Consider the following 57277-nt stretch of genomic DNA (forward strand, 5'->3'; position numbering starts at 1 on the left):
CCCCGTTTGTCGTGTTTTTTTAATTACAATCTTTCTTTTTTTTCGCCCCGCCCCTGGGGTCTTTTTTGGGGTGGGGGGTTCCGCTCCGGCGGCGTGGGCCCCGCCACTACATCTGAAAGCCTCCCCTCATCCCAACCCTTCTCCCGTGAACGGGAGAAGGGCTTCAAACATCCAGCATTTCTGCGGCTCAGATTGCCTTGGCCAGCTCAGCAGCCAAACCGGCATACCCACCCGGGGTTAGTTCACGCAGGCGCTGCTTGGCATCGGCCGGCAGTTCCAGGGTCTCGATGAATTCGCGCATCGAATCGGCGGTGATGCCGTGGCCGCGGGTCAGGGCCTTGAGCTGCTCATACGGATTCGGCAGGCCGTGGCGGCGCATCACCGTCTGTACGGCTTCGGCCAGCACTTCCCAGGCGGCGTCCAGATCGGCGTCCAGGCGCTCCGGGTTCACGGTCAGCTTGCCCAGGCCCTTGGCCAGCGACTCGAGACCCACCTGGCTGTGGCCGAAGGCTGTGCCGACGGCGCGCAGTACGGTGGAGTCGGTCAGGTCGCGCTGCCAGCGGCTGATCGGCAGCTTGGCGCTGAAATGCTCGAACAAGGCATTGCCGATACCGAAGTTGCCTTCGGCGTTTTCGAAATCGATCGGGTTGACCTTGTGCGGCATGGTCGAGGAGCCGACTTCGCCTTCCTTGAGCTTCTGCTTGAAGTAGCCCAGCGAGATGTAGCCCCAGATGTCGCGCGACAGGTCGATCAGGATGGTGTTGGCGCGGCGTGCAGCATCACCGATCTCGGCGACGTTGTCGTGCGGCTCGATCTGCGTGGTGTAGGGATTGAACACCAGGCCCAGCGAGGTAACGAAGCGCTCGGCGAAGGCCGGCCAGTCGATGTTCGGGTAGGACACGACGTGGGCGTTGTAGTTGCCGACGGCGCCGTTGATCTTGCCGGTCAGCTCGACAGCGCCGATCTGGCGGATCTGCCGTTCCAGACGGGCGACGACGTTGGCCAGTTCCTTGCCCAGGGTGGTCGGCGAGGCGGTCTGGCCGTGGGTGCGCGACAGCATCGGCTGTTCGGCCTGGGCGTGGGCGAGCTGGCGCAGCGAGGCGGCGATGCCGCTGTAACCGGGCAGGATCACCTTGTCGCGGGCTTCGGCCAGCATCAGGCCGTAGGACAGGTTGTTGATGTCCTCGCTGGTGCAGGCGAAATGCACGAACTCCAAGGCCGGCGCCAGCTCGGCATCGTCCTTGAGCTGTTCCTTGATGAAGTACTCCACGGCTTTGACGTCGTGGTTGGTGGTGCGCTCGATTTCCTTGACGCGGGCGGCGTTCTCAACCGAGAAGCCATCGGCCAGTGCATGCAGCTTGGCCTTGCCGGCGGCCGAGAAGTCGGCCAGCTCGGTGATGCCCGGCTCGGCGCCCAGCGCCAGCAGCCATTCGATCTCGACCTTGACGCGGGCCTTGATCAGGCCGTACTCGGAGAAGATCGGGCGCAATGCGTCGACCTTGCCGGCATAACGGCCATCAAGCGGGGACAGGGCGAGCAGGGCGGCTTCTTGGCGGGACGTATCCGTCATGGCGGCAGGCGGTTGGGCAGTGGCGGGGGCGCATATTCTACGCTGCCGGGGCAACGACCGCTGGCGGGCCATTGAATCCCGTCGGCCGCAGGTGCCATTGCCGCTTATGACGGGTATGGTGTCGGCAGCCGCCAGCCAGGGAAGCCTGCCCATTGCCAGCCGCAGCTTCCTTTCCCCCCAACGAAGAAGTGCGGAGTAGATGATGAGCAAGGCATCCAAGAGTGGTTTCCGGACCGAACACGACAGCATGGGCGAGCTGCAGGTGCCCGCCGAGGCCCTGTGGGGCGCGCAGACCCAGCGCGCGGTCGAGAATTTCCCGATTTCAGGGCAGCGCATGCCGCGCGCCTTCATCCGGGCGCTGGGCCTGATCAAGGGTGCCGCGGCTGAGGTCAATACCGGCCTTGGGCTGCTGCCAAAGGGCGTGGGCAAGGCGATCCAGTCAGCGGCGGCCGAAGTCGCGATCGGCGCGCATGACAGCCAGTTTCCGATCGATGTCTACCAGACCGGCTCGGGCACTTCGTCGAACATGAATGCCAACGAGGTCATCGCCACGCTGGCCAACCACGGTGGCAAGGCCGGCAAGACCGCGGTGCATCCCAACGATCACGTCAATCTGGGGCAGAGCTCCAATGACGTCATCCCGACCGCCATCCGCGTCTCGGCCCAGCTCGAAGTGGTGGAATCGCTGCTGCCGGCGCTCAAGCACCTGCGCAAGACCATCGACAAGCGTGCCCGCACCCTGGGCAAGATCGTCAAGACCGGCCGCACCCACCTGATGGACGCGATGCCGCTGACCTTTGCCCAGGAATTCGGTGCCTGGTCGGCACAGTTGGCCTCGGCCGAAGGGCGCATCGAGGATGCCTTGAAGCGACTGCGTCGTTTGCCGCTGGGCGGTACCGCGATCGGTACCGGCATCAACGCCGACCCGCGCTTTGGCGGCAAGGTGGCACGGGCGCTGTCGCTCAGCACCGGGGTAAAGTTCGAGAGTGCGGCCAACAAGTTTGAAGGCTTGGCTGCGCAGGACGATGCGGTTGAGTTGTCAGGCCAGCTCAATGCGCTGGCGGTGGCTCTGATCAAGATCGCCAATGACCTGCGCTGGATGAATTCCGGTCCGCTGGCGGGTCTGGGTGAGCTGGAGCTGCCGGCCTTGCAGCCGGGTAGCTCGATCATGCCGGGCAAGGTCAATCCAGTGATTCCGGAGGCAACCGTGATGGTGGCTGCGCAGGTGGTTGGTCACCATGCGGCGATCACCTTGGCCGGGCAGACCGGCAACTTCCAGTTGAATGTGGCGCTGCCGTTGATCGCGGCCAATCTGCTGGATTCGATCCGGCTGCTGTCCAACGTTATGAACCTGCTGGCCGACAAGGTGTTTGTGGGTCTGGTGGTCAAGCAGGAGCGGGTGCGTGAGGCCTTGGCACGCAATCCCATCCTGGTGACTGCGTTGAACCCGATCATCGGTTATGAGAAGGCGGCGGCGATTGCCAAGCGCGCCTACAAGGAACAGCGGCCGGTGCTGGAAGTGGCGCTTGAGGACAGTGGTTTGTCCGAGGCCGAGTTGAAGCGCCTGTTGGATCCGGCGGCGCTGACCTTGGGTGGCATCCACGATCATTGAGGGGCGCACTGTCGGCCGATGGTCGGCAGTGCGCTGCTTTATCCCCTCCCTTTCGCGCAGCGAAGGGGAGGGCTGGGGAGGGGTTGGCTTTCGGCCCTTCGGGGACTGTTGGCGTCGCGGTTTACGCCGCCCCTACGGGAGAGGTTGCTGGGCAGGCCTCTGCCGACCATGGGTCGGCACTACATCGACATTGCCGGTAAAGCCTCTGCCGACCATGGGTCGGCACTACTGTCAGCGCAATGCGCGCAGGTTGGCCAGGGCTTCGTCGTACTTTTCGAACTCGGGGATCTGTTTGGCCAGATCCGGCGGGAACGGCGATTGGCCTTCCGGGACCTGCAGCGGCAGCGTGCGTTCCTGTGCCAGCGCCGGGTCGGCATCCACGAGTGTGTTCTGGCGCAGGATCTGCAGCTTGACGTAGCTGGTGTGCAGCAACTCCTGCTGCTCGGCGTTCAAGGGGATGACAATGTCATCAACGCGCAGGCGGCCGTCCGGCAGGATGTCCAGGTTGGGGTAGGGCGCGCGGCGGATGGCGATGCGCTCCAGGGTGACTTCGGTCTTGGGCTTGCTGCGCTCGCTGCGGTGCTCAGCGTACTTTTCGCGATCACAGCCGGTGGCCAGGGTGGCGAAGGCAACGAGGATCAGCAACAACAGTTTGTTCATGGCATCGGGGCAGCAACGACGGGGGCGGTCATTCTACCGCCCCCGCCAGATTGCAGCTCAGGGCTGCCGGTCAGGGGGCCTGGACATTGCCTTCGCGGCAGTCGTCGATACTGCTCTGGTCCATCTTTGCGTATGGCGCGAACTCAGGCACGGCCGCAGCCAGTTGCTGCTGGGTGGCCAGTAGAGCCGGTAACTGGTCGCATAGCTTGGCGGCACTGGCCTTGATCTTGTCCGCCTCGGCATTGATGCGTTCTTCGATCTGTTCGGAGTTGCCCGAGAAAATGCCTTTGATCGCTTCGCCAGCTGCCTTCGCGCCCAAGTTGGCACCCTGCACACCGATGTCGATGCCGGCTTCGGCGATGCTGATCGTCTGCGCGCGGTAGCGCAGGGTGATGGCACGCTGGCTGTCGTTGAGCGGGATGGAGGTACCGTTGATCAGCAGGTCGCCGGTCGGAGTGACCTCCACCTTGGCGCCATCGGAGCCGATGCTGATATTGCCCTCGGCCATTTCCTTGCGGGCCTTATCGGTGGCCTCGCGGACTTTGGCGCCAACGGTGGTATCGGTGCTCGTTCCATTGGCCGCAGGCTTTTCGCCGCAGGCGGCCAACGGGATTGCCAGTGCCAAGGCGAGCAGGGATGCGTTGAGGATCTTCATGGTGTGCGTTCCGTTGCGATTGGAAGGAGTTAGCGCTTTTTGGGCAGATCGACGCTGCCGCTGATACCGGAGTGATTCACCGAGCCGCTGCCAAGCCGGTCAACCTTGAGGCTGGCCGCGCCACGGACATCCAGATCGCCGGAGCCCAACGAGCCCAGGCGCACCGCGCCACGGCTGTCGCGTACATCGACATCGCCCGAGCCAATGCTTTCAATGCTGACGGCGCCTTGTACGCCCTTCAGTTCGACATCGCCGGAGCCGACACTGCCAACCCGCGCGTCGCCGCGAACGCCATTGGCCTTGGCATCACCGGAGCCTACCGACAGCAGGTAGAGCGAGCCGATGTTGTTGAACTCGACGTCACCTGAACCCACCGCCGCCGTGGCCAGACCTTTGATGTCACGTGCACTGACATCGCCCGAACCGACATCGGCGCTCATGCTCTGCGCGCCGGCCAGGCTGGCATCGCCCGAGCCGACCTTGAGCTGCACCAGGACGTCATCGGGCAGGCTGCCGGTCAGGTCCAGGTAGGAGTAGGTGTTGCCGAAGTTGAAGTTCAGGCCTTGGTTTTTGCGCTGCAACGTCACTATCAGCTTGTCACCGTCCTTGCGCTGGGTCAGCGAGAGCTGGTCCAGCAGTTCCTGACTGGAGGCGCAGGCACGTCCGCTGAGTGCGGCCTTTGCGCCGGGGCTGGCCTGCAGGCGCAGGTCATGGCTGTTCACCTCGAACAACACGATCTTGCTGTTGCCCAGATCCAGGTTCAACGACTGCGGTGCTGTAAACGCGCAGGGCTGGGTGGCGAAGGCTGCGCCCGGCGCAGCCAGCAAAGCGGCCAGTACAAACGTCTTGTGCATGAACACTCTCCTGATCAAGGGTCAGATGTCGTCGCGCCGGCGGCGCAGGTAAACAGAGGCCACGATCAGGGCGATACCGATCACAGCGCCGATCCAGATGTCAGGATTGGACAATACCTTGCTCAGGCTGTGATGCTGAAGCAGCCACTGCACCAGATCGGCAGGCGTCTGCAGGTCATTCTCATTGATGTTGGTGTCAGTCAGTCCGCGTGGCAGCCACGATGACGGGAACACGCTGAGCAGGCCGCGGTACGCAACGGTGTACCAGATCCAACCCAGCGGCAGCTTCACGCCCGGCATGGCGCCGAGGATGCTGATCATGGTGCAGGCCAGCAGCGGGATGAGTACCGCCCACAGGAACGGCTTGGTCCGCACCAGTGCCGAGCAGAACATCAGCCAGCCCACGGTTGGCAGTGCCCAGAGCAGGCTGATCGGCAAGGTGCTCAGGACCAGGCCCAGGATGCGGAACGGATGGGAGTGGGTGGCAATAGCCCAGGGGCTGGTGGCGCCAGCACCGGCCGCGCCCAGCATCGCAACCACCCACAGCACCAGACCAACCGCCAGACCGATGACCATCGCGATCAGCGGTGCGAGCACCAGCGCCCACAGTGCCTTGGACAGCACGGTCTGGGTGTCGGATACCGGCAACGACTTCCAGAACAGCACGCTGCGGTCGCGGCGATCGTCATAGAGGCTGCCCAGCGCGTAGAAGAACACCACGAAGGCCAGGATCAACGAGGCCAGGAAGATGCCTGCCAGCAGCAGGCCATCGCCGAATGCGCCCATGACCTTGAGGTATTCGCTGACATCGCCCATGTGGTTGATGCCATCGGAGTTGCGGGCAGCGAACACGCCAATCAGCGCGCCGATGCTGGCGAACAGGATGGCGATGCCGCCGGTGATGACCTGGGCCCAGACAAAGCCGCCCCGGTTTTCCCAGTACTCACGCTTGAGCAGCCATTTGAACTTGCCGAGCGGGGTGATGTGGTGAGCGGCGTTCATGCGTAGGTTCCCTTCATGGTGGCCACGAACAGGTCGGCCAGGCCGGGGGTGCGGATTTCGCCCATGGCGGCGAGTTGGTTGCGGTTGGCGCCATCGAACAACAGCACGGTCTTGCCGAATGGCAGGGCGCGTTCTTCGATAGGGCCCAAGGCGCGTGCCGCCTGCAGCGTATCGGCCGAGGCCAGCAGTTCGGTGTAACGCTCGGCCAGTGCCTCCATGTCGGAGGACAGCACGATCGAACCGTCGCGGATGAACAGCACGTCGGTCAGGATGTGCTCGATCTCCTCCACCTGGTGGGTGGTGATGATGATGGTCTTCTGCTCGTCGAAGTAATCCTCCAGCAAGCGCTGGTAGAACTCCTTGCGGTACATGATGTCCAAGCCCAGGGTGGGCTCGTCCAGCACCAGGATCTTGGCGTCGATGGCCATCACCAGGGCCAGGTGCAGCTGTACCACCATGCCCTTGGACATCTCCCGCACCCGCTGCTTGGGGCTGAGCTTGGTATTGGCCAAGAAGCGTTCGCAGCGGGCGCGGTCAAAGCGCGGATGCACGCCGGCGACGAAATCAATGGCTTCCTTCACCCGCAGCCAGCGCGGCAGCACGGCCACGTCGGCGATGAAGCAGACATCGTTCATCAGGTCGTCGCGTTGGCTGCGCGGGTCCATTCCCAGGACCTGCAGGTCGCCGTCAAACGAAGTCAGGCCAAGCAGGGCCTTGAGCGCCGTGGTCTTGCCGGCACCGTTGGGACCGATCAGGCCGACGATCCGGCCCGCTTCAATGGTGAAACTTGTGTTGTCCAGCGCTGGTTTCTGCTTGTAAGCCTTGCGCAGGCCTTTGGCGGAAACGACGGCTTCGACGGCGGCGTTCATAGAGTGGTCCCCGGTGGCAGCAAATCTTCCATGGTCAGGCCCAGGCGCTGGATGCGCTCCAGCACGGCCGGCCATTCGTCATTGAGAAAACGATCACGCTCGTTGCCGCGCAGCTTCTGGGCGGCCTCCTCGGTCATGAACATACCAAGGCCACGGCGCTTCTCGACCAGATTTTCGTCGGCCAATTCCTGATAGGCGCGCGAGACGGTGATCGGATTCAATTGGTACTCGGCCGCAACCTGGCGTACCGAGGGCAGGGCGTCGCCCGGCTTCAGGATTCCGTCCAGCATCATCGCGATCACGCGATCCTTCAGCTGGCGGTAAATGGGAGCGCCATCGCTCCACTGGATATCGCTCATGGGTCAGCTCCGCGAATTCAGCTGTGCGAAAGAAAAGTAAGGCATCGAAAGGCTGGTCCGCATACGGCGGGCCGGTCGTTTCGCTTTGGGGGTTTCCTCGGCATCCTGCCCATCACCGCCCACCTGGGCTGCATAATCCCTGGCATCGGCAAGGCCGTTGCCGAGGGAGGAAGAGCAGCCCAGCAACAGCAAGGTGCCTGTGACCATCAGTGCGTGGAGAGCGTGTCTGCCGTGCTTGGTGTTCATGAGGCCCCTGTGTAGGGTGGCTGGTGTTGTATGCAACTATAACACCGACACGCCGACATGCAACTGATTCTGACCAAACTAATGGCCTATGCCGCTTCAAACTTGCTTGTAGTGCTTAGGAGAAACCAGTGAGCATTCGTAATTTATTGATTTCAATTGCTTTTGTTGCGGGTGTCGGGGGCGCCATGGATGCGGCGGCAGGCCCGCTGCTGGACCGTAATTTCCGTTCTCTGGCCGGAAAAGACGAGGTGAACCTGAATCGCGCGTATGGCGGCAAGGTGTTGTTGGTAGTGAATACGGCCTCCAAGTGCGGATTCACCCCGCAGTACGAGGGCTTGGAGGCATTGCAGCAGGAACTGTCATCGCGCGGCTTTGCCGTGTTGGGCTTTCCGTCCAATGATTTCAAAGGCCAGGAGCCGGGCAGCGAGGCGCAGATCCAGGAGTTCTGCACACTTACCTATGGGGTGAAGTTCCCCATGTTCGAAAAAGTGCATGTGATTGGTCCGGAGGCAACGCCGCTGTACCAGGACCTGACCCGCCTCAGCGGCGTCGCACCGGGCTGGAACTTTCATAAATATCTGATATCGCGCGATGGGCGCGTGCTGGCGCAGTTCCCGAGCAAGGTGAAGCCGGATGACCCGGAACTGCGTGCGGTAATCGATCGCGCGCTGGCCGCACCAGCACCACAGCGCTGACGCGCCTCGACATCTGCGGTGCGCGTGCGACAATATCGCCCCTCGCGCCGCCGGTGGCGTTTGTTCACTTCCAGGAATGCAGCGAATGAAGATGGGAAAGCGTGGCGCGGTTGCGTCGCTTCTGATTTTGGCGATGGCGGCCCCCGGGGTCGTTTTTTCGCAACAACCTGCCGCTGCGGCGGCGACCAAGGAGAAGTCTGTTTTGACCTCGGATCGTGAAAAGATTGGTTACGCCATCGGCATCGACGTGGCCAGCTCGTTTGAGCCAGTTGCCTCGGAAGTAGACGTGGCTGCAATGCGCCGCGCTGTTGAGAACGCCTTTGCTGGCGGCCAGCCGCTGTTGTCACAGGAAGATGCGCAGAAGACCGATCAGGCACTGCGCACCGTGATGATGGCCCGTTCGGGCCAGCAGGTTCCGGGCATGGCGCCGGGCAGTGCACCGCCGTCGGTTGACCGCGAAAAGGTCGGCCTGATGCTGGGCAGCTTTGCCGTTGGCCCGTCGCTGGCACGCATCAAGAATGAGATTGATCTGGATTCCGTGTTCCAGGCCATCAGCACCGTGTTCGCCAAGGGCACCCCGCTGATGACCCGCGAGCAGGCGCAGGGCGTGCTGCAGGCATTCAGCGCCACCAAGGAAGCTGAAATGAAGGCTGAGGCCGGCAAGGCTGCTCAGACCAACCGTGAAGAAGGCAATGCCTTCCTCGCCAAGAACAAGACCCAGCCGGGCGTGGTGACCACCGCTTCGGGCCTGCAGTATCAGGTGATCCGCGCCGGCAGCGGCGAGCGCCCGATGGCCAGCAGCCGCGTGCGTGTGAACTACGAAGGCAAGCTGCTTAACGGCGAAGTGTTCGATAGCAGCTACCAGCGCGGTCAGCCGGTTGATTTTGGTCTGGACCAGGTCATCAAGGGCTGGACCGAAGGCGTGGCGCTGATGCCGGTCGGTTCCAAGTACCGTTTCTGGATTCCGGGCGAACTGGCCTACGGCGAAGCCGGCACCCAGGGCGGCCCGATCGGTCCGAATGCGACGTTGAGCTTCGACGTCGAGTTGCTGGGCATCATGCCGTAAGGCTGAGTACGGAGTAGGCGCAACCATGCGTGTAGCTATTTTCGGAACCGGCTATGTGGGTCTCGTTACCGGGACCTGCTTGGCGGAAGTAGGGCACGATGTGGTCTGCGTCGATATCGACCAGGCCAAGGTCGACGGTCTGGAGCGGGGCATCATCCCGATCTACGAACCTGGCCTGGAGCCGATGGTGAAGGCCAACTACGCCTCCGGGCGCTTGGCCTTCACCACCGACGCGGCGAAAGCCATCGACCACGGTGAAGTGATCTTCATCGCGGTCGGTACGCCGCCGGATGAGGACGGCAGTGCCGATCTGCAGTACGTGCTGGCGGTGGCCCGCACCATCGGTCGCCATCTCTCACGGCCAGCTGTGGTTGTAAACAAGTCGACGGTGCCGGTAGGTACCGCTGACAAGGTTCGTGCTGCCATCGCTGAAGAGCTGGCGCTGCGCGGCCAGGAGATCGCCTTCGATGTGGTCTCCAATCCCGAATTCCTGAAAGAAGGCGATGCGGTCGCAGATTGCATGCGCCCGGATCGCATTGTCATTGGTGCCAGCAACGCCCACGCGGTAGCGGTGTTGCGGCGGCTGTACGCGCCGTTCAACCGCAACCGCGACCGTGTTGTGGAAATGGACGTGCGTTCGGCCGAGCTGACCAAGTACGCCGCCAATGCGATGTTGGCGACCAAGATCAGTTTCATGAATGAAATTGCGAATATCGCCGAGCGCGTAGGCGCCGATATTGAGCAGGTGCGGCAGGGCATGGGCTCTGACCCACGCATCGGCTGGCACTTCATTTATCCCGGCGCCGGCTATGGAGGCTCCTGTTTCCCCAAGGACGTGCAGGCGCTGGCGCGTACCGCTGCGCAGCATGGTCACCAGCCGCAATTGCTCAACGCGGTTGAGGCAGTGAACGCTGCCCAGAAGGGTCATCTGTTCGAGTTGATCCAGCGGCATTACGACCGCGGTGAAGATGAAGGTGTGCGCGGCAAGACTTTCGCGGTGTGGGGCCTGGCATTCAAGCCGAACACGGACGATATGCGCGAGGCACCGAGCCGGCGTGTATTGGCGCAGCTGTGGGAAGCCGGCGCCAAGGTGCAGGTGTTCGATCCGGAAGCCATGGACGAGGCCCGCCGCGTTTTTGGCGAGCGCGAGGACCTGGTTTTCTGTGACTCCGCATTTGCAGCACTGCATGATGCGGATGCTCTGGTGGTAGTCACCGAGTGGAAGCAGTTCCGCAGCCCGGACTTTGCGCGCATGCGCGAAGCGCTTGGTGATGCGGTGGTATTTGATGGCCGTAACCTCTACGACCCGGCTGAAATCGAAGCCGCAGGCCTGGCGTATTACGGCATTGGTCGAGGACGTTCCGTACATGCATGAGTCAACTTCCGAGCAGCGCGAACAGGCGCTGGAAGCACGCTTGGTTGAGCTGGAGATGCGTGTCTCTTTCCAGGAGCACGCGCTGGCGGAGATGAGCGAAGCATTGGCTGATGCCCGTATGCAGGGCTCTCGCAATGCCGATCTGCTGCGCCACTTACTTGATGACCTGGGCAAGGTACGCACGACGCTGTACGCCGATGCTGCCGATGAACCACCGCCCCCGCACTACTGATATTTCCTATGAGTGACAATATTCGTGACCAGCTGCTAGGGCTGGGTTTCAAGCCTGCTCCCAAGCCGGAGCGCAAGCCTGAACCGCGCCGTGACGGCCGCCCGCAGGGCAAGCCGGGGCAGGGCCGGCCGCAGCAGGCGGGCAACAAGCCTGCTCACGCAGGCAAGCCAGCGCAGCACGGCAAGCCGTCCAATCCGGGCAAGCCCGGGCAGGGCCGGCCGCAGCAGGGTCCACGCAAGCCGCGCTCGCAGGAAGACATCGACCTGGCCAAGGCCTATGCGATCCGTGCGCAGAAGGAAAAGGACGAACGCATCCAGGCCGAACAGGCCAAGCAGGAAGAAGCACGCCTGCGCCGCGAAGCGCGCGCCAAGCTGGACGAGCTGATCAAGGACAAGGGTCTGAATGATCCGAATGCCGACATCGCCCGTCACTTCCCGTACGGCGGCAAGATCAAGCGCGTTTACGTCAATGCCGAACAGCTCAAGGCGCTCAACGCCGGCGAGCTCGGCGTGCTGCAGCAGAACGGTCGTTACCTGTTGGTGACCGCCGAGGTGTTGGCGCAGGCCGAGGAGATATTTGCCCAGGCCGTGGCGCTGAAGGTTGACCCGAATGCCCCGGCAGATGCTGATCCGTACGCGGACCCGCAGTACCAGGTGCCGGACGATCTGGTCTGGTAAGCGATTGGCTATGATGCAGATAACGGGCGCCGCTGGCGCCCGTTTTTTTGACAGGGAAAACAATGCAGGGACAGTTGAAGCAGGGAGGCTACCTCCCCCACGTTGACGGCCTGCGCGCCATTGCCGTGCTCGCGGTCATCTTCTACCACCTCAATCCGAGCTGGTTGCCGGGCGGCTTTACCGGCGTAGATGTCTTCTTCGTCATATCCGGCTACGTGGTCAGCGCATCGGTGGCGCGGTCATCCGGGTTCGTCGGCTGGAAGGGGATGCTGGCCTTCTATGCGCGACGCATCCGTCGGATCATGCCGGCGCTGGTGGTGTGTCTGCTGGTTACCGGCCTGCTGAGCACCTTGTTCATTCCCGAATCCTGGCTCAGCGAAACCAGTGGCAAGACCGGACGCATGGCCTTTGTCGGGCTGAGCAACTGGGTGTTGGCGGGTACTGGCAACGACTATTTCTCGCCACGTAGTGAGTTCAACCCTTATACCCATACCTGGTCGCTGGGTGTGGAGGAGCAGTTCTACCTGCTGTTCCCGCTGTTGTTCATGGCCTGGTCCAAGGGCGGGCGGGGCCGGGGCCTGTCGATGCTGCTGTTTGGCTTGGCCACGGCCGGGTCGCTGCTGTTTGCGATCAGCCGCGCGCTGCAGGGCGGGCAGGAGATCGCCTCCTTCTATCAGACCACCACGCGGTTCTGGCAGTTGGGTGCGGGCGTGCTGCTGTTCCAGCTACTCGATATGCGCGGGCGTGTGAGCAGTGAAGAGCGTCCAACAGGACGTTGGTCCGTGCTGTTGCAGTTGGGCAGCGCCGGCTTGCTGGCCTACGGCTTGTGGGCAGCGCGGCCCGGTCACTCACCGTGGATCGATGGCTTGTGGCCCGTGCTTGGCACGTTGGGGTTGCTGGGGCTGTTGCACCGTTCCGCCGCTGGCTGGATTGGCAGCAGTCTGTCGGCACGGCCGATGCTGGTGATAGGGCGGATGTCGTACTCGCTGTATCTATGGCACTGGCCGGTATTCGTGCTGTTCCGTTGGACGCTTGGTCTGGACTCGGCGGTTACCGGGGCACTGGCATTGTCCTGCACGGCGGTGTTGGCCTGGCTGTCTTGGCGATGGGTCGAACAGCCACTGCGCTTTGGCAGGCGCTGGCGTGGTTCGGATCTGCGCTGGGTGGCCGGCGGCGTGATGGTGTTGCTGCTGGGTATGGGCTTGCAGAAACAACTGGAGCGCGCTGCCAAGCACATCTCCTTGAGTACGGTCAGTCGCCATCCACTGGACTGGTACCCGTATGCAAAGGATTTGAAGAAGGAGTTTCCTGATTGCGAGCTGGTGGTGTCGCGTCTGCCGGTTGTGGGTGGTCAGGTGCAGCAGCTCGAGCGTAGCAAGTGCGCTGCGGGCAAGGGCAGAGGGCAACGCCTGTTCGTGGCCGGTGATTCACACGCGCTGGCTTACAGAGAGCTGCTGCGTCGCTTGGTTCTGCTCGACGGTGGGCAGATACGTCTGTATGCGAATGCTGGCTGTGCGTTGGTCGGGCTGCAAGGGCGGCAGCAGGCCGATCCTGGCTGTGACGCCTATGTGACCCACACCCTTGCAGATGTAGCTGTGCAGGCCCGCGCCGGCGACGTGCTGTTCCTCCCCGGCCTTCGGGTGCCAAGGCTGGTTGAACAATATGAGTTGCTGGATCAGCAGCACGCATTTGCCGCGGTGCAGAGCGGGGAGGCTACGGCAAAGCGGGAGGCGGAGGTGCACGCTGCAATTGCCGCACTGAAGCCTTTGGCAGATCGCGGCGTGCTGATCGTATTGGAAGCGCCGAAGCCGGTGCTGGGGGCGCCACCGTTCCGTTGTTCGGATGCGTTCAACCGTGGCAATCCGATCTGCGTGAACGGGATGCCAGTTGCGCGCGAACGAATGGAAGCGTTGCGCTCACCTGCCTTGTCCAGCTTGCAGCAGGTAGCGCAGGCGCTGCCGGGTGCAAGCGTCTGGGACCCGTTGCCGGTACTGTGCCCAGGGACGACCTGTCAGCCCGAGCAAGCGGGCAAGCCGCTCTTCTTCGATGGTGACCATTTGAGTGGTCACGGCAATCGAGTGTTGCTGCCCTCATTCCGCAATCATCAAGCGACGCAGATGCGTTGAGTCGCGCGCGTCCTGCGTTTGGTGTGGAGAGGGTGAGCGCTCCTGTGGCATGGAATCGGTGGCTCAGGGTTCTGTGCTTGTCAGGCTGCACGATCAAGTTCTACGCAGGTGTAGAGCTGATGTGATCGAGTATCAGCAACACGATTCCAACGCCCTGTCAGGTGACTGGTTCAACGGGCTGCTGCGACGTAACGGGCGCTGACATTGCCGCGTAAACCCGTCCCGGCTTTAGGGTTGAGTGACAGACGCATCTGGATGGCGCGGTCTTCGCCGTTGCCGCGCCAGGTATAGGTGTGGACCGTCCAGCCCCTTTCGTCGATGGAGGTCAGGTCCATGGTCGAGGTATAGCCATCCGGGGCCATTTGGCCAAGCCTTCCGAACTCCTTGGCAATGTCCTTGGGCTCGCCGCTCATGATGGTGACCCGGCAGGTTCCATCGTCGGCCCAGGAGAAGCCATAGGGAATGCCTTCGAAGTTGACAAGCCAGGCCTTGCCTTGTTTGTCGCGAAGAAACTCTCTCGCCTCAGGATCCTGCACGCGGTTGCCCCGATTGCTCATTACTTCGGCGAAGGCATCGGGCTTGTCGAGCAGATCGACGCAGGCAACGGCAAATATGCCGATTGGTGCGGTTGAGGCTTCGTTGGCGCGCGCATTGCCGGTTGCAAGCAAAGGCATTGCTGCCAGCAAGGCGTCCAAGCTGGAACCGTTTTTCATGACAGAGCCCCCTGTGCCGTGAGTTGGGGCAGTTATAACAGGGGTTAGGCCTGCCCGCAGAGTTCAGCGCGTGAGCCGGGTCTGCCGCGACGGCGGCAGCCAGTACCAGGCGATCAGGGTGCCGAGCAGGGCGAAGCAGCCGCCGACGATGAAGGCGACCTTGCCATCGCCGAACTGCCACAGCTGGCCGGCGATCAGCGCGCCGAGCACGCCACCCAGGCCGGACGAAAAGCCATAGAACAGGCCCTGGCCGTGGCCATTGAGGTTGCCCGGGAAATAACGCGCCAGCAGCTGCATGGCCGAGGCGAAGAACGCAGCGAAGCCCAGGCAATGGGTGGTCTGGGCGACCAGCATCACCGGCAGGTTCTCCGGCCACAGCGCGGTTGCCCACCAGCGAAGCACTGCGCTGGCCATGGAAATGATCAGCAGCCAGCTGGCATCCCAGCGCCGGAAGAAGCGGGCGATCAGGAAGAACACGGCGACTTCGAATACCACGCCGACGGTCCACATCAGGCCGAGCAGCGAGGTGCTGTAGCCGTGCTGGTCCATGTATAGCGAGAAGAAGGTGTAGTACGGGCCGAACGACAGCTGTTCGAGGAAGGCGGCGATGAAGAAGGCCATGACCGGCTTCTGCCGCACGATGCTCCAGAAGCCTGCGTCGTGCTGGCTGCGCGCGCCGATATTGCGCGCATAGCGGTTGAGGAAGGCCGAGCCGACCATCAGTACGAACAGCGGCAGCATCAGCCATGGCAGTTTGCCGGCACCGTGCTTTTCAATCAGCCAGCCGAAAAGGGTGACGACGATGATGAAGCCCACCGAACCCCAGACCCGGATCATGCCGTAGCGATGGCTGTCCGCACCCAGATGGGTGAGAGTGATCGACTCGAACTGCGGCATCACCGCGTTGTAGAAGAAGCAGAACGCGATCATCACCGCGTACAGCGTCCACGGCGGTGCGGGCACCAGGAAGCCGGCGAAGCACACGATTGTCAGTACACAGCCCACGCGCAGCCAGCGTATCGGGTGCGGCGAGACGGCCGCCAGCGAGGTCCAGGTGCTGGGCGCGATCACCCGCGTGGCGTACCACAGGCTCATCATCACGCTGATGGCGGTGACGGTCATGCCGCGCGACTGCAGGTACAGGCTCCAGTACGGTGTGAACGCGCCAAGCGCGGCGTAGTAGAAGAAGTAGAAGCTCGACAAGCGTGCGGTCGGCACGGCTTGTGATGGCAAGGCAACGGACGTCATGGGAAGGCGCTGGACGCGCTGGGCAGGCAAAGGGGGGAGCGGTGGCATGCACCGCTGTCGCTATTGTGCCCTTTGCCGTCTTTGGATGGCAGTTCGCAGACTGGCGATCCGGTTGATTCCCGTTGTTTCGGGTAAGCCGAACGTTCGCTGGTGCAGTGTTGTCAACTTTCGCCAAGCAGCGTGGACGGGCTGACATCAAATTGTGGGAGCGGCGTGAGCCGCGAAGCTGGCGTTGCTGAAGTTCCAGAAGCCTGTGCGATCTGATGGTGTTCCTGCTTCGCGGCTTACGCCGCTCCCACAAATTGCAGGTTTGCGTGTCGTCCATGTAGCCCGGGCTGCGCTGGCCCGGGCTATGGTCCTGCTCGACGCCTTACATGGGCAGGGGCTGGAAATGCGGATATCAGGGCTTTGCCTGCGCGTTCCACTCGCCGACCTGCGCCTTGGCATCGCTCAGCATGGCATCGAGAGCAGCGCGATCGTAGACCTTCCCGCGCATCACCACGGTATTGATCGCTCGCGTGGCCGCGATGTCCTGCAGCGGATTGCGGTCCAGCAGCACCAGGTCGGCTGCCTTGCCTTCGGCGACCGCGCCATAGCGGTCCAGCTTGCCGAACCAGGCTGGGCCGGCACGGGTGGCTGACTGCAGCACCTGCAACGGCGTCATCCCTTCGCGGACATACAGTGCCAACTCGTTGTGCAGACCGATTCCAGGGAAGTTATAGGAGTTCAGAAAGCCTGCATCGGTGCCCGCCATGATCTGCACGCCGGCTTCCTGCAGCATCGGCAACACCGCAGCCACCTGTGCGTAGTGTGCGTGGCGTGCCTCGATCTGCGCGGGTGTGGCTTTGGCGGCGCGCTCGACGCGCCACTTGTAGGTATCGCGCAGCCCCGGGCCGATGTAAGCCAGGTAGGGATCATTGTCGCGGGGCTCCACATCGAGGAAGTCGATGATCCGGCCGCCGTCCAGGGTCGGGGTCACGGCGACGCCGAGTTCGGCAAAGCGGCGGTACGCCGCCATCGCGGTGACGCGGTCGAAGCCGGCATGCAGTCTACGGTTGGCCTCGGCGCGGTCGATCTTGCCGGCGGCGAAATCAGCGGCGATCGCAGCCTCATCCTTGACCCCGGCCTTGAAGGCATAGTCCAGGTGTTCAATCGAGCTCATGCCGGCCTCGATGGCCTGACCCACGGTCAATGCCATCGGCACGTGACCGGAACTGCGCATGCCGCGCGCCTTGGCCTGGCTGACGGCGTACAGGAACAGCTCCGGCTTCAGGGTGCTGTCGGTGATCTTGACGAAGTCGACCTTGTCGCGCTGCTCGCGGTCCAGCGCCGCATCCACGCCGGCCTTGTCACCGGCCTCGATCGTGCCTTTCCACACCGGCGCCAGACCTTCGATCTTGGCACCGGAGGTGAACAGCTGCGGCCCGAACAACTGGCCGCTGGCGATCTGCCCGCGCCACGACAACACCTGCTCGGCCAGATCACCGGACGCGTCGCGCACGGTGGTGATGCCATGTGCGACGTATAGCGGCAGCAGGGCTTTGTTCTCTTCGATCAGCGCCGGTCCGCCGCCAAAGTGAACGTGCATGTCCCACAGCCCTGGAATCAGATAGCGGCCGCGGCCGTCGATGGCGGTAGTTGCGCGCCATTGTGTGCCCAGCTGTGCGTCATTGCCGACGGCGACGATGCTGCCGTAGCGGATGGCAACGGTCTGGTCGGGTATCGCGCGGCCATGTTCGACATCGATCACGGTTGCATGGCGGATCACTACGTCCGCCTGGGATTGAGCGGCGATTGCGGGCGAGATGGTTGCTGCGAGTGTGGTCAGCAGCAGGCCGAACGTGGTCTTCATCGGTGGTTCCAGTGGTAGGCGGTTGCCGGTCAGTACGGATGCGTGGAGTGCTTCAACGAGCACCAGCTGCGCGTAGCAGCTGCTCGATAACGGTTTGCCGACGTTGGCGCGCATGTGACAGAGGCGTCACGCCCTGCGCATCGGCAAGGTTGACGTCGGCACCGGCGGCAATGAGCAATTGGGTGATCTGCGCGTAGCGTTGGCTGCCGTCACCAAGGATGACGGTCTCCAGCAAGGCGGTCCAACCCAGGTTGTTGACGTGGTTGACGTCAACGCCGGCGTCGATCAGCAGCTGGACCGTGCTGACATGGCCGCGTTCGGCTGCCGGTATCAAGGCGGTGCCGCCATAGCGGTTGGTGCTGCGCAGGTCGGCGCCGTGTGCGAGGGCCGTGTGCAGGATTTCGGTCTGCCCGCTGGCACCGGCGTAGAGATAGGGGCTGTCCTGGAGCTGATCCTTGGCGTTGACATCGGCCCCTGCGGCGATCAATACGCGGGCAGCTTCCATCTGCCGCGCACGGATGGCGATCAGCAAGGGTGTGCGTCCGCTGGCGTCGCGGCTGTCGATGGCGCTGCCCTGGCTGAGCAATACCGCGATGCGCTGGCTGTCGCCGGCTTCGGCCGCGCGTTGCAACTGCTCCGCGCTGGCCGGGCTCGCGCCGACGCAGCTTGATGTCAGTAGCGCCGCGGCTAATACCGGTACGGTGATCCAGTTCTCTACGGTCATTGCCTGCCTCTGTCCGGGTTTCTGTGCACTTGCGGCGGGGTAGGGCGTTTGCCCAAACCTGCAGGCGATGCTACAAGTGCGGCCATCCATCGTGAAATTAAATGTCATGGTCGAGTCCAGTTCAAAAACAAATAGGGTGTACTTCGAGCTGGACCTGCTGCGGGCGCTGGTGATGGTGGCCGACTGCGGCAGTTTCACCGCAGCGGCCGCGCGGCTGCATTCCACCCAGTCCACCATCAGCCAGAAAGTTCGGCGGCTGGAAGATCTAGCCGGGCACCGCCTGCTGGATCGCGGGGTGCGCGATGTGCGACCGACGGACATCGGTGAGACCGTGCTGGGCTACGCCAGGCGGATGTTGTCGCTCAACGAGCAGCTGGCAGAAGCCTTGTCGGGCGATGGTGCGGCTGTGGTGATAAGGCTGGGCGTGCCGGAAGATTTCGCCGCAGGGCGAACCACGCCGGTACTGGCGGAGTTCACCAGGGCCTATCCGCGGGTGAAGCTGGAAGTCAGCAGCGGCTTGAGCCGTGCCTTGGCCGAGGGCTACGACCGCGGCGAGCTTGACCTGATCCTGGTCAAGCAGCGTCGTGGCAGTCGCGAGGGCGTGGCATGCTGGCCGGAACCGATGTGCTGGGTGGACAGCGCCAGCAGTCCCTCGTTCGGGACAGAGCCGGTGCAGCTGGTGGCGTTTCCGCCGCGTGGCATGTACCGCGAAGACATGATCGACGCGATTGAAAGCCTGGGCCGGCGTTGGCGCATCAGCTTCACCAGCTCCAGTCTTGGTGGCATCCAATCAGCGGTTGCCGACGGTTTGGGCATCAGCTTGTTGCCGGCGCGCGCGATGACAGCCGGGCATGTAGTACTGGGGTTGGAGACTGGCTTGCCGCGGATCGATAGCGTCGAGCTGGCCGTCCTGCACCGTCCTTCAGCGGATCCGGAAGCCAAGGCCTTGGCCGCGTTGCTGATCCAGATGCTTGAGCAGGAAATGGGCTGAGTTCGGCGGCAGCTGGGCGGCTATCCACCGCGAACTTGGCTAGAACAGGTCTTCGACCGGCGTATCCAGCAGCTCTTTGGCGCTGTGGGTGAAGCGGCGCAGGCTGGAAATGCCGAGGTCGCGGATCAGCGAATGGGTGGTGTGTGGCAGTTGGGCATCGTAGATGTCCTGCGGTGCCACGTTCTTGCCATGCACGCCGGGTAGCAGGTCGATGCCGGCGGCGGCATAGCAGTGTTGCACCATCGCCGAGCAGTACAGCGCGCCTTCCTTGGACAGCAGGTTGCTGCGGCGGCGCAGGCGGGTGCTGTGCATCGCGAACAGGGTGCCGACCAGTTCGCTCAGCGAGTAGCTGGACAGTCCTGAGAGCAGGTCCAAAGCGGCGATCTGTACCTTGTGGGTCTGTGCGGCATCCAGGCCGAAATCGAGGATTGCCAGGTTCGGGAAGGCTTCGTCGTCGAAATAGCGATCTGCGCGGTTTTCCTGCGCGCCCAGTCGCAGCTGGCGATTGCGCAGATCCAGGTCCGATTCCAATACCCACCAGTGTCCATCCAGCCGCTGTTCACTGAATAGAAATGCGTGTGACCACAGGCTGCGATGGCCATCTTGGGTCAACGGCGCCTGCGCCTTGCGGATGGCCTTGCCGACCCAGTCATCGGTACCACACAGACCGATACGGCCGGGCCCGGCGTGCTTGCGGATCAGCTCTGCATTGCGGGTTTGCATGGGATATGGGCTTGGAGGGCTGCGGGCAGGATAGGTGCTGGCGGCGCTGTTGTCGCCGCCAGCAGATGCTGGTTATTCCGGATCGTAGTCGAGGTTGGAAGCGAGCCAGCGTTCCACCTGCGACCGCTCCACGCCCTTGCGTTTGGCGTAGTCGGTGACCTGTTCGCGTGAGACCCGACCAACCACGAAGTACTGGCTCTGCGGGTGGCTGAAGTAATAACCAGATACCGCTGCGGTGGGCAGCATGGCGAAGCTTTCGGTCAGCGACATGCCGATGCCTTCCGCGTCCAGCAGTTGGAAGATGGTCTGCTTTTCACTGTGCTCGGGGCAGGCCGGGTACCCGGGGGCTGGGCGGATGCCGCTGTACTTTTCGGCGATAAGCGCCTCGTTGTCGAGTTGCTCGTCCTTGGCGTAGCCCCAGAACTCGGTGCGTACGCGCTGGTGCAGGCGCTCGGCCATGGCTTCGGCCAAACGATCGGCCAAGGCCTTGAGCAGGATCGCGTTGTAGTCGTCGTGGTCGGCTTCGAAGCGGGCAACGTGTTCATCGATGCCGATGCCAGCGGTGACCGCGAAGGCGCCGATCCAGTCCTGCTTGCCGCAGGCTGCTGGTGCGATGAAGTCGGCCAGGCAGAAGTCGGGGCGCTCGGCAGGCTTGTCGACCTGTTGGCGGAGGAAGTGCAGGGTTTGCTGCTCAAGCCCCTCTCCCTCCGGGAGAGGGGTTGGGGTGAGGGTGGACGGCACAAGCGATGGAGCCAGAAGCTTGCCCTCATCCGCCCTTCGGGCACCTTGTCCCGCATGCGGGAGAAGGGAAAGCACGACGTCGTCGCCATCGCTATTCGCTGGCCAAATCCCAAACACAGCCCGCGCGGTCAACCACTTCTCATCGACGATGCGCTTGAGCATGGCCTGCGCATCCTTGAACAGATCGCTGGCCTGCGGACCAACAATCTCGTCCGTCAGAATCGCCGGGTACTTGCCAGCCAATTCCCAGGCCTGGAAGAACGGCGTCCAGTCGATCACCGGCAGCAGATCTTCCAACGGGTAGTTGTCGAACACATGCACGCCCGGCTTACTCGGCGTCGGCGGCGTGTATTGACTCCAGTCGCAGATAAAGCGCTGGCCGCGCGCGTGCTCCAGCGAAACCAGGCGCTTGGCATCGCCACGGTTGCGGTGGCGCTGGCGGATATCCGCGTAGTCGGCATCGTTGGCGGCGACGAAGCTGGCACGCAGTTCGCGCGAGATCAGTGATTGGGCGACGCCAACCGCGCGCGAAGCATCCTTCACCCACACCGTCGGCGCGCTGTAGAACGGGTCGATCTTGAGTGCGGTATGCGCGCGCGACGTGGTTGCGCCGCCAATCATCAACGGCAACTCGAAGCCCTGCCGCTGCATTTCCTTGGCGACGTGGCTCATTTCTTCCAGTGACGGCGTTATCAGACCGGATAAACCAATTATGTCGGCATTCTCGGCGCGGGCGGCGTCCAGGATCTTCTGCGCCGGCACCATCACGCCAAGGTCGACCACCTCGAAGTTGTTGCAGGCAAGCACGACGCCGACGATGTTCTTGCCGATGTCATGCACATCACCCTTGACCGTGGCCATGATGATCTTGCCGTTGGACTTGCCGACTTCGCCGGTACGGGCCTTCTCTTCTTCGATGAAGGGCAGCAGATAGGCCACGGCCTTCTTCATCACTCGGGCGGACTTCACCACCTGCGGCAGGAACATCTTGCCGGCGCCGAACAGGTCGCCGACCACGTTCATGCCATCCATCAGCGCGCCTTCGATCACGTCCAGCGGGCGGCTGGACTGCTGGCGGGCTTCTTCGGTGTCTTCCTCGACCCAGGCATCCAGGCCTTGTACCAGTGCATGGGCAAGACGGTCGCGAACCGGGCGTTCGCGCCAGGCCAGGTCTTCGACCTTCTTTTCGCCTTTCTTGCCCTTGTAACGTTCGGCGATCTCCAGCAGACGCTCGGTGCCGTCGCGGCGGCGGTTGAGGATCACGTCCTCCACGCGCTCGCGCAGTTCCGGGTCGAGCTGGTCGTAGATCGGCATCGCACCGGCGTTGACGATGCCCATGTCCATGCCGGCTTTGATGGCGTGGTACAGGAACACCGAGTGGATCGCCTGCCGCACCGTTTCATTGCCACGGAACGAGAACGAGACGTTCGAGACGCCGCCGGACACATGGCAATGCGGCAGCGTGCGCTTGATGATGCGGGTGGCTTCGATGAAGTCCACCGCATAGTTGTCGTGTTCCTCGATGCCGGTGGCGACGGCAAAGATGTTCGGGTCGAAGATGATGTCTTCCGGCGGGAAGCCAACCTGCTCGGTGAGGATGCGATAGGCGCGGGTGCAGATCTCTACCTTGCGCTCGCAGGTATCGGCCTGGCCGACTTCATCGAACGCCATCACCACCGCAGCGGCGCCATAGCGGCGCACCAGACGTGCATGTTCGATGAACAGTTCTTCGCCTTCCTTCAGCGAGATCGAGTTGACCACGCTCTTGCCCTGCAGGCATTTCAGGCCGGCTTCGATCACGCTCCACTTGGAGGAATCGACCATCACCGGAATGCGGGCGATATCCGGCTCGGACATGATCAGGTTGAGGAAGCGCGCCATTGCCTTCTCGGAATCGATCAGACCCTCGTCCATGTTGACGTCGAGGATCTGCGCACCGCTGGCGACCTGCTGACGCGCGACGTCAACGGCTTCCTCGTAGCGTTCTTCCTTGACCAGTTTACGGAACTGCGCGCTGCCGGTGACGTTGGTGCGCTCGCCGACGTTGATGAACAGCAGGTCAGGAGTGATGACCAGCGGTTCAAGGCCAGACAGACGGGTGTAGTGGGTTGCGGTGTCGTTGCTCATTACCAGACCTTGAAAACCTGTCCATTGGCGATGCCATCGATGCTGCGCTGGTAAGCCAGTGCGGCGCGGGCGGCGGTGACCGGTTCAAAGCCGGGGAAGAAATCGCCATAGGCATCCAGCGCTTCACTCAGCACGCTGGGGCTTACCGCGTTGATACGCAGCCCACGCGGCAACTCGAGCGCGGCGGCGCGAACGAAGCCCTCAATGGCGGCGTTGACGCTGGTGGCACTGGCGCCCTGGGCGATCGGCTGCTCGGTGAGGATGCCGGTGGTCAAGGTGATGCTGCCGCCATCGCGCAGATGGTGCTGGCCCAGCAAGGCCAGGCGCACCTGGCCAAGCAGTTTGTCGTGTAGTCCCTGCGTGAACTGTGCAGGGCTCATTTCCGTCAGCGGCCCGAAGTGGACGCTGCCGGTGGTGGCGACGATGGCGTTCAGCGGACCGACTGTCTGCAGCAGTGCGGTCACGCTGTCATCGCTGCTCAGATCAACGTTGTGCAGCGGGTCCGAACGCGAGGCGGTGATGACGTGATGCTGTTGCCGCAGATGTTGCGCAACCGCCGAACCCAGGGTGCCACTGGCACCGATCAGCAGGATCTTCTTCATCGTGTGCTCCTCAGGCAGCCTTGTCTGCAGTTGGCGGCAGCGCCCGAGGCGGCAACCCGGCAACGGCTTCGGCAATGGCGCGGATATGATCGGGCGAGGTGCCGCAGCAGCCGCCGACCAGGTTCAACAGGCCGGACTGGGCGAACTCTTTCAGTGTGGTCGCCATTTCCTCGGGCGTCTCGTCGTACTCGCCGAAGGCATTGGGCAGGCCGGCGTTCGGGTGCGCGCTGACATAACCGCTGGACACCTGCGACAGCGTTTCCACGTGCGGGCGCATATCGGTGGCGCCCAGCGCGCAGTTGAAACCGATCGACAAGGGCTGGCTGTGCGAGACCGACGCATAGAAGGCTTCGGCGGTCTGCCCGGACAAGGTACGACCGGAGGCATCGGTGATGGTGCCGGAGATCATGATCGGTAGGCGCCCGCCACGCGCATCGAACACTTCCTCGATGGCGAACAACGCCGCCTTGGCGTTGAGCGTGTCGAAGATGGTTTCCACCATCAGGGTGTCGGCGCCACCGTCGATCAGACCATCGATGGCCTCGCGGTAAGTGGCGCGCAGCTCGTCGAAGCTGGTGTTGCGGAAGCCTGGATCGTTGACGTCGGGGCTGATCGATGCGGTGCGGCTGGTCGGGCCAAGCACGCCAATGACGAAGCGTGGCTTGTCCGGCGTGGTTGCTTCAACTGCGTCACAGCACTGGCGTGCCACCTGCGCGCCGGCCTTGTTCAACTCGTAGACCAGATGCTCAAGGTGGTAATCGGCCTGACTGACCGAGGTGGCATTGAAGGTGTTGGTTTCCAGCAGATCCGCGCCGGCTTCGAGATAGCCGGTGTGGATGGCGGCGATCACTTCCGGCTTGCTCAGCAGCAGCAGGTCGTTATTGCCCTTGAGGTCATGCTCGCAGCCCGCGCCATGCACGTGCTGGCTGTCGAAGCCACCAGCGAAACGCGCACCGCGATAATCATCTTCTTCAAGACGATGGCGCTGGATCATCGTGCCCATGGCACCGTCGATGATCAGGATGCGCTGTTCAAGCGCGCTGAGCAGCTTGGCGACGCGGTCGGGATGGAGCCAGGGCAGGGCGTGCATGGGGCAATCAACCAGGTAGGGGTATCAGGGACGATGTGCGATCAGCGAGATCACTTCGAAATGCGGCGGACGCTTTTCGCGGGTTACGGTCTCCAGGCTGGACACCTCAAGGCCGGCCTTTTCGACGAACTTGCGCAGTTCCTTGCCGGTGAAGCCAAGGTTGACGTGGCCATAGGCCTCCACTGCGGCCTTGTGCTCGTGGCGGGCCAGGCTGCACAGCATCAGCCGGCCTTGCGGGCGCAGCACGCGGGCACATTCGGCAACGGCCTTGGCTGGCTGGGCGGCGTAGGTGAGGGCGTGCATCATCACCACCAGATCGAAGCTGCCATCGGCGAACGGCAGCTTGTGCATGTCGCCTTCCAGCACCTCCACATTGGGCAGCTTGCGCAGGCGTTCGCTGGCGGCGGCAACTACACGGGCACTGGTGTCGATACAGACGTAGCGCTGTGCGTGCGGAGCCAGCAGTTCGGCCAGCACGCCGTCGCCGGAGGCGATATCCAGCACGTCACCGGTTTCCAGCAAGGGAAGAGCGCTGCGCGCCATCGCTTCCCAGGTACGGCCGGGTGAGTAATGGCGTTCCATGTCACCGGCGACGCTGTCGGCCCAGTTCTGGTCTGCCGCGCGCATGGCAAGCACGGACGGCACGCGTTCAGCGTCCTGGCGCAGCAGCGGGTCGTCGCTGCCGCTGCTCAAGGCATGCCACAATGCGCGCTGTGCCGGGTCCAGTGCAGCCTCGTCAAAGCGGTAATACGCCGAGACGCCCGCACGGCGATCACGTACCAGACCGGCTTCCTTGAGCCTGGCCAGATGAGTGGACACGCGCGGCTGCGCCAGCGTGGTGATGGCCGAGAGCTCGGCCACGGTCAATTCTTCTTGTTCCAACAACGTCAGCAGACGCACGCGCGTCGCATCGGCGAACACTTTCAGACGGGTTGACCAGTCTTCCAGATCCATAAATATCTACCTATCGCGATATAGAGATATTTTCCCTGTGTTGCCAGTTTCGGTCAAGGCGATGCATAGGCTGAATGGGGTTGCGATGGTTACAATCGCAACTTGATAAACCCTGGGAGGGGTGTAGTGGACTTCAGTTTTTCCGACGAGCAGCTGATGCTGCAGGACGTCGCGCGCCGCATCGCCAAAGAAAAAATTGCCCCCAGCGCCGAGCACTTCGACGCTACCGGTGAGTACCCGCTGGAAAACATCCGTCTGCTGGGTGAGAACGGCTTGATGGGCATCGAGGTACCGGTCGAGTACGGCGGCTCGGGCATGGACCCGATTTCCAGCGTGCTGGCGATTGTCGAGGTGTCGGCGGCCGACGCGGCGCATGCCACCATCATGTCGGTCAACAATTCGCTGTTCTGCAACGCCGTGCTGGGTTACGGCACCGAGGCGCAGAAGCAGACCTATGTGCGTGCGATTGCCGAAGGCAGCGAGATTGGCGCGTTCGCGCTGACCGAATCGCAGTCCGGCTCCGACGCGACCGCGATGCGCTGCCGTGCGGTCAAACAGGCCGATGGTTCGTTCGTGATCAACGGCCAGAAGAGCTGGATCACCTCCGGCCCGGTTGCCCGTTACATCGTGTTGTTTGCGATGACCGACCCGGAACAGCGCTCGCGCGGCATCACCGCTTTCATGATCGATACCAGCAAGCCCGGTTTCGGCCGTGGCAAGACCGAGCCCAAGCTGGGCGTGCGTGCATCGGCAACCTGCGAGATCGAATTCCAAGACTATGTTGCTGCGGCCGAGGACGTGATCGGCGTCGAAGGCCAGGGCTTCAAGATCGCGATGAGCCTGCTGGATTCGGGCCGTATCGGCATTGCTTCGCAAGCGGTAGGTATCGCCCGGGCTGCTTACGAGGCGTCGCTGGCGTACGTGAAGGACCGCAAATCGTTTGGTGCGCCGATCGGCAGCTTCCAGATGATTCAGGCCAAGATCGCCGACATGAAGTGCAAGCTGGATGCAGCGATGCTGTTGACCTTGCGCGCTGCCTGGACCAAGTCACAGGGCAAGCGTTTCTCCACCGAAGCGGCCGTTGCCAAGTTGACGGCATCTGAAGCAGCGATGTGGATCGCCCACCAGGCCGTGCAGATCCACGGCGGCATGGGCTATTCGAAGGAGATGCCGCTGGAGCGTTACTTCCGTGATGCCAAGATCACCGAGATCTACGAAGGTACCTCTGAGATCCAGCGTCTGGTCATCGCCCGCAACGAAACCGGCGTGCGCTGATCGCGATGTAGTGCCGAGCCATGCTCGGCATGGGCTTTCCCAGTAGTGCCTCTGCCGAGCATGGGTCGGCACCACAGAAAAGCAAACAAGCCCCGGCACCGCCGGGGCTTGTTGTTTGTGGCTTGGGCTGTTTCATCGATGCAAAGGGACGGTAGTGCCGAGCCATGCTCGGCTGGAGATTTCTCGGTAAGGCCTCTGCCGAGCATGGCTCGGCAGTACGAAAAGGCCCAAAAAAAGCCCCGGCATTGCCGGGGCTTTTCGTATCAGCGGTCCTTCTGGATCGCATGCACCTTGTGTTGTTCGATGAACTCCTTGGACTGTTCGTCCAGCTTGTCACCGAGCATGCGCCGCACGCTCACAAAGAACAGCGGAATCAACAGCACGCCGATCACGGTGGCGAACAACATACCGCCGATCACGCCGGTACCCAACGAGTGACGGGCGTTGGCGCCGGCACCGGTGGAGATGGCCATCGGCAGTACGCCGAGGATGAAGGCGAACGAGGTCATCAGAATCGGGCGGAAACGCAGATGCGCCGCTTCGATGGTCGCTTCACGCAGGGTCTTGCCGGCAGCACGCTGTTCCACCGCGAACTCGACGATAAGAATGGCGTTCTTTGCCGCCAGACCAATCACCGTCACCATGCCGATCTTGAAGTACAGATCGTTCGGCAGACCGCGCATCAGCGAGAACACCACCGCGCCGAGGATGCCGACCGGCACCACCAACAGTACCGAGACCGGGATCGACCAGCTCTCGTACAACGCGGCCAGGCACAGGAACACCACCACGATCGACAGCACCATCAACAGCGTCGCGGCGTTGCCGGCGAGGATTTCCTGGTAGGACATGCCCGACCAGTCAAAGCCGAAGCCTGCCGGCAGGTCGTCATGCACCAGCCGTTCCATGGTGTTCATGGCCTGACCGGAACTGCCGCCTGGAGCCGGTGCACCGACGATGTTGACCGCGGAATAGCCGTTGTAGCGGTTCAGTGCCGGCGGGGCATAGATCCACTCGGACTTGACCACCGCGCTGAGCGGGATCATCGCCGGCTGGCCGGTTGCATCCTTGCTCAGCGAGCTCGGCACGAAATAGCTGTTCAGCGATTCCGGACCGGTGCGGTAGGCCGCGTCGGCCTGCATGTTGACTCGCTTGATGCGGCCGCCGTAGAAGAAGTCATTGACGTAGACCGGAGCCAGCATCATCTGGATGGCGGTATACACATCATTGACCGACACGCCCATGGCCTGGGCCTGCACGCGGTCAACCTTCAACTGCAGCTGCGGTGCGTTTTCCAGGGTGTTGGGGCGTACGCCAACCAGCGATTTGTCCTGGCTGGCTGCTCCTAACAAGGTGTTGCGCGCATCCATCAAGGCGTCCTGGCCTGCGCCGGTACGGTCCTGCAGCCACATGTCGAAGCCGCCGAACTGACCCAGACCCTGCACGGTCGGCAGGTTGACGAAGAAGATCTGCGCATCCTTGATGCCGTAGGCCTTCTTGTTCATTTTCTGGATGAACTCGGGCGCGGTTTCCTTGCGCTCATCCCAGTCCTTGAGGCGGACGAAGGCCATGCCCACGTTCTCGCCGGCACCGATGAAACTGAAGCCGGTGATCTGCATCAGGCCTTCAAAGGCTTCCTCGTCCTGCAAGGTACCCAGCAGCTGATCGAACACGGCGCTGGTACGGGTCTTGGTAGCACCCGGCGGCAACTGCACGATGGCCAGTGCATAGCCCTGGTCTTCTTCCGGCAGGAAGCTGCCCGGCAGACGGGTGAACAGGAAGCCGCACAGCACCAGTAGCAGGGCGAACACCATCAGCCAGCGCGGGGCGTGCTTGATGACGCCACCAACTGTGCCGACATAGCTCTTTTCCAGCTTGCCGTAGTACTTGTTGAAGGTGCGGTAGACCCAGTTCGGGTTGTCGTTGTGGGTGGGCTTGAGGAAGGCCGCACACAGCGCCGGGGTAAAGGTCAGCGCGAGCAGGGCGGAGAACGCCATCGCCATGGCGATGGTCAAGGCGAACTGCTTGTAGATCTCACCCGAGGCACCCGGCTGCAGGGCAGACGGAATGAACACCGCCGCCAGCACCACGGTGATGGCCACCACGGCGCCGGTGATCTGGCCCATGGCTTTCTGCGTGGCCGGCTTCGGATCGAGCTTTTCCTCGGTCATGATGCGTTCGACGTTTTCGATGACGACGATGGCGTCATCGACCACGATGCCGATTGCCAGCACCATCGCGAACAGGGTCAGCTGGTTGATGGTGAAGCCGATCGCCAGCATGCCCATGAAGGTGCCGAGCAGGGCAACCGGGATGACCAGGGTGGGGATGATGGTGGCGCGGAAGTTCTGCAGGAACACCAGCATCACCAGGAACACCAGGATGATGGCTTCGACCAGGGTGTGGACCACTTCCTCGATCGAGATGGTGACGAAGGTGGTGCTGTCGTACGGGGTGAACCAGCTCACGCCGGGCGGGAAGCTCGGCGCAAGTTCGTCCATCTTCGCGCGGACGGCTTCAGACACATCCAGTGCGTTCGCACCCGGCAGCAGCTGGATGGCGAACACTGCCACCGGCTTGCCGTTGTACTTGGTGTCGAAGCCATAGTTGGACGCACCGAAGGAGACCTTGGCAACGTCCTTGAGCTTGACCACGCTGCCGTCATTGTTGGCCCGCAGGATGGTGTTCTCGAACTCCTCCGGCGAGCTGTAACGGCCTTCGGCGGCAACGGTGGCGGTGAAAGCCTGGCCGTTGGGCGCGGGGTCGCCACCCACCGAACCGGCAGCGAACTGCAGGTTCTGGGTGCCGATGGCGTTGTACACATCGGTTGCCGACAGGTGATAGCCCTGCAGCTTTTCCGGGTTCAGCCATACGCGCATGGCGTACTCGGAGCCGAACTGCTGGGTGCTGCCGACGCCGGGGACACGCGAAACCTGTTCCAGCACGCGCGCACCGACGATGTCGTTCAGCGCATCGCGGTCGACCGTGCCGTCATCCGAACGTACGCCGATGGCCATCAGGAAGCCGGCGTTGGCCTTGGCCACCACCACACCCTGCTTGGTCACTTCCGAGGGCAGACGCGGGGTCGCCAGCGACACCTTGTTCTGCACCTGCACCTGGGCGATATCGGCATCGGTGCCGCTGTCGAAGGTCAGGGTGATGGTGACGCGGCCGGTCGATGACGACGACGAACTGAAGTACATCAGGTTGTCGATGCCGGTCAGCTGCTGCTCGATCACCTGGGTGACCGATTTTTCCGCGGTGGACGCACTGGCGCCCGGGTAGTTGGCGGTGACGGTCACCTGCGGTGGCGCCACGCTGGGATAGGACTCGATACCCAGGTTGAGGATCGAGATGACGCCGCCAAGCGAGATCAGGATCGCCACCACCCAGGCGAAGACGGGATGCTCGATGAAAAATTTAGGCATGACGGAGTCCCGTTATTCCTTCTTTGCCGGTGCTGCCGCAGGCGCGCCAGCGGCGGGCTTGGCAGCTTCGGGCTGCCATGGCTTGGCCGTGGCCGGTGCGCCTTCCTTGACCTTCTGCACGCCCGAAACAATGATCTGGTCGCCAGCAGCCAGGCCGGAGGAGACCAGCCAGTTGCCGCCCTGCTGGTTGTCCAGGGCGACGTTCTTGCGCACGACCTTGCCGTCCTTGCCGACGATCAGCACGTAGCCGCCCTGGGTATCACGCTGCACGGCCTGCTGCGGAACCAGGAAGGCATTGTGGCGCTCGCCCAGGTTGGCCTTGAAGCTGACGAACGAACCCGGCAGCAGGATGTGGTCCGGGTTGGGCAGCTGCGCGCGCAGCGACACCGTGCCGGTGGCCGGATCAACCGTGGTCGAGGAGAAGTCCAAGGTGCCTTCGTGGGCATAGGCGCTGCCATCGGGTAGGTTGACCTGCACGGTGGTCTTGCCGTCGCCGGCCAACGCCACCGCGCCCTTGTCCTGGGCTGCGCGCAGCAGGCTCAGTTCGTCGGCGGTCATCGAGAAGTTCACATACAGCGGATCGATCTGGTCGACAGTGGTCAGCAGGGTTACATCACCCTGGCCGACCAGTGCGCCCTCGGTGACCTGCTGCTTGCCAGCCTGGCCAGCAATCGGCGCGGTGACGCGGGCATAGCCGAGGTTGATGCGGGCGGTGGTGACCGCGGCTTCGGCCTGCTGTACGGCGGCGGCAGAGGAACGCTCGGCGGCCTCCGCACTGTCCAGGTCGGACTTGGACACATAGCTCTGCGGTGCCAGCGAACGGGCGCGGTTGGCAGTGGCGCGGGCGTTGGCGTAAGTGGCGCGGGCCGAAGCCAGTGCACCTTCCGCTGATGCCAGCGAGGCCTGCAGCGGTGCCGGATCGATCAGGAACAGCACCTGGCCTTCCTTGACCGCACTGCCTTCTTCATAGACGCGCTTCTGCAGCACGCCGGCCACGCGGGCGCGGACGTCGGCAGAACGGAACGGCGACAGACGGCCGACCAGTTCACGCTGCAACGGCAGGGTCTGCGGTTTGGCGTCGACTACGCCGACCTCCTGCGGGGGAGGTGCGGCTTGCTCCTGCGGTTTTTTACAGGCGGCAAGGCTCAGTGTCGCTGCACAGGTGAGAGCGAGAAGACGCAGTGGGGCGGTCATCAGGAGAAACTCCGGGTGTTGTTTTTATTTGGAGCTGCGGCGGCTTGGTACGTGCAGGCAAAGGCACGTAGGAAGCCGTCGGTGGCAAATTCGGCCCAGCGGCGACGCTGTTGTGGATCATCGCGGTAAGGGGTGTGAAAGCGCTGTCGTTCAAAATCCTGGCCAGCAATCATGCTGATCAGCAGCTCGGCCATGAACTGCGGGTCGTCATGCTTGAGGCGACCACGTTGCATTTCGGTTTGCATCCATTCAGCAACATGGTTGCGGAGGGCTTCGTTGCTTCCCTGGTACATGAACTGCGCCTCGTCGCGGAACTCATGGACGCTGGCTCCGATCAGCTGCGCGGTGCGGCGGACGTTGGGTTTGTTGCGATGCTCTAGATAGCCGATGGCAAAGTCGAGCACGGTGTCGTGCAGTGGTTTGTCTTCACATACGGATAACGCTGCGGTCGCGTTGGACACATGCAGCTGCATCGCCTGCCGCAACAGCTCACGCTTGCTGCCGTAGCGGCTGTAGAGCGTCTGCTTGGAACAACCCGCTGCTGCCGCTATCGAATCCATACTCAGGCGTATGCCTTGTTTGGCCAATAGCTCACGCACAGCTTCGAGCACGCGTTGGTCACGCGCGTCTGTTGGCGCGGGGGTGGCAGAAGGGGTTTGCATAAGCGGTGGACTATACCGTCCAGTACAGAAACGCCGCAACGTAATTCGCCTTTCACTGTGCCCGGTGAGCGAATGAGATTCAGGTGGCGGACATTGTCTGCTGATCGCCTATCAGTAAAACCGTGGCTGTCGCCGTCGCTTGGCAGCAAATTGCGATGCAGATAATGCGGCCCTGCAGCAAGGTTCTTTTTGTTACCAGCGATACAATCGCGGTTTCTCCAAACGAGCAACACCCAAAGCTCTGCCATGAAATCGCAAAACAGTGCTGCCAAGTCCGTAAAGACGAAATCCAAACCAGCCGTGAAGCAGAACATCGCCGAAGCTGGCCTCTCGCTAGAATCGGTATTTGCAGCCTTGCGGAAGCGTTATCCCGCTGCGGCCGCGCAGGCGCAGGCAGTGGCTTTTGCTACGGCTTTCTACAAGCGCATGGAAGCCGATGAGTTCACGCTGCACTCGGCCGATGATTGGGCGGTGTTGGCTGCGGGCATGCTCGAGTTCGCTCGCACCCGCAAGCCGGGCAAGGCCAATGTGCGGGTGTTCAACCCGACGCTGAAGGCCGACGGTTGGGAGTCGGCACATACCGTGCTGCAGATCGTCAACGATGACATGCCGTTCCTGGTGGACACGGTGACGCTGGCGCTGGCCGAGCAGGGCATCGGCGTGCATGTGCTGGGCCATCCGGTGATCAGCATCGCGCGCGACAAGGCTGGCAAGCTCAGCGGCGTGGGCGAGGGCAAGCTGGAATCGGTGATGCTGCTGGAGATCGACCGCCAGCCGGCCGATGCACTGGATGCCGTTGCCAAGCGCGTCAGTGGTGCGGTGGAAGACGTGCGTGCCATCGTCAATGACTGGCAGCCGATGACCGACAAGGCAGTGGCGCTGGCTGACGACCTGGGCAAGCGTCCGTTGCCGGTCAGCAAGGCCTCGCGTGCCGAGGCGCAGGAATTCCTGCGCTGGGCCGCCGACAACCATTTCACCTTCTTCGGCTACCGCGAATACAAGGTGGAGAAGAAGGGCAAGGAAGAAGTGCTGGTCGCCCAGAACGGCACCGGCCTGGGCCTGATGCGTGGCAAGGACACGATGGTCGCGCGCCCGGTCAAGGGCCTGGCCGCTGAAGGCCTGAATGCCACCAGCAGCCTGCACGATGCACTGATCCTGACCAAGACCAATGCCCGTTCGCATATCCACCGCGGCGGCTACATGGACTACATCGGCGTGCTGGAATTCGACGCCAAGGGCAAGATCATCGGCGAACAGCGCTTCCTCGGCCTGTTCACCTCCAGTGCCTACAACCGCCGCCCGTGGGAAATTCCGCTGGTGCGCCAGCGCTATGAAAACGTGATGGCACGTTCGGGCCTGAGCCTGTCCAGCCACAGCGGCAAGGCCCTGCGCCACATCCTGGAGTCGCTGCCGCGCGAAGAACTGTTCCAGTCCAGCGAGGACGAGCTGTTCCGTACCGCCATGGGCGTGCTCGGCCTGCAGGAGCGCGTGCGTAGCCGCCTGTTCCTGCGTCGCGACAAGTTCAGCCGCTTCATCTCGGCGCTGGTGTTCCTGCCGCGCGAGCGCTTCAACACCGACGTTCGCCTGCGCGTTGAAAACATGCTCAAGGACGCGCTGCACGGCGAATACGTCGATTCCAGCGTGGTGCTCGGTGATTCGCCGCTGGCCCAGGTGCACCTGATCGTCCGTCCGAAGGCAGGAGAGAGCCTGGAGCTGGACGTGGAAGGCATGGAGAAGCGCCTGGCCCACGTGCTGCGCAACTGGCAGGACGATCTGCGCGAAGCGCTGGTCGGCAGCCACGGCGAAGCTGAAGGCCTGCGCATTGCCTCGCGTATCGGCAAGGCATTGCCGGCCGGTTACATCGAAGACTCCAGTGCTGAAATCGCTGCCGCCGACGTCGCCCAGCTGGACGCCCTGACCGGCCCGGACGATCTGCGTCTGAGCCTGCAGGCAATCCGTCGTGACGAAGTCGATGGCCTGCGTCTGAAGCTGTACCGCCAGCTGGAAGACATTCCGCTGTCCGACGTGCTGCCGATGATGGAGAACATGGGCCTGCGCGTGATCGCCGAGCGTCCCTACAAGCTGATGGTCGATGAAGCGCCGGTCTACGTGCAGGACTTCGAGGTCGAGTCCACCATCGGTGCGATCGATCCGGCCAGCGCCAATGCCTCCTTCAGCGATGCCTTCGCCCGTGTTTGGCACGGCGATGCCGAGAACGACGGCTTCAACCGTCTGGTGCTGGGCGCCGGTCTGGATTGGCGCCAGGTGTCGATGCTGCGTGGTTACTGCAAGTACCTGCTGCAGATCGGCGTGCCGTTCTCGCAGACCTATGTGGAAGGCACCTTCAACCGCTACCCGCTGCTGGCACGCCTGATCGTGGAACTGTTCGAGGCCCGCTTCGAACCGACCCCGTCGGCCGACAAGGCAGTGCTGGATGCGCAGCTGGCCCAGTTCAAGCAGCTGGCCGCTGACGATGCTGCCACCCTCAAGCTGCTCGACGGCGTCGTCAAGGCGCGCAAGAGCGACCGTGCAGCGCGCATGGCGCTGGTCCACGAAGTGCTGATCAAGCTGCTCGACGGCGTCTCCAGCCTGGACGAAGACCGCATCCTGCGCAGCTTCATCGGCGTGATCGAAGCCACCCTGCGCACCAGCTATTACATGGTGCGCAAGGACGGCGTGCGCGCCGATGGCGGCCCAGCCGACTACATCAGCTTCAAGTTCGACGCCGCCAAGGTGCCGGACCTGCCCAAGCCGCGCCCGTACCGCGAAATCTTCGTGTGCGGCCCGCGCGTCGAAGGTACCCATCTGCGCTTCGGCCCGGTTGCCCGTGGCGGCCTGCGCTGGTCGGACCGTCGCGAAGACTTCCGCACCGAGGTGCTGGGTCTGGTCAAGGCACAGATGGTGAAGAACACCGTGATCGTGCCGGTCGGCTCCAAGGGCGGTTTCTTCGCCAAGCAGCTGCCGGACCCGTCGGTGGATCGTGATGCCTGGTTTGCCGAAGGCGTGGCCTGCTACAAGCGCTTCATCAACGGCCTGCTGGACATCACCGACAACATCGTCAACAACAAGATCGTGCCGCCGCAGGGCGTAGTGCGTCATGACATGGACGATCCGTACCTGGTGGTCGCTGCCGACAAGGGCACCGCCACGTTCTCCGATACCGCAAACGGCATCGCCCGTGCGCACGGTTTCTGGTTGGACGATGCGTTTGCTTCCGGTGGCTCGGTTGGTTACGACCACAAGGGCATGGGCATCACCGCGCGTGGTGCATGGGAATCGGTCAAGCGCCACTTCCGTGCGCTGGGCCGTGACTGCCAGAAGCAGGACTTCACCGTGGTCGGTGTCGGCGACATGTCCGGCGACGTGTTCGGCAACGGCATGCTGCTGTCCGAGAAGATCCGCCTGGTCTGTGCCTTCGATCACCGTCACATCTTCCTCGACCCGAACCCGACCGCTGCCAGCTCGTTCAAGGAACGCGCGCGCATGTTCAAGGTGCCGCGCTCGAGCTGGGCGGACTACGACAGCAAGCTGATCAGCAAGGGCGGCGGCATCTATCCGCGTTCGCTCAAGTCGATCGAGATCACCCCGGAAGTGCGTGAAGCACTGGGCATCGACGCCAGCATCAAGGCGATGAACCCGACCGACCTGATCAATGCCGCGCTGAAGGCGCCGGTTGACCTGCTGTGGAACGGCGGCATCGGCACCTACGTCAAGTCGGCCAGCGAGACCAATGCCGATGTCGGCGACCGCGCCAACAACGGCTTGCGCGTCAACGGTGGCGAGCTGCGCTGCAAGATCGTGGGCGAGGGCGGCAACCTGGGCATGACCCAGCTCGGCCGCATCGAGGCCGCACAGGTTGGCGTGCTGCTCAACACCGACTTCATCGACAACTCGGCCGGTGTTGATACCTCCGATCACGAAGTCAACATCAAGATCCTGCTCAACGACGTGGTGCGCGCCAAGAAGCTCACCGTGGAACAGCGCAACAAGCTGCTGGCCTCGATGACCGACGAAGTCGGCGAGCTGGTGCTGATGGACAACTACCGTCAGAACCAGGCGCTGAGCCTGATGGAGCGGATGAGCAGCAAGCGTCTGGGCTCCAAGCAGCACTTCATCCGCACGCTGGAGAAGCAGGGCTTGCTGGATCGCCAGATCGAGTTCCTGCCGTCCGACGCCGAGCTGTCGGCACGCAAGCTGCGCGGCCAGGGCCTGACCCGGCCGGAGCTGGCGGTGCTGCTGTCGTACTCCAAGATCGTCGCCTTCCAGCAGCTGCTGGAGTCGGACATCCCGGAAGATCCGTACCTGTCCAAGGAGCTGCTGCGTTATTTCCCGCAGCCGCTGCAGAAGAAGTACGCCGACGCGATGGACCGTCACCGCCTGAAGCGTGAAATCATCGCCACGGCCGTGACCAACCAGACCATCAACCGCATGGGCGCCACCTTCTTGATGCGCATGCAGGAAGACACCGGCCGCACCGTGGCCGAGGTCGCCAAGGCTTACACCATCAGCCGCGAAACGCTGGACGCACGTGCACTGTGGACGCAGATCGACGCGCTCGACGGCACCTTGCCGGAAGCAGTGCAGGTGGACGCACTGGAAGTGATCTGGAAGCTGCAGCGTTCGTTCGTGCGTTGGTTGCTGACCCGTCCGGGCGCGATGCCGGGCATCACTGCCGCGGTGGACCGCTACCAGGGCCCGTTCAACGACATCCGTGTCGCCTCGGGCGTGCTGCCTGATTCGCAGCGTCCGGCCTACGAGGCCAGCGTTGTGGCATGGAAGGAGAAGGGTCTGCCGGCGGCATTGGCACAGCAGCTGTCCGAACTGCAGTTCCTGGAGCCGGCGTTCGACATCATTGAGCTGGCGCGTCCGCGCAAGCTCAAGCCGGTGGACGTGTCCAAGGTCCACTTCCGCCTTGGCGAAGCCTTGCAGATGCCGTGGCTGTTCGAGCAGATTGATGCGCTGGAGGTCAACGGCCGTTGGCATGCCGTTGCCCGTGGCGTGCTGCGCGACGAGCTGGCTGCGCATCAGCGTGTATTGGCTGGCCAGGTGCTGTCGATGAAGGGCGCGACTGCAGAGGCCAAGGTGGCTGCGTGGTTGGGCCGTGATGACAGCGGCCTGCGTTTCACCCTGGCGATGCTGGCTGAGTTGGCTGAGCAGAAGACGCTGGACTACCCGACCGTGTCGGTGGCGGTGCAGCGTTTGGGTCAGCTGGCTGCGCACGGCGCTTAAGTCGGTAGGTTTTTGGTTTTGGAGAACGGGCCCTTTGGGGCCCGTTTTCTTTTGGGGAAAGCAAGAGCTTGCCCTCACCCCAACCCCTCTCCCGCAAGCGGGAGAGGGGCTAAGGCTGCAGTTGCAGGCAATGCTTGCGCTCGCAGATTGCTAGCCCCTTTCCCGCAAGCGGGAGAGGGGCTAAGGCTGCGGTTGCAGGCAATGCTTGCGCTCGCAGATTGCTAGCCCCTCTCCCGCAAGCGGGAGAGGGGCTAAGGCTGCGGTTGCAGGCAATGCTTGCGCTCGTAGAATGCTAGCCCCTCTCCCGCGTGCGGGAGAGGGGTTGGGGTGAGGGCAAGCTCTTGCCGTTGGCCTTCAGTTTCCAAGCAAACGAAAGCACCAGCCAACGCACCAGCAGGTTATCCTCGCCCTCCAAGCCGAACGAAAAGACGCGCCCGTGTCCCCCCGAATCGCATTCCTCGCCAGTACCGTCGAGACTGCCCAGCAGGCCCGTGTCAGCCTGGCTGCCCGCTATGGCGATCACAACCCGGAAGACGCGGACGTGATCTGCCCGCTCGGCGGTGACGGCTTCATGCTGCAGACCCTGCATCGCCACGGCGGCAAGGGCAAGCCGGTATTCGGCATGAAGCTGGGCACCGTTGGCTTTCTGATGAACCACCACCGCGAAGATGATCTGATCGAGCGCCTGGCCTTGGCCGAACCGGCTTATCTGCGACCGTTGGAAATGATTGCGCAGACCGAATCCGGCACCACCACCGGCTCGTTGGCCTACAACGACGTATCGCTGCTACGGCAAACCCGGCAGGCGGCACATATCGGCATCGATCTCAATGGCCAGCAGCGGGTGGAAGAACTGATCTGCGACGGCGTGCTGGTCTCCACGCCCGCCGGCAGCACCGCGTACAACTACTCGGCGCACGGCCCGATCCTGCCGCTGGGCTCCAACACCATTGCCTTGACCCCGTTGGCCCCGTACCGGCCGCGGCGCTGGCGTGGCGCCATCCTCAAGGCCGAGACCGAAGTGCGTTTCCGCGTGCTCGATCCTTACAAACGTCCGGTCAGCGTGACCGCCGACTCGCATGAAACCCGCGATGTGGTGGAAGTGACCATCCGCGAATCGCGTGAGCGACAGGTGACCTTGCTGTTTGACCCCGAGCACAATCTGGAAGAGCGCATCCTCAGCGAGCAGTTCATGGTCTGAATGCCGCAATGGCAGCAGCGGGGCCGCTTCCGGGTAGACTGGGTCCCGTTCCTTGATCGTATTGGGTTCATCGTCCATGGGTGACAACACTCCCCGGCTTCTCACCGTCGCGGTTACTTCGCGCGCACTGTTCGATCTCGAAGAAGGCCATGCCTTGTTCGAACGCGAAGGTCTGGAGGCCTATGCCGCCTACCAGCGGGCGCACGAGGATGATGTGCTCAAGCCCGGAGTCGCGTTCCCGGTGGTGCGCAAGCTGCTGGCGCTGAATGACGGGGCGCCGGAAGAGACTCCGCGCGTCGAGGTGATCCTGCTGTCGCGCAATTCCGCTGACACCGGCCTGCGCATCTTCAACTCCATCCAGCATTACAAGCTGGATATCGTGCGCGCCACCTTCACCGCAGGCGAGCCGACCTGGCCTTACGTCAAACCGTTCGGTACGGATCTGTTTCTTTCGGCCAACCCGGATTCGGTGCGGCGGGCGCTGGTCAACGGCGTCGCTGCGGCGACCATCCTGCCGCAGAGTGCGCAGGACGTTGCGGCGGCTTCGGCTGCTGCCACCGATACCGGTCGTTCCAAGACCCAGCTGCGCATCGCCTTTGATGGCGACGCGGTGATCTTTGGCGACGAAAGCGAGCGTATTTCGCGCGAGCAGGGCGTGGAGGCATTCGGCCGCCACGAACGCGAGCGTGCGCACGAGCCGCTCAGTGGTGGTCCTTTCCGCAACTTCCTGTCGGCGTTGCATGCCTTGCAGGCCGCATTCCCGGCCGGCGAAGCAGCGCCCATCCGTACCGCGCTGGTGACCGCGCGTTCGGCGCCAGCCCACGAGCGCGTAATCCGTACCCTGCGCGAATGGGGCGTGCGTCTGGATGAGGCTTTGTTCCTCGGCGGACGCCACAAGGGGCCGTTCCTGGAAGCGTTTGGTGCTGACATCTTCTTTGATGATTCACAGCACAACATCGACAGCGCAAGGCAGCACGTTGCTGCTGGTCATGTGCCTCATGGGGTAGCAAATCCGGATTAACCCGGCTGTTTGTAGGAGCGGCGTAAGCCGCGAAGCTGGTGACAAGACCGAATGCTTGCTGCCTGCAATGGCAGCCAATGCCGCTTCAGCAACATTTGTGGCTTCGCGGCTTACGCCGCTCCTACAAAAGCGTCGCATGCTAGGATGAAGGCGCTTTCGCGGGTTCCCAGCTGAACCAGCGGCAATCCTGCCGCGCCCTGATCTGCACGAATGCAGCAGATCCCTCCCGCACTGCACCCACCCGGTGATCCAGGGGCGGGGCCTGTTCCCCGACCGGTAGCGTCATGTACCTGCCAATCCCTTTCGCGCTGCCTTGCGTGGCGGCCGGGTGTTTCGCGCGCCGCGCGGGACTGGACGCATTGTCTCTCCTGCACGGCGCATAACGCGCCCTTGCGCAGTGCTGTCGTGTTTACGCGACTGCAGCTACACAGGAGAAACAACCCGAATGACCATGCGTATCGCCATTCTTGGAGCCGGCCCAAGCGGCCTGGCGCAACTTCGTGCCTTTGAATCCGCCCGTCGAGGTGGGGCTGAAGTGCCAGAGATCGTCTGCTTCGAAAAGCAAACCGATCTCGGCGGGATGTGGAACTACACATGGCGTACCGGGCTGGATGCTTATGGCGAACCCGTACATGGCAGCATGTACCGCTATCTCTGGTCGAACGGCCCGAAGGAAGCGCTGGAGTTTGCCGACTACAGTTTCGAAGAGCATTTTGGCCGCCCGATCGCCTCCTATCCGCCACGCGCCGTGCTGCGCGACTACATCATGGGCCGCATCGAAAAGAGCGGCGTGCGTGATCAGATCCGCTTCAACATGGCGGTGCAGTGGGTCGACTACTCGGAAGAAACCGAGCGTTTCACAGTGACCGTCCGCGACCTGAAGAAAGACGAGCTGCTGACCGAGGAGTTCGATCGGGTGATTGTTGCCACCGGGCATTTCTCCACACCGAACGCGCCATTCTTCGAGGGTGTCGATCGTTTCCCCGGCCGCGTGTTGCACGCGCACGATTTCCGCGATGCCTGTGAATTCGCAGGCAAGGATCTGCTGCTGGTGGGCTCCAGCTATTCGGCCGAGGACATCGGTACGCAATGCTACAAGTGCGGCGCCAAGTCAGTGACCTTCAGCTATCGCAGTGCTGCTACCGGTTATGACTGGCCGGCGGCTTTTGAAGAAAAGCCTTTGTTGAAGCGAGTCGAGGGCAACACCGCGCACTTCATCGATGGCAGCAGCAAGGACGTGGATGCCATCGTGCTGTGCACCGGCTACCAGCACCATTTCCCGTTCCTGCCCGATGCGTTGACGCTGCGCACCCGCAACCGTCTATACCCGGCGGATCTGTACAAGGGTGTGTTCTGGATCGACAACCCCAAGCTTATCTACCTGGGCATGCAGGACCAGTACTACACCTTCAACATGTTCGATGCACAGGCCTGGTATGCGCGCGATGTGATCCTCGACAGGATCGCGCTGCCGGCCACCGATGCAATGCGTGCTGACAGTGAAGCCTGGTTGGCGCGCGAAGAGGCGACGACCTCGGCCGAGCAGGACATCGACTTCCAGACCGGGTACGTGCGTGATCTGCTCGATGCCACCGACTATCCGGACTTCAACGTCGAGGCCGTGGCCACGCTGTTCAAGCAGTGGAAGCACGACAAGAAGGACGACATCCTCGGCTACCGCAACTACAGCTACCGCTCGGTGCTGACCGGCACACTGGCCCCGCTGCATCACACGCCTTGGATGCAGGCGATGGATGATTCACTGGATGCCTTCCTCGCTGACAGCGAGGTCGACGTAGCGCCGCGCAAGATTGCCTGACGGAACCGGCGCCGGTCAGCCCGGCGCCTGTCCCAGTGGCAGCACGATATTGGTCAGCCGCCAGCGCAGCCCTTGGCGGCTGAGCACGAACACGACCTCGCGGCCATCTTCCAGGTGCGTGGTGGCGGTGTAGCGCGACAGCGATTCGTAATGGCCGGTGGTATTGGCCAGCGGCTTGGCTGGGGAGGGCGGAGCCCAGGTGTCGCCGCCGACGGTGTCGCCGATGGCCCGCTTCCACAGACTGTCGCCCTGCAGCAGCGCGGCAATACCCAAGGGGGTGACGAAGGTATCGACGCCGGCGCCGGTCAGGTTGCCGGCCATGCCTAGTGCTACCTGGCCGAACAGACTGGATTGCATGTCGCTGCCGGCGCGGCGCACGATGAAATCGTTGACCTGCGCCTTGATGTTGACCCGCACGGCGCCGAAGTCGACGTGGCGTGCCAGTTTGCCGGTGTCGCGCTGTTCGATGGCCTGGCTTATGCCACGGATTGCCAGATAGGGGCCGCCGATCACGTAAGCGGCCAGTAGCACCGCAATGGCGATGACGGCGGCGAGTATCCACTTCTTCATTGCGTTGCTGTCCTCGAAATCAGGGGTGTGCGGGGCTGCGTGCTTCGGCCCAACGGCGCAGCATCACCAGCGTTTCGGCCCAGGCCTGGCTGCAGAAGCCCAGGTATTCACTGTCGCCGTTCCAGCCCAGATGGTGGAATTCCAATACCGTCATCGGCTCGCCCTCATGCGGCAGACCGCGCCAGACGCCAGGGCTGGCACGGCGTGACAGGTCAAAACGGATCTCGGTACCGGTCCAGGCCGAGGCCGGGCTTTGTGGTGGGTGGCGGCTGATCACTTCCCAGCGGATGCAGCGCTCGGGGATGATCTCCAGCACCTTCAGCGCTACCACGCCATGGCCGGAGCCAGGGTTGTGGCTGATCACGGTGTCGCCGTCGATCACTGACTGCTGGTGCGGAATCCACCAGTGGCTCAGTCCCTCGGCGCTGGCCAGGCCGCTGTAGACGGTGGCCAGCGGCGCATCGATCCAGACTTGCAGGTGGATGCTGGTCATGGCGGCTTCCTGTCGAAGGTTGCCGCCAAGCGTGCCGCAAACCGGGTTGGTTTGCGTGAAGTCCGCGCTAATCAGAATTCCAGGTCCAGCGCGGCGCACAGGTAGTCGACGAACGGACCGAGCGCGGCCAGGTCCTTGGCAAGGGTCTGGCGCAGGCGCGGGCCGGTCATCGTCTCGTCGTCCAGCGACCGCCACAGTACCCAGTTGCGGTGCTTGAGGTCGTCGATGAACTCGAAGTCGGCCGGGAAGCCGCGCGGTGGCCGTACCAGCTTCTCGCTGCTCTCGAACTCGTAGCGCTTGCGCGTGGCCGGCGCATGCGCGGCCGCCTTCCAGCTGCCGGGGTTGTCGAGGATGAACTGGCGCAGCCGACGTTGCACGTCCGGTTCCGGGTGCCAGATACCAGCACCAACAAAGCTCTCGCCCGGTGCCAGGTGGATGTAATACGACGGCGCCGGCACCTGCTTGCGGCGCTCATGGAACAGACGTGCACCCTGCCAGGTTTTGTAGGGTGCCTTGTCGTGGGAGAAGCGCGAGTCACGGTAGATGCGGAACAGTGAGCCGCCGACGGTGCGCGGATCGGCCTGGAAGTGCGTGCTGACTTCGCTCAGGTCGGGCTGCAGGTCGGTGATCAGGCGCAGGAAGGGCTGGCGTACATGGTCCTCGTACTGCTGCTTGTGCTCGGCAAACCAGGTCTTGTCGTTGTGGCGGGCCAGCGCTCGCAGGAACTTGAAGCTGGCATCGCTGAAATACTGGGTCATGGTGTGTCCTGCAGGCTAAGGCGCCACTGGTCCAATGCATCAAGCAGGGCCAGCGATGCCGGATTGTCCTTGTGTTCTTCGCGCAATTCGGCGATCTGCGCGATGTACTCGGGCAAGGTCTGCTCGGCCATGCCCGGGGTATTGAAGCGCTGCTGACGATACGCATCCCAGCGTGAGCGCGCGGTCGCGTCCAGGGTTTGCGGATGGTTGCGCGCGCGGTAGCGGAACAGCAGCTCGGGCAGGCGCGGATCGCGGAAGCGCTGTTCCAGCTCGGCCAGTGCTTCTGGCGGCGCGGTGCGCACCTTGCTGAGCAGGCCCTTGTCGCCTTCAGCCAGGAAGCCGTCGTACAGCGAGGCGTCGGCATCGACCGGGCCGTCATTCGTGCGTTCACGCGCAAACACCTGGCGGGCTTTCTCGGCCAGCTGCGGAGCCAGCGCACGCAGCTTCTCGGCCTTGGCTTCAATCACCGCCGGATCAATTGCAAGACGCTCGAAGTCGGCATCGCGCAGGTGGTTCCACGCAACCAGTGCTGGCACCTTGTTGAGGTGTACTTCCTTCAGCGGAATGCGTTGCTGGCCCTCGGGCAGATCGGCGGCGCGGGTGTACAGGCGTGCGGTGATCTCTTCGACCGATAGCTCCAGCAGCGGCTCGATATCGCCTTCCAGATCGAACACGATCACCCGGTTGTTGATGTGCGGATGACGGGCCAGCGGCAGCACCGGTGCAGCGCACAGGCGGCTGGCCGGGTAGCGCATCGAGATGTGCAACACCGGCTCCATCGCCACTACGTCGAGCAGGCTGCCGACGTAGCGTTTGTCGCGTAGGCGCAATGCGTAGTCCCACATGCGCGGCTGCGCTTCGCGGAAGCGCCGCGCCATGCCGATGGTGGCGTAGACATCGGACAGCGCCTCGTGGGCGTCGCCTTCGCGCACATCGTTGGCCAGCGCCAGGTGTTCGAGTTTGAACGAGGTGGCGCCGTCTTCGCGCTTGGGCCAGTTGATGCCATCCGGGCGCAGTGCGTGCACCAGCCGCAGCATGTCGAGCAGATCCCAGCGCGAATTGCCGCTGCGCCATTCGCGCTCGTAGGGATCGTGGAAGTTGCGGAATAGCCCGTAACGTACGAACTCATCATCGAAGCGCAGCGTGTTATAGCCCAGCGTGCAGGTCTGCGGCTTGCTCATCAGCTCGTTGATGCGGGCGAAGGCCTCGGCTTCGCTGACGCCTTCGGCCAGCGCATGCTGCGGGGTAATGCCGGTGATCAGCGTGGCAATCGGCGAGGGCAGCAGATCATCAGCAGGCTTGACGTAGAAGCTGACCGGCTCGTCGATGACCTTCAGGTTGGCGTCGGTGCGCACCGCGGCGAACTGGGCGATGCGGGTGCGGCGCGGGTCCTGGCCAAAGGTTTCCAGGTCGTAAAACAGGAAGCTCTCGGCCATCAGTGCGCTCCTTCCAGTACCGGCAGCTGGGCATGGACGATCTGCTCCAGCACGGCCCAGTCGATATTTTCCAGCGAGTCGTGGCCGGCGGTTGCGTCGGCAAGGATGCGTTGCTGCAGACGGGTACGCTCCAGTGCAACCGAGTACGGCGTGTGCAGGAAGGTGACCATCGTGTAATGCGGTACGAAGCGGGTTGGCCAGCGTGTTTGCAAGGCCTGCTCCAGCTCGCGCTGCAGCAGGTAGCTTGGATCGGCGACGCGGTCGCGCATCTCAAGATAGTTGTCCAAGGCCATCTGCTGGATGGCGGCAGCATTGGGTTTGCGTTCGGCTTCAAATGCGGCAAAAGCTTCTTCGGTGCCGGGGTGTTCGGCCAGACAGCGCGCCAGTACCACGCAGTCCTCGAACGCGCAGTTCATGCCTTGGCCGTGGAACGGCACCATTGCATGCGCTGCATCGCCGATAAGTACCGCCTTGCCACGCTGATGCCAGCGCTCCAGGTACAGCGTGCCGAGCAGGCCCGGCGGATGTTGGTCCCAGTCTGCGCGCAGGTTCGGAATCAATGGCAGCGCATCAGCGAAGTCGCGCTGGAAGAGTGCCTCTGCTTCGGCACCATTGCGCACCGTGGCGAAGCTAGGCTCACCTTCATTGGGCAGGAACAGGGTGACGGTGAACGTGCCTTCGTCGTTGGGCAGCGCGATGCACATGTAGTTGCCGCGCGGCCAGATGTGCAGGGCATTGGCTTCGATCTGGAAGCTGCCATCTGCTGCCGGGGGAATCTCCAGTTCCTTGTACGAATGATCGAGAAATTCGATGCGCTCGCCCAGCGGTAGCTTGCGGTTCATCGCCGCACGCAGCGCCGAACCGGCACCATCGGCACCAATCAGCGGGGTATTGAAGTGGATATCGTGCGGCTGGTCGTCACGGTCATCGATGAAACGTGCATAGCCAGCGTCGAAGTCCACAGTGTGCAGGCGGCGGTGGAAATGCACGGTTGCACCGGCTTCTTCGGCTAGCTGCAACAGCGTGGTGTTGAGGTCCTTGCGGTGCACCGACCAGATCACTTCGCTGTCATCGCGTCCGTAGCGCTGCAGGTCGGCCGCGCCTTCGCGAGGATGCACCATGCGCCCGCGCATCATCACCGCCTTGGCCATCACCTCGTCCTCGACGCCGGCCTGGCGCAAGGCATTGCGACCACGTTCGGCCAGTGCGAGATTTATCGAGCGGCCGGACTCGTAGTCGGCGATGCGCGGATCGCCGCGACGTTCGTAGATGGTGATCTTCCAGCCCTGCCGCGACAGCAGGATGGCGAGCAGGGAGCCGGCCAGGCCGGCGCCGATCAGGGTGAGGCTGCGGGGGGTGGGGGTGTTCAATTCACAGTATTCCGTTGGTCAGACGCCAGCCCAGGTTTCCACTTCATCGACGAAGCGGTAGACATCGCTGTAGCGGTTGTACAAAGGCGTTGGCGAGATGCGGATGACATCGGGCTCGCGCCAGTCGCCAAGCACGCCTACCGATTGCAGGTACTCGAACAGCGAGCGGCCCTGTGCGCGGCCACCGGCCACGCGCAGCGACAGCTGGCAGCCACGGCGCTCGGGCTCGGCCGGGGTGATGATCTGCAATACATGGTCTAGGCGCGCACGCACCATGGTTTCCAGATAGCCGGTGATCTTCAGTGACTTCGTGCGCAGCGCGTCCATGCCTGCCTCGTCATACAACGCCAGCGATGCACGCAGTGGAGCAAGGCCGAGCACCGGCGGATTGCTCAGCTGCCAGCCTTCGGCGCCCAATTCGGGGACGAACTCCGGTGCCATCTGGAAGCGGGTTGCCTGCTCATGGCCCCACCAACCGGCGAAGCGCGGCAGTGAGGTGTCCTTGGCGTGACGTTCGTGCACGAAGGCGCCAGCAACCGCACCCGGGCCGGCATTCAAATATTTGTAATGGCACCACACCGCGAAATCAGGTGCGACGTCGTGCAGGTTCAACGGTACGTTGCCGACCGAGTGGGCGAGATCGAAGCCGATGTTGGCGCCTTGCGCGCGTGCCAGGCGGGTGATCGCGTACAGATCGAAGACCTGGCCGGTGCGGTACTGCACGCCTGGCCACAGCACCAGCGCGACGCGCTTGCCGTGCGCGTTGATGGCCTGTTCGATGGCCTGCATCGAGATGGTGCCGTTGGCTTCATCCGGCTGCACTTCAATCAGATCGGTGGCTGGATCGAAGCCATGGAAGCGGATCTGTGCCTCGACCGCATGGCGGTCGGTCGGGAAGGCGCCGGCTTCCATCAGAATCGCCGGGCGTTCGCTGCTCGGCCGATAGAAGCTGACCATCATCAGGTGCAGGTTCACGCTCAGCGTGTTCATCGCCACCACTTCGTGCGGCAGCGCGCCGACCACACCGGCCAGCGAATCACGTACCAGGCGGTGATAGCTCAACCACTGCGTCGGGCCGGTGAAGTGGCCTTCGACGGCGATGCGCCCCCATTGATCCATCACTTCCTGCACCATCGCCTGGGCGCCGCGTGGCTGCAGGCCCAGCGAGTTGCCGACGAAATAGGCTTGATCGGTGCCCTGGTGCTGCGGGATCAGGAACTGACTGCGCAGGTGGCGCAGCGGATCGGCAGCATCAAGTGCGGTGGCGTGAGCGGGTGACAGCGTTTCGTTCATCGGTGCGGACACGTCGAGGATGTACCCGCAGTGTAACCGCGCCCGGCCGCTCAGACCTCGGGTGTGGCTGGTTTGGGCAGCGGATGCACGGCCCCGCATTGTGTGCAGGTACGGTGTTCGGTCGATGCGTGGAACCGGTCGAAGACCTTGGGCAGATCGGTCTCGATGTTCTTCAGATGGAAGAACTCTTCGTACAGCTTGTGATTGCACTGCTGGCAGAACCACATGAAGCCATCGAGCTCATGGTCCAGACGCTTGCGCTCGACCACCAGGCCGATCGAGCCTGGCATGCGCTGCGGCGAATGTGGCACGCGTGGCGGCAGCAGGAAAATCTCGCCGGCGCGGATCGGGATGTCGCGCACCGCGCCATCTTCCTGCACGCGCAGCACCATTTCGCCTTCGAGCTGGAAGAACCACTCCGGGCCTTCGTCCCAGTGGTAGTCGTTGCGGCTGTTGGGGCCGGCGACCACCATCACGATGAAGTCACCGTTCTCGATCATCTTGTTGCCGACCGGCGGCTTCAGGAGATGGCGGTGTTCTTCGATCCAGCCGAGCAGGTTCAGGGGTAGGGGGAGCATGCGGGGCCTTTGTGGTGGCGATGCAGTTGCTGTTCCCTTCTCCCACTGGGAGAAGGTGCCCGTAGGGCGGATGAGGGTCGGTTGTGCCTTGAGCGCGGACCGACCCTCACCCCAACCCCTCTCCCGCAGGGAGAGGGGCTTTCAAGCTCAATGCCTTTTGCCCTTCCGCGGCACAAACGACAACGCCTTCTCATACGCCGGCTGCAACTCCTCCGGTGCACCCACGTCGATTCCCATCTCGCTGACCCGGCCGTCGCGCAGGCTGTAGACCCAGCCGTGCACCATCAGTTTTTGGCCGCGGGCCCAGGCGTCCTGCACGATGGTCGAGCGGCAGGCGTTGACCACCTGCTCGATCACGTTCAACTCGCACAGGCGCGCGTGGCGCAGTTCCGGGTCGTCGATCTGCGACAGGATGTCGTCGTGCTTCTGCGCAACATCGCCGACATGGCGCAGCCAGTTGTCAGCCAAGCCGACGCGCACCTTGTTCAAGGCCGCATGCACGCCGCCGCAGCCGTAATGGCCGACGATCAGGATGTGCTTGATCTTGAGCTGATCCACGGCGTACTGAATCACGCTCAGGCAGTTCAGGTCGGTATGCACCACCACATTGGCAATGTTGCGGTGGACGAAGATCTCGCCCGGCGCCATGCCGATGATCTGATTGGCCGGTACCCGCGAATCGGAACAGCCGATCCACAGGTATTCGGGGCTCTGCTGCTTGGAAAGCTGATGGAAAAACTCGGGATCTTCCTTCTCGATCCGGTCCGCCCATTCGCGGTTCTTCTGCAGCAGGTTATGGATGTCTTTCATGGTGAAGCTTCCCTTGCGATCTTGAGGGGGAGGGCGCTGCTGCGCGCTTGCGCGGCAGCGTCGCGGGAAACGGGGCGCGGCTCAGGCATCAGACTGGTCGCCGTGCTCACTGCGATACAGCTGCATCCACTGCGCCAGTTCGCGGGCATCGGAGGTGTCCAAGGCCCGCAGGGCCTCGATCACCGCCAGCTGGTTTGCCTGCGGGTGGTTCTGGCTCAGTTTCAGCTTGATCTGGATCTGCTGCACGTCCAGGCGGAAGCCTACGATGGCGCGCAGCGATGGGGCGTGATCGTCCAGGCTGGCATCAAACTGCCAGTCCTGACCGACGCTGGCCTCGAAGAAGTTGCTGGTGTTCGACAGCAGCTGAGCCAATGACGCCGTGTCGTCGAAGCTGTGCAGTTCACCGACAAGTTCAGCGGCGGCGTAGTTCCAGGTTGGGACGCGCGCAGCGCTTTCCTTGTCCGGATACCAGCTGGCCGAGATATAGCCTTGCGGGCCGTTGACCAATACCTTGGCGCGGCCGCTATGCCGCGACTGCTTGTTGGCCTTGGCCCAATGGCCGATCAGCTCAACTTTGTCCCCGTCACGCCGGTACAGCACCGGCAGCCGGGTCAGTTCGGGCAGTCCGTCGTCACCTATGGTCAGCAAGGTCACGAACGGGTCGCGCGCCAGCAGGCGGTCCAGCCAGAGCAGGTCGGTCTCTACAAAAACGCGCTGGGCGAACACGGAGTGCTTAGACCCGGGTGCCTAGCAGTTGAACCATGCGCTCGCGCAAGCTGTCGTCATCGCCTTGCGGCGGTGCCACTTCGTGCAGCGAGAAGCCGCGATGCAGTGCGTCTTCTTCGTCCAGGCCGTCAAAGGCAACGAACTCGGCGTCGAACAGCTGTGCGCGGGCGGTGTCTTCGCTGTCGTAGCTAAGCGTGTTGCCGTCGCTGTCCAGGATCTCGGCGGTGCCGCCCGGGCGGACCCGCAGGCGCGCCCAGATCAGGGTGCCGCCGAGCTGTGCCAACCACCACTGGTCAGGAGTGTTCTCGAAGTCAGTCATTTCATTACCTGCGAAAAAAGCCACAACAGCAGTGCCATGCCCAGCCCGCCGAGCATCACCAGCAAGGCGATACGGGCGGGTGTGGCCAAGCCGGACAGCGAGCGGTCGGCGATTGTGGTGAAGCCGCGCCCCAGCAGCCAGCGCAGGCACTCTGGTTTGAGAAAGGCGCCGGCACCGAATTCGGTCGCCAGCGCTGGATGCCGGTCGCGGATATGGACCAGCGTCAACGGCCAGAAAATCAGGAAGGCGCTGAGGCCGGCAATGGCCACGCCGACAAAGCAAAGAGCGAAGAACAAGGTCAACGGCACCGCCTCCTGTTACTGGATCAGATGAATCAGTACTCCGCCGAACCCGGTGCGCGCGGGTAGGGGATTGCATCGCGGATGTTGGACAGGCCGCAGACGTAAACCACCAGGCGCTCGAAGCCCAGGCCGAAGCCAGCATGCGGTACCGAGCCGTAGCGACGGAAATCGCGGTACCACTGGTAGTGGTCCGGATCCAGGCCGAACTGCGCCATGCGCGCGTCGAGCACGTTCAGGCGCTCTTCGCGCTGGCTGCCGCCGATGATCTCGCCGATGCCCGGGGCCAGCACGTCCATCGCGGCGACGGTCTTGCCGTCGTCGTTCAGGCGCATGTAGAAGGCCTTGAAGTGTTCCGGGTAGTTGGTCACCACCACCGGGCGGCCAACGTGTTCCTCGGTCAGCCAGCGCTCGTGCTCGGTCTGCAGGTCCAGGCCCCATTCGACCGGGTAGTCGAACTTCTTGCCGGACTTCTGCAGCAGGCTGATCGCATCGGTGTACTCGATGCGTTCGAACGGGGCGTTGACGAAGGCTTCCAGGCGGGTGATGGCGTCCTTCTGCACGCGCTCGGCGATGAAGGCCATGTCGTCGGCGCGCTCGTCGAGCACGGCGCGGAACAGGTACTTCAGGAACTCTTCGGCCACGCGCGCGTTTTCGGCCAGGTCGGCGAAGGCGATTTCCGGCTCCACCATCCAGAACTCGGCCAGGTGGCGAGTGGTGTGGCTGTTTTCGGCGCGGAAGGTCGGGCCGAAGGTGTAGACCTTGCTCAGTGCCAGGCAGTAAGCCTCGACGTTGAGCTGGCCGGACACGGTCAGGAAGGTTTCCTTGCCGAAGAAGTCACGGCTGAAGTCGATCTGGCCATCGCTGGTGCGCGGCAGGTTGGCCATGTCCAGCGTCGAGACGCGGAACATCTGGCCTGCACCTTCGGCATCGGAGGTGGTGACGATCGGCGTGCTGATCCAGTAGAAGCCGTTCTCGTGGAAGTAACGGTGCACGGCCTTGGACAGGCAGTCACGGATACGGGTGACCGCGCCGAACAGGTTGGTGCGCGGGCGCAGGTGCGCCACTTCGCGCAGGAACTCCGGCGACATCGGCTTGGGCTGGATCGGGTAGGTCAGCGGGTCTTCGACCCAGCCGACGATTTCAAGGCTCTGCGCCTGGATCTCGAAGCTCTGGCCCTTGCCCTGCGACTTGACCAGGGTGCCGGTGGCGATCACCGAGCAGCTCGGGGTCAGTTTCTTGATGTCTTCGAAATTGGACAGGGCTTCGGTGGCCACGACCTGGATCGGGGCAAAGCCCGAGCCATCGCTGACGTTGACGAAGGCCAGTCCAGCCGAGCCGCGCACCGTGCGGACCCACCCGCGGACTGTGACTTCTCCGCCTTCCGGGAATTTCCCGGCAAGGGCGTGTGCAACGCTGACCACCGTCATGACTTGAATCCTCTGTTGATCGACTCGATCTGTGAATGCGAGATTTTAGCGGTTCAACACCCGGGCAGGCGAGCATTTATCCACGCTTGCAGTCCGGCGGGCCGCCCACATCTATAATTGGACCGTAATTCTGCTGGAGTCGCCCCACCATGGCTGTTCATCTGACCCCCATCGCCCATTCCCGCGTGCAGCGCTTCGTCAATGGCACCCCGGGTGCGCTTGGCCTGCGTTTTGGCGTGACCCGCACCGGTTGCTCGGGTTGGGGCCACATCACCGACCTGGCCAAGGATGAGCGCGAGGGCGACACCGTATTCGAGCAGGACGGCGTGCGCATCTACGTGGACGCACAGAGCCTGCCGCTGGTGGATGGCACTGAGATCGACTTCGGCAAGCAGGGCCTGAGCGAGACCTTCACCTTCAGGAATCCCAACGCAGCGGCCGAATGCGGCTGCGGCGAGAGCTTCACAACCGACGACATGCACCGCTGAGGCATGCTGCGCTCTCTGTAGAGCCGAGCCATGCTCGGCTGGAGCGTTACCGGTGATTTCGGGGATTGTGCATAAGGCTCCTGCCGAGCATGGCTCGGCACTACGGGCTGGCTTCGCGGGAAAAGCCCCTGCCGAGCATGGCTCGGCACTACCTTAGTCGGCAGCCAATTGCGCGGGTGCGCCCTGACGGCGCTGCAACGTCACCGCAATACCCCACAGCAACAAGCCTACTGCCGCGGTCGCTGCGCCTACATAGCCGGTGGAGGCGTGGCCGTATCCAGCGCCAATCGCCATGCCACCCAGCCAGGGGCCCAGGGCGTTTGCGGTATTGAAGGCGGCGTGGTTGGAAGCGGCAGCCAGGGTCTGGGCCTCGCCGGCAGCGTCCATCAGGCGGGTCTGCAAGGCCACGGCCAACGCGCCCATCGTGCCCACGGCAATGATCGCCGGGACCATTGCCCAGGCCGAGTTCGCGGCCAGCGGGAACAGCATCAGCACGACGATGGACCATGCCAGCAGCACGCCGGCGGCACGGAACTGCAACCGGTCGACCAGCTTGCCGCCAGCAACGTTGCCGATGATCGCGCCGACGCCGAACAGGCCGACCGCGACCGGCATCCAGCGCTCATTGATGCCGGTGACATTGACCAGGGTTGGTGCGAGGTAGGTGAATACGCAGAACATGCCGGCAAAGCCGATCGCGCCGATGGCCAGTGCCAGCCACACCTGGCTGGTATTGAAGGCGCGCAGTTCACGCATCGGCGAGGTGCGGACTTCGCTGGGGTCTGCCGGCAACTGCCGGGCGACCATCGTCACCGTGGCGAGGGCGAGCAGGCTCACCAGCACGAAGGCGCTGCGCCAGTTGAACTGCTGGCCCAGCCAGGTGGTCAGCGGGTTGCCGAGCAGGATGGCGATGGACAAGCCAAGCAGCACCTTGGAGACAGCGGCGCCGCGCTGTTCCGGCGGGCTGATCGAAGCGGCGACCAGCATGGCTACGCCGAAATAGGCGCCGTGCGGCAGGCCGGCGACGAATCGCGCCAGCAGCATCGTGTGGTAGCTCGGGGCCAGTGCACTGGCCAGGTTGCCGATAGCGTAGAAGCCCATCAGCCACAGCAGCAGGCTGCGGCGGCGCAGGCTGGCGCCGGCAAAGGCCAGTAGTGGTGCGCCGACCACCACGCCGATGGCGTAGGCGCTGATCAGGTGACCGACCTGGGCTTCGCTGATTGCCAGGCCGCGGCTGATTTCCAGCATCAGGCCCATGCTGGCAAATTCGCTGGTGCCGATGGCAAAACCGCCCAGTGAGAGCGCAATGAGAATGAAAGTGCGCTGGCGCGGCGTCAGCTGCGCTGCCAGGGAGAGCGTGGAATTCACGTCGGGCGGTCCGGGGAGGGCGTGGAATCGGTTACATAGTGTACTGTTGCGACGCAGCATCCGCAGCCGCCGAGGTCTGCTCCAGCGCCGGATACTGTGTTGCACGGGCCGGGGTAACTTGCCTCCAGTTCACTTCCAGTGGATAATGCCCGGCTTCCTGCGCTCCAAGTGCAGGATCCCTTGCCCCACCACGATACACAGCGGGGGGCTGTCCAGCCCGTCAGGGCTATATCCGAAAGGTATAAAAACATGAGTCGTCATTACGAAGTCGTGTTCCTGGTCCACCCGGACCAGAGCGAACAGGTCCCCGCCATGATCGAGCGCTACAAGGCGCTGGTCGAAGCCGGCAACGGCACCATCCACCGTCTGGAAGATTGGGGCCGTCGTCAGCTGGCTTACCCGATCCAGAACCTGGTGAAGGCTCACTATGTTCTGCTGAACATCGAAGCCGACCAGGCAGTTCTGAACGAACTGACCGAGAGCTTCCGCTTCAACGACGCCGTGCTGCGCAACCTGGTCATCAAGCGTGACGAGGCTGACACCGAGCAGTCGCTGATCATGAAGAGCAAGGACGAGAAGGGTGACAAGCCCGAGCGTGGCGAGCGCCGTCGTCGTGACGACGAAGAAGGTGCATCTTCCAACAATGACGAAGCCGGCGACGACGCCGCTTCTGCTGAATAAGGAGCACTTTCATGTCCAAGTTCTTCCGCCGTCGTAAGTTCTGCAAGTTCACCGCTGAAGGCGTGAAAGAGATCGATTACAAGGATCTCAACACCCTGCGTCAGTACCTGACCGAGAACGGCAAGATCGTTCCGAGCCGCGTGACCGGCACCAAGTCCAAGTACCAGCGCCAGCTGGCTACGGCCGTCAAGCGCGCCCGTTTCCTGGCTCTGATCCCGTACACGGACAACCACGACGTCTAATCCGATTTTTCGGAGGAATCCGCACTCGCTGCGGATTCTCGACAGGAAATCCGGCCTTGGCCGGATTTTCCGTACCCACCGTCCTATTCGGACAGCAAGCGTTGCGGTGCCATTGGCGCCGCTAACGAATAACGGAGCTACACCATGAAGCTGATTCTTATCCAGAAAGTGACCAACCTCGGCGGCCTGGGCGACCTGGTTGACGTGAAGCCGGGCTACGGCCGTAACTTCCTCGTGCCGCAGGGCAAGGCCGTTCCGGCCACCGCCAGCAACATCGCCGAGTTCGAAGCCAAGCGTGCTGAGTACGAAGCCAAGGCCCAGGCCTCGCACAACGATGCCGAAGCCCGCGCTGCCAAGTTCGAAGGCGCCAGCGTCACCATCGGTGCGCACGCTTCGACCGAAGGCAAGCTGTACGGTTCGGTTGGCCCGCGCGATATCGCTGAAGCCTTCACCGCTGCCGGCCTGGAGCTGAGCAAGAGCGAAGTGATCCTGGGCGAAGGCGCTTTCCGCAACGTTGGCGAGTTCGACGTCATCGTCAAGCTGCACGCCGATGTGGAAACCACCGTCAAGGTCATCGTCGAAGCCGACGCTTGATTCTGCCGGACTGGTTGTAAAGAACGGGCGCCGCAAGGCGCCCGTTTCTTTTGGCCGGCTGGTTGGTCTGGCCGCCGGCGGCCATGGGTGTCGCTATACTCGGTTGCCAGTGCCGTGCTTTGGCTGTTGAATTCCACGGAATATCAATGACTTGAGTGCGGGAACGGAACCTCCGGAACCTCATTCCGGGTATCGGCAGTTGCTGCCGATGTCCGCCAACAGCCCGATTCCATGCGTCTATCCACGATCAAGCTCTCCGGTTTCAAGTCGTTCGTCGATCCCACGACCTTGCACCTGCCAACCAATATGACCGGCGTCGTCGGTCCCAATGGCTGTGGCAAGTCCAACATCATCGATGCGGTGCGCTGGGTGATGGGCGAGAGCTCAGCCAGCCGCTTGCGTGGTGATTCGTTGACCGACGTGATCTTCTCCGGCTCGGCAGGACGCAAGCCGGTGTCGCAGGCGACGGTGGAGCTTATCTTCGACAACGCCGACCACACCATCTCCGGTGAATACGCCTCGTTCAACGAGATCTCGGTCAAGCGCACCGTCAGCCGTGATGGCAGCAGCAACTATTATTTGAACGGCACCAAGTGCCGCCGCCGCGATATCACCGATCTGTTCCTGGGCACCGGGCTTGGCCCGCGCAGCTACTCGATCATCGAGCAGGGCATGATCAGCCAGATCATCGAGGCACGCCCGGAAGACCTGCGCGTGTATCTGGAAGAAGCCGCCGGCATCTCCAAGTACAAGGAGCGCCGCAAGGAGACCGAAACCCGCATTCGCCACACCCGCGAGAATCTGGATCGGCTCAACGACCTGCGCGAAGAAATCGGCAAGCAGCTCGAGCACTTGAAGCGCCAGGCGCGGCAGGCCGAGCAGTACCAGGCGCTGCAGGAAGAGCGCCGGGTCAAGGATGCGGAATGGAAGGCGCTGGAATACCGCGGTCTTGATGGCCGCCTGGGTGGTCTGCGCGAGGCGCTTTCACGCGAAGAGACCAAGCTGCAGCAGCTGATCGCCGAACAGCGCGATGCCGAGAGCCGGATTGAAACCGGCCGCGTGCGCCGTGAAGAAGCGGCCGAGAGTTTGAACAAGGCACAGGCCGATGTGTACCAGGTGGGCAGCACCCTGGCGCGGCTTGAGCAGCAGATCCACCACCAGCGGGAAATGGCGCAGCGCTTGCACAAGGCGCGCGATGAAACCCGTCAGGCGCTGTCCGAGCTTGGCCAGCACATCAGCGGCGATGAAGCCAAGTTGATCGTGCTGCGTGAGTCGGTCGAGAACGCCGAGCCGCAGCTGGAACAGTTGCAGGAAGACAACGAGATCCGCCAGGAAGCCCTGCGCGAGGCCGAGGCCAAGTTGGCTGATTGGCAGCAGCGTTGGGAAGCGCATAACCGCAACACCTCCGAAGCGACCCGCTCCGGCGAGGTCGAGCGTACCCGCGTGGATTACCTGGACAAACAAGTCCTCGAAGCCGACCGCCGCCGCGAAGCACTGCAGGCAGAGCGCGCCGGCCTGGATCTGGATGCGCTGGCCGAGGCCTTCGAGCAGCTGCAGCTGGAGCACGAAACCCAGAAGGCCGCGCTGGAAACCTTGAGTGCACAGGTGGAGCTGCGCAAGGAATCGGTGGCGGCGCTGCAGGAGCAACAGCGTGCCGGGCAGTCGGAGCTGGCTGATGTACGTAAGCAGGCGCAGTCCGCCCGCGGTCGGTTGTCTTCGCTGGAGACGCTGCAGCAAGCCGCACTCGGCCAGGAACAGGGCGCAGCGGCAGCATGGCTGAAGGCGCGCGGCCTGGATTCGGCCGCACGTGTCGGTGAACGCATCACCGTTGAAGGCGGCTGGGAAAACGCAGTTGAAAGCGCGCTCGGGCAGCTGATCGAAGGCGTGCTGGTGGATGCACCGGAATCCTTGGTTGATGCGCTGGCTGAGCTGGGCGAAGGGCGCATTGCGTTGGTCGCAGGTGCAGATGGCAAGGCCGATTTCGCGCCGACCTCATTGGCGGCAAAAGTACAGGGGCCGCTGGCGATTCGTCGCCTGCTGGCGCATCTGCATGGCGCTGAAGATCTGGCGCAAGCGCAGCAGCTGCAGCGCAAGCTGGGTGACAGCGAATCGGTGATCACCCGTAGCGGTGAGCGCCTGGGACAGGGCTGGGTGCGCTTGTCGCGCTCCGGTGCGGCCGAGCAGGGCGCACTGCTGCGCGAGCGCGAGATTGTTACCTTGCGCGAGCAGA

General features: G+C 63.1%; 50 protein-coding genes and 1 pseudogene (1 of these 51 cut by a window edge). 18 read left to right on the plus strand and 33 right to left on the minus strand.

What is annotated here, in order from left to right; translation table 11 throughout:
• Positions 1-187 precede the first annotated feature (187 nt).
• Positions 188-1570, minus strand: a complete 1383-nt coding sequence (gene purB / locus ACVOLZ_RS11665; protein WP_481516282.1) for an adenylosuccinate lyase — start codon at positions 1568-1570, stop codon at positions 188-190.
• A 202-nt stretch (positions 1571-1772) separates the two neighbouring features.
• Here purB and ACVOLZ_RS11670 point away from each other — a divergent pair, with 202 nt between their 5' ends.
• Positions 1773-3182 carry a class II fumarate hydratase gene (locus ACVOLZ_RS11670; RefSeq protein ID WP_481516283.1) on the plus strand — a complete coding sequence of 470 codons (1410 nt, stop codon included), beginning with the start codon at positions 1773-1775 and terminating at the stop codon, positions 3180-3182.
• 231 nt (positions 3183-3413) lie between these two features.
• On the opposite strand, the gene ACVOLZ_RS11675 is transcribed toward ACVOLZ_RS11670, so the two are convergent.
• The 7 genes from ACVOLZ_RS11675 to ACVOLZ_RS11705 form a co-directional block, all read right to left on the minus strand.
• Positions 3414-3842, minus strand: a complete 429-nt coding sequence (locus tag ACVOLZ_RS11675) for a hypothetical protein (RefSeq protein WP_481516284.1) — start codon at positions 3840-3842, stop codon at positions 3414-3416.
• A gap of 70 nt (positions 3843-3912) precedes the next feature.
• Positions 3913-4497, minus strand: coding sequence for a DUF2884 family protein (locus ACVOLZ_RS11680; RefSeq protein WP_481516285.1), 585 nt, complete (start codon positions 4495-4497; stop codon positions 3913-3915).
• Positions 4498-4526: 29 nt separating this feature from the next.
• Positions 4527-5351 (minus strand): DUF4097 family beta strand repeat-containing protein, encoded by an 825-nt coding sequence (locus ACVOLZ_RS11685; protein WP_481516286.1) that lies wholly within the window; start codon positions 5349-5351, stop codon positions 4527-4529.
• A gap of 21 nt (positions 5352-5372) precedes the next feature.
• Positions 5373-6353 carry an ABC transporter permease gene (locus ACVOLZ_RS11690; protein ID WP_481516287.1) on the minus strand — a complete coding sequence of 327 codons (981 nt, stop codon included), beginning with the start codon at positions 6351-6353 and terminating at the stop codon, positions 5373-5375.
• Positions 6350-7222, minus strand: coding sequence for an ABC transporter ATP-binding protein (locus tag ACVOLZ_RS11695; RefSeq protein WP_481516288.1), 873 nt, complete (start codon positions 7220-7222; stop codon positions 6350-6352). Before ACVOLZ_RS11695 ends, ACVOLZ_RS11690 begins: the two co-directional genes overlap by 4 nt.
• Positions 7219-7581: a GntR family transcriptional regulator gene (locus tag ACVOLZ_RS11700; RefSeq protein ID WP_282269510.1), complete on the minus strand. Its 363-nt coding sequence runs from the start codon at positions 7579-7581 to the stop codon at positions 7219-7221. Before ACVOLZ_RS11700 ends, ACVOLZ_RS11695 begins: the two co-directional genes overlap by 4 nt.
• A gap of 3 nt (positions 7582-7584) precedes the next feature.
• Positions 7585-7827: a hypothetical protein gene (locus tag ACVOLZ_RS11705; protein WP_481516289.1), complete on the minus strand. Its 243-nt coding sequence runs from the start codon at positions 7825-7827 to the stop codon at positions 7585-7587.
• Between the two features lie 185 nt (positions 7828-8012).
• Here ACVOLZ_RS11705 and ACVOLZ_RS11710 point away from each other — a divergent pair, with 185 nt between their 5' ends.
• The 6 genes from ACVOLZ_RS11710 to ACVOLZ_RS11735 all read left to right on the plus strand — a co-directional run bounded on the left by ACVOLZ_RS11710 (position 8013) and on the right by ACVOLZ_RS11735 (position 13998).
• Complete coding sequence (locus ACVOLZ_RS11710; protein ID WP_481516331.1) at positions 8013-8522, plus strand: glutathione peroxidase; 510 nt, start codon at positions 8013-8015, stop codon at positions 8520-8522.
• A gap of 85 nt (positions 8523-8607) precedes the next feature.
• Positions 8608-9588 carry an FKBP-type peptidyl-prolyl cis-trans isomerase N-terminal domain-containing protein gene (locus tag ACVOLZ_RS11715; protein ID WP_481516290.1) on the plus strand — a complete coding sequence of 327 codons (981 nt, stop codon included), beginning with the start codon at positions 8608-8610 and terminating at the stop codon, positions 9586-9588.
• Between the two features lie 25 nt (positions 9589-9613).
• Entirely contained in the window at positions 9614-10963 is a 1350-nt protein-coding gene (locus tag ACVOLZ_RS11720; RefSeq protein ID WP_481516291.1) for a UDP-glucose dehydrogenase family protein, read from the plus strand.
• Complete coding sequence (locus ACVOLZ_RS11725) at positions 10956-11195, plus strand: SlyX family protein (RefSeq protein WP_481513831.1); 240 nt, start codon at positions 10956-10958, stop codon at positions 11193-11195. The genes ACVOLZ_RS11720 and ACVOLZ_RS11725 overlap by 8 nt, the downstream gene beginning before the upstream one ends.
• An 8-nt stretch (positions 11196-11203) precedes the next feature.
• A complete protein-coding gene (locus ACVOLZ_RS11730) occupies positions 11204-11872 on the plus strand; it encodes a DUF2058 domain-containing protein (RefSeq protein WP_481516292.1) in 669 nt (222 codons plus the stop codon).
• Positions 11873-11934: 62 nt separating this feature from the next.
• Entirely contained in the window at positions 11935-13998 is a 2064-nt protein-coding gene (locus ACVOLZ_RS11735; protein ID WP_481516293.1) for an acyltransferase family protein, read from the plus strand.
• A 170-nt stretch (positions 13999-14168) separates the two neighbouring features.
• Here ACVOLZ_RS11735 and ACVOLZ_RS11740 read toward each other — a convergent pair whose 3' ends face one another.
• The 4 genes from ACVOLZ_RS11740 to ACVOLZ_RS11755 form a co-directional block, all read right to left on the minus strand.
• Positions 14169-14693, minus strand: coding sequence for an NMCC_0638 family (lipo)protein (locus ACVOLZ_RS11740; RefSeq protein WP_481516294.1), 525 nt, complete (start codon positions 14691-14693; stop codon positions 14169-14171).
• Positions 14694-14774: 81 nt separating this feature from the next.
• On the minus strand, positions 14775-15959 hold the full coding sequence (locus tag ACVOLZ_RS11745) for an MFS transporter (RefSeq protein WP_481516295.1): 1185 nt from the start codon (positions 15957-15959) through the stop codon (positions 14775-14777).
• Positions 15960-16359: 400 nt separating this feature from the next.
• Positions 16360-17811: an amidohydrolase family protein gene (locus tag ACVOLZ_RS11750; RefSeq protein WP_481516296.1), complete on the minus strand. Its 1452-nt coding sequence runs from the start codon at positions 17809-17811 to the stop codon at positions 16360-16362.
• Positions 17812-17863: 52 nt separating this feature from the next.
• Positions 17864-18535: an ankyrin repeat domain-containing protein gene (locus ACVOLZ_RS11755; protein ID WP_481516297.1), complete on the minus strand. Its 672-nt coding sequence runs from the start codon at positions 18533-18535 to the stop codon at positions 17864-17866.
• A 106-nt stretch (positions 18536-18641) separates the two neighbouring features.
• Here ACVOLZ_RS11755 and ACVOLZ_RS11760 point away from each other — a divergent pair, with 106 nt between their 5' ends.
• Positions 18642-19526, plus strand: coding sequence for a LysR substrate-binding domain-containing protein (locus ACVOLZ_RS11760; RefSeq protein ID WP_481516298.1), 885 nt, complete (start codon positions 18642-18644; stop codon positions 19524-19526).
• A gap of 39 nt (positions 19527-19565) precedes the next feature.
• On the opposite strand, the gene ACVOLZ_RS11765 is transcribed toward ACVOLZ_RS11760, so the two are convergent.
• From ACVOLZ_RS11765 to ACVOLZ_RS11785, 5 genes are all read right to left on the minus strand, one after another.
• Entirely contained in the window at positions 19566-20249 is a 684-nt protein-coding gene (locus tag ACVOLZ_RS11765) for a hypothetical protein (RefSeq protein WP_481516299.1), read from the minus strand.
• Positions 20250-20321: 72 nt separating this feature from the next.
• Positions 20322-23117 (minus strand): methionine synthase, encoded by a 2796-nt coding sequence (metH, locus tag ACVOLZ_RS11770; RefSeq protein ID WP_481516300.1) that lies wholly within the window; start codon positions 23115-23117, stop codon positions 20322-20324.
• A complete protein-coding gene (locus ACVOLZ_RS11775) occupies positions 23117-23719 on the minus strand; it encodes a short chain dehydrogenase (protein ID WP_481516301.1) in 603 nt (200 codons plus the stop codon). The genes metH and ACVOLZ_RS11775 overlap by 1 nt, the downstream gene beginning before the upstream one ends.
• Before the next feature lie 10 nt (positions 23720-23729).
• Complete coding sequence (locus tag ACVOLZ_RS11780; protein WP_481516302.1) at positions 23730-24809, minus strand: homocysteine S-methyltransferase family protein; 1080 nt, start codon at positions 24807-24809, stop codon at positions 23730-23732.
• A gap of 24 nt (positions 24810-24833) precedes the next feature.
• Entirely contained in the window at positions 24834-25763 is a 930-nt protein-coding gene (locus tag ACVOLZ_RS11785) for an ArsR/SmtB family transcription factor (protein WP_481516303.1), read from the minus strand.
• Positions 25764-25865: 102 nt separating this feature from the next.
• On the opposite strand from ACVOLZ_RS11785, the gene ACVOLZ_RS11790 reads away from it, so the two are divergent.
• A complete protein-coding gene (locus tag ACVOLZ_RS11790; RefSeq protein ID WP_481516304.1) occupies positions 25866-27038 on the plus strand; it encodes an acyl-CoA dehydrogenase family protein in 1173 nt (390 codons plus the stop codon).
• Positions 27039-27301: 263 nt separating this feature from the next.
• Here the strand turns inward: ACVOLZ_RS11790 and ACVOLZ_RS11795 are convergent, their stop codons facing one another.
• The 3 genes and pseudogenes from ACVOLZ_RS11795 to ACVOLZ_RS11805 all read right to left on the minus strand — a co-directional run bounded on the left by ACVOLZ_RS11795 (position 27302) and on the right by ACVOLZ_RS11805 (position 32271).
• On the minus strand, positions 27302-30466 hold the full coding sequence (locus tag ACVOLZ_RS11795; RefSeq protein WP_481516305.1) for a multidrug efflux RND transporter permease subunit: 3165 nt from the start codon (positions 30464-30466) through the stop codon (positions 27302-27304).
• 24 nt (positions 30467-30490) lie between these two features.
• Positions 30491-31660 (minus strand): annotated as a pseudogene (locus ACVOLZ_RS11800) (efflux RND transporter periplasmic adaptor subunit); the annotation flags it as partial.
• Positions 31660-32271: a TetR/AcrR family transcriptional regulator gene (locus tag ACVOLZ_RS11805; RefSeq protein ID WP_481516306.1), complete on the minus strand. Its 612-nt coding sequence runs from the start codon at positions 32269-32271 to the stop codon at positions 31660-31662. The gene ACVOLZ_RS11805 and the pseudogene ACVOLZ_RS11800, both read right to left, overlap by 1 nt.
• Before the next feature lie 297 nt (positions 32272-32568).
• Here ACVOLZ_RS11805 and ACVOLZ_RS11810 point away from each other — a divergent pair, with 297 nt between their 5' ends.
• The 4 genes from ACVOLZ_RS11810 (at position 32569) to ACVOLZ_RS11825 (ending at position 41592) form a co-directional block, all read left to right on the plus strand.
• Positions 32569-37551 carry an NAD-glutamate dehydrogenase gene (locus ACVOLZ_RS11810; protein ID WP_481516307.1) on the plus strand — a complete coding sequence of 1661 codons (4983 nt, stop codon included), beginning with the start codon at positions 32569-32571 and terminating at the stop codon, positions 37549-37551.
• A gap of 436 nt (positions 37552-37987) precedes the next feature.
• Entirely contained in the window at positions 37988-38752 is a 765-nt protein-coding gene (locus ACVOLZ_RS11815) for an NAD kinase (RefSeq protein WP_481514158.1), read from the plus strand.
• Between the two features lie 76 nt (positions 38753-38828).
• A complete protein-coding gene (locus ACVOLZ_RS11820; RefSeq protein WP_481516308.1) occupies positions 38829-39773 on the plus strand; it encodes a 5'-nucleotidase in 945 nt (314 codons plus the stop codon).
• A gap of 445 nt (positions 39774-40218) precedes the next feature.
• Complete coding sequence (locus ACVOLZ_RS11825; protein WP_481516309.1) at positions 40219-41592, plus strand: NAD(P)-binding domain-containing protein; 1374 nt, start codon at positions 40219-40221, stop codon at positions 41590-41592.
• A gap of 15 nt (positions 41593-41607) precedes the next feature.
• Here ACVOLZ_RS11825 and ACVOLZ_RS11830 read toward each other — a convergent pair whose 3' ends face one another.
• The 12 genes from ACVOLZ_RS11830 to asnS all read right to left on the minus strand — a co-directional run bounded on the left by ACVOLZ_RS11830 (position 41608) and on the right by asnS (position 51674).
• Complete coding sequence (locus tag ACVOLZ_RS11830) at positions 41608-42162, minus strand: DUF2939 domain-containing protein (protein ID WP_481516310.1); 555 nt, start codon at positions 42160-42162, stop codon at positions 41608-41610.
• A 19-nt stretch (positions 42163-42181) separates the two neighbouring features.
• Positions 42182-42655, minus strand: coding sequence for an SRPBCC family protein (locus ACVOLZ_RS11835; RefSeq protein WP_481516311.1), 474 nt, complete (start codon positions 42653-42655; stop codon positions 42182-42184).
• A gap of 71 nt (positions 42656-42726) precedes the next feature.
• The gene (locus ACVOLZ_RS11840; RefSeq protein ID WP_481516312.1) at positions 42727-43413 is read right to left on the minus strand and encodes a DUF2461 domain-containing protein; all 687 of its coding nucleotides are present in this window, start codon (positions 43411-43413) and stop codon (positions 42727-42729) included.
• Complete coding sequence (gene sbcB / locus ACVOLZ_RS11845) at positions 43410-44849, minus strand: exodeoxyribonuclease I (RefSeq protein ID WP_481516313.1); 1440 nt, start codon at positions 44847-44849, stop codon at positions 43410-43412. The genes ACVOLZ_RS11840 and sbcB overlap by 4 nt, the downstream gene beginning before the upstream one ends.
• Positions 44849-46219 (minus strand): FAD-dependent oxidoreductase, encoded by a 1371-nt coding sequence (locus tag ACVOLZ_RS11850; protein WP_481516314.1) that lies wholly within the window; start codon positions 46217-46219, stop codon positions 44849-44851. Before ACVOLZ_RS11850 ends, sbcB begins: the two co-directional genes overlap by 1 nt.
• 18 nt (positions 46220-46237) lie before the next feature.
• A complete protein-coding gene (gene kynU, locus ACVOLZ_RS11855; protein ID WP_481516315.1) occupies positions 46238-47512 on the minus strand; it encodes a kynureninase in 1275 nt (424 codons plus the stop codon).
• Between the two features lie 50 nt (positions 47513-47562).
• Positions 47563-48090 carry a 3-hydroxyanthranilate 3,4-dioxygenase gene (locus ACVOLZ_RS11860; protein WP_481516316.1) on the minus strand — a complete coding sequence of 176 codons (528 nt, stop codon included), beginning with the start codon at positions 48088-48090 and terminating at the stop codon, positions 47563-47565.
• Between the two features lie 147 nt (positions 48091-48237).
• Entirely contained in the window at positions 48238-48900 is a 663-nt protein-coding gene (can, locus tag ACVOLZ_RS11865) for a carbonate dehydratase (RefSeq protein WP_481516317.1), read from the minus strand.
• 81 nt (positions 48901-48981) lie between these two features.
• Positions 48982-49626 carry an FMN-binding negative transcriptional regulator gene (locus tag ACVOLZ_RS11870; protein WP_481516318.1) on the minus strand — a complete coding sequence of 215 codons (645 nt, stop codon included), beginning with the start codon at positions 49624-49626 and terminating at the stop codon, positions 48982-48984.
• Between the two features lie 7 nt (positions 49627-49633).
• Entirely contained in the window at positions 49634-49945 is a 312-nt protein-coding gene (locus ACVOLZ_RS11875) for a hypothetical protein (protein WP_481516319.1), read from the minus strand.
• Positions 49942-50247, minus strand: a complete 306-nt coding sequence (locus ACVOLZ_RS11880) for a hypothetical protein (RefSeq protein WP_481516320.1) — start codon at positions 50245-50247, stop codon at positions 49942-49944. The genes ACVOLZ_RS11875 and ACVOLZ_RS11880 overlap by 4 nt, the downstream gene beginning before the upstream one ends.
• A gap of 32 nt (positions 50248-50279) precedes the next feature.
• Entirely contained in the window at positions 50280-51674 is a 1395-nt protein-coding gene (asnS, locus tag ACVOLZ_RS11885; protein WP_481516321.1) for an asparagine--tRNA ligase, read from the minus strand.
• A 149-nt stretch (positions 51675-51823) separates the two neighbouring features.
• On the opposite strand from asnS, the gene ACVOLZ_RS11890 reads away from it, so the two are divergent.
• Positions 51824-52162: a HesB/IscA family protein gene (locus ACVOLZ_RS11890; RefSeq protein WP_481516322.1), complete on the plus strand. Its 339-nt coding sequence runs from the start codon at positions 51824-51826 to the stop codon at positions 52160-52162.
• 153 nt (positions 52163-52315) lie between these two features.
• On the opposite strand, the gene ACVOLZ_RS11895 is transcribed toward ACVOLZ_RS11890, so the two are convergent.
• The gene (locus ACVOLZ_RS11895; protein ID WP_481516323.1) at positions 52316-53530 is read right to left on the minus strand and encodes an MFS transporter; all 1215 of its coding nucleotides are present in this window, start codon (positions 53528-53530) and stop codon (positions 52316-52318) included.
• A 249-nt stretch (positions 53531-53779) separates the two neighbouring features.
• On the opposite strand from ACVOLZ_RS11895, the gene rpsF reads away from it, so the two are divergent.
• From rpsF to smc, 4 genes are all read left to right on the plus strand, one after another.
• Positions 53780-54211, plus strand: coding sequence for a 30S ribosomal protein S6 (rpsF, locus tag ACVOLZ_RS11900; protein ID WP_282266085.1), 432 nt, complete (start codon positions 53780-53782; stop codon positions 54209-54211).
• An 11-nt stretch (positions 54212-54222) separates the two neighbouring features.
• Entirely contained in the window at positions 54223-54453 is a 231-nt protein-coding gene (gene rpsR, locus ACVOLZ_RS11905; RefSeq protein ID WP_002804494.1) for a 30S ribosomal protein S18, read from the plus strand.
• 144 nt (positions 54454-54597) lie between these two features.
• Positions 54598-55047 carry a 50S ribosomal protein L9 gene (gene rplI / locus ACVOLZ_RS11910; RefSeq protein WP_481510371.1) on the plus strand — a complete coding sequence of 150 codons (450 nt, stop codon included), beginning with the start codon at positions 54598-54600 and terminating at the stop codon, positions 55045-55047.
• Between the two features lie 231 nt (positions 55048-55278).
• A protein-coding gene (smc, locus tag ACVOLZ_RS11915; RefSeq protein WP_481516324.1) for a chromosome segregation protein SMC crosses the window boundary here: on the plus strand, positions 55279-57277 show its 5' portion. 1505 nt of this gene lie beyond the right edge of the window; only the first 1999 of its 3504 coding nucleotides appear in the window; its start codon is at positions 55279-55281; the stop codon falls past the right edge of the window.

The organism is Stenotrophomonas sp. STEN020, from assembly GCF_056760195.1.

Excerpts from the sequence above, each read along its gene's own strand:
- purB (WP_481516282.1), bottom strand. The coding sequence starts at position 1,570 with ATGACGGATACGTCCCGCCAAGAAGCCGCCCTGCTCGCCCTGTCCCCG.
- ACVOLZ_RS11670 (WP_481516283.1), top strand. The coding sequence starts at position 1,773 with ATGAGCAAGGCATCCAAGAGTGGTTTCCGGACCGAACACGACAGCATG.
- ACVOLZ_RS11675 (WP_481516284.1), bottom strand. The coding sequence starts at position 3,842 with ATGAACAAACTGTTGTTGCTGATCCTCGTTGCCTTCGCCACCCTGGCC.
- ACVOLZ_RS11680 (WP_481516285.1), bottom strand. The coding sequence starts at position 4,497 with ATGAAGATCCTCAACGCATCCCTGCTCGCCTTGGCACTGGCAATCCCG.
- ACVOLZ_RS11685 (WP_481516286.1), bottom strand. The coding sequence starts at position 5,351 with ATGCACAAGACGTTTGTACTGGCCGCTTTGCTGGCTGCGCCGGGCGCA.
- ACVOLZ_RS11690 (WP_481516287.1), bottom strand. The coding sequence starts at position 6,353 with ATGAACGCCGCTCACCACATCACCCCGCTCGGCAAGTTCAAATGGCTG.
- ACVOLZ_RS11695 (WP_481516288.1), bottom strand. The coding sequence starts at position 7,222 with ATGAACGCCGCCGTCGAAGCCGTCGTTTCCGCCAAAGGCCTGCGCAAG.
- ACVOLZ_RS11700 (WP_282269510.1), bottom strand. The coding sequence starts at position 7,581 with ATGAGCGATATCCAGTGGAGCGATGGCGCTCCCATTTACCGCCAGCTG.
- ACVOLZ_RS11705 (WP_481516289.1), bottom strand. The coding sequence starts at position 7,827 with ATGAACACCAAGCACGGCAGACACGCTCTCCACGCACTGATGGTCACA.
- ACVOLZ_RS11710 (WP_481516331.1), top strand. The coding sequence starts at position 8,013 with ATGGATGCGGCGGCAGGCCCGCTGCTGGACCGTAATTTCCGTTCTCTG.
- ACVOLZ_RS11715 (WP_481516290.1), top strand. The coding sequence starts at position 8,608 with ATGAAGATGGGAAAGCGTGGCGCGGTTGCGTCGCTTCTGATTTTGGCG.
- ACVOLZ_RS11720 (WP_481516291.1), top strand. The coding sequence starts at position 9,614 with ATGCGTGTAGCTATTTTCGGAACCGGCTATGTGGGTCTCGTTACCGGG.
- ACVOLZ_RS11725 (WP_481513831.1), top strand. The coding sequence starts at position 10,956 with ATGCATGAGTCAACTTCCGAGCAGCGCGAACAGGCGCTGGAAGCACGC.
- ACVOLZ_RS11730 (WP_481516292.1), top strand. The coding sequence starts at position 11,204 with ATGAGTGACAATATTCGTGACCAGCTGCTAGGGCTGGGTTTCAAGCCT.
- ACVOLZ_RS11735 (WP_481516293.1), top strand. The coding sequence starts at position 11,935 with ATGCAGGGACAGTTGAAGCAGGGAGGCTACCTCCCCCACGTTGACGGC.
- ACVOLZ_RS11745 (WP_481516295.1), bottom strand. The coding sequence starts at position 15,959 with ATGACGTCCGTTGCCTTGCCATCACAAGCCGTGCCGACCGCACGCTTG.
- ACVOLZ_RS11750 (WP_481516296.1), bottom strand. The coding sequence starts at position 17,811 with ATGAAGACCACGTTCGGCCTGCTGCTGACCACACTCGCAGCAACCATC.
- ACVOLZ_RS11755 (WP_481516297.1), bottom strand. The coding sequence starts at position 18,535 with ATGACCGTAGAGAACTGGATCACCGTACCGGTATTAGCCGCGGCGCTA.
- ACVOLZ_RS11760 (WP_481516298.1), top strand. The coding sequence starts at position 18,642 with ATGGTCGAGTCCAGTTCAAAAACAAATAGGGTGTACTTCGAGCTGGAC.
- ACVOLZ_RS11765 (WP_481516299.1), bottom strand. The coding sequence starts at position 20,249 with ATGCAAACCCGCAATGCAGAGCTGATCCGCAAGCACGCCGGGCCCGGC.
- metH (WP_481516300.1), bottom strand. The coding sequence starts at position 23,117 with ATGAGCAACGACACCGCAACCCACTACACCCGTCTGTCTGGCCTTGAA.
- ACVOLZ_RS11775 (WP_481516301.1), bottom strand. The coding sequence starts at position 23,719 with ATGAAGAAGATCCTGCTGATCGGTGCCAGTGGCACCCTGGGTTCGGCG.
- ACVOLZ_RS11780 (WP_481516302.1), bottom strand. The coding sequence starts at position 24,809 with ATGCACGCCCTGCCCTGGCTCCATCCCGACCGCGTCGCCAAGCTGCTC.
- ACVOLZ_RS11785 (WP_481516303.1), bottom strand. The coding sequence starts at position 25,763 with ATGGATCTGGAAGACTGGTCAACCCGTCTGAAAGTGTTCGCCGATGCG.
- ACVOLZ_RS11795 (WP_481516305.1), bottom strand. The coding sequence starts at position 30,466 with ATGCCTAAATTTTTCATCGAGCATCCCGTCTTCGCCTGGGTGGTGGCG.
- ACVOLZ_RS11810 (WP_481516307.1), top strand. The coding sequence starts at position 32,569 with ATGAAATCGCAAAACAGTGCTGCCAAGTCCGTAAAGACGAAATCCAAA.
- ACVOLZ_RS11820 (WP_481516308.1), top strand. The coding sequence starts at position 38,829 with ATGGGTGACAACACTCCCCGGCTTCTCACCGTCGCGGTTACTTCGCGC.
- ACVOLZ_RS11825 (WP_481516309.1), top strand. The coding sequence starts at position 40,219 with ATGACCATGCGTATCGCCATTCTTGGAGCCGGCCCAAGCGGCCTGGCG.
- ACVOLZ_RS11830 (WP_481516310.1), bottom strand. The coding sequence starts at position 42,162 with ATGAAGAAGTGGATACTCGCCGCCGTCATCGCCATTGCGGTGCTACTG.
- ACVOLZ_RS11835 (WP_481516311.1), bottom strand. The coding sequence starts at position 42,655 with ATGACCAGCATCCACCTGCAAGTCTGGATCGATGCGCCGCTGGCCACC.
- ACVOLZ_RS11840 (WP_481516312.1), bottom strand. The coding sequence starts at position 43,413 with ATGACCCAGTATTTCAGCGATGCCAGCTTCAAGTTCCTGCGAGCGCTG.
- sbcB (WP_481516313.1), bottom strand. The coding sequence starts at position 44,849 with ATGGCCGAGAGCTTCCTGTTTTACGACCTGGAAACCTTTGGCCAGGAC.
- kynU (WP_481516315.1), bottom strand. The coding sequence starts at position 47,512 with ATGAACGAAACGCTGTCACCCGCTCACGCCACCGCACTTGATGCTGCC.
- ACVOLZ_RS11860 (WP_481516316.1), bottom strand. The coding sequence starts at position 48,090 with ATGCTCCCCCTACCCCTGAACCTGCTCGGCTGGATCGAAGAACACCGC.
- can (WP_481516317.1), bottom strand. The coding sequence starts at position 48,900 with ATGAAAGACATCCATAACCTGCTGCAGAAGAACCGCGAATGGGCGGAC.
- ACVOLZ_RS11875 (WP_481516319.1), bottom strand. The coding sequence starts at position 49,945 with ATGACTGACTTCGAGAACACTCCTGACCAGTGGTGGTTGGCACAGCTC.
- asnS (WP_481516321.1), bottom strand. The coding sequence starts at position 51,674 with ATGACGGTGGTCAGCGTTGCACACGCCCTTGCCGGGAAATTCCCGGAA.
- ACVOLZ_RS11890 (WP_481516322.1), top strand. The coding sequence starts at position 51,824 with ATGGCTGTTCATCTGACCCCCATCGCCCATTCCCGCGTGCAGCGCTTC.
- rpsF (WP_282266085.1), top strand. The coding sequence starts at position 53,780 with ATGAGTCGTCATTACGAAGTCGTGTTCCTGGTCCACCCGGACCAGAGC.
- rpsR (WP_002804494.1), top strand. The coding sequence starts at position 54,223 with ATGTCCAAGTTCTTCCGCCGTCGTAAGTTCTGCAAGTTCACCGCTGAA.
- rplI (WP_481510371.1), top strand. The coding sequence starts at position 54,598 with ATGAAGCTGATTCTTATCCAGAAAGTGACCAACCTCGGCGGCCTGGGC.